Here is a 57,671-nt window from a genome sequence, read left to right on the forward strand (position 1 = left end):
CCTTGTAGGCTTCATAATAAATATTATTGAGCGTATTAAATAGAAAGTGAGGTTGTATCTGTGATTTGAGGAGGTTAAGTTCTGTCTGGTATTGCTTTGCTTTAAGCTCTTCCTGGACTTTTCGAAGAGCAAAATAATTAAGAGCTATCTTAAAAATTATGCTGATACAGAGTGTCAGAAATGTGGAAAATGCCGCATAAGCTATATGTGCAAAAGTATATTGAAAGAAGCTTTCCTTCCAGATTTTGAAATATAGTTCCTGGTATAGAAATACACGCAGGCTAACTACTGCTACAAAGAATATAAACAAGGCAAGTGCATAGTATCCAGGCTTTTGTTTCTCATACAGCCAGGGAATCAGAAGATACGCATTACCATAAATGATTACTATGTAAAAAGAGATAGATACCAAGGGATTAATGAGGGCAGTATGGATAGGGTCTTGAGGCAGAAGATAGAGTACACTGATACAATAAAATAATATCCAGGCTATAATCTGGATCCAGTGTAGAGGAAGTGAGGTAATACTACGTGACATGAATAATAGTTTCAGACGGGTAAAAATAATGAGAATACCATCTATATCCAGTATGTTTTTAACCATTGGAAGTATTTATTCAACGGTTTGGTCTTTATCAGACAACCTCTAAAGCATATGTCTTCTCTAAAGAGCAGATATTCATGGGAAACGGTTGAATCAATACTGGTAATGGTTGAATAAAATTGTCAGGGAGTATGAGACCATGCATATTGCCTGTGTTTCACTCTTACTAACCATTTATATCTATGCTACGCTTTTTTGCTACTACACTATGTATAGTATTATCCCATATGTATTCTGTTTGGGCTCAGACAGATACTATTGATGTGAAAAACAAAAAATTACTTATCCGCCAGCTTAAACCAACTAAAAGGCAATACATGGTTTATCTTAAAAATCCTCAAAAGAACAATCTGATTACCAATGTATCATTATGGACAAGAGAAGTCTCATTCCAGAAAGATATGGTAGTGATTAGTCAGCAATGGTCAGGGCAGGATACATTGACAAACCGAAAACTTTGGTCTTTGTGTAAGAAAGATAACTTTGAGCCTGTATATCATTACACTTACATGCCAAAGATGGGTGTAGCTGCATTTAATTTTGGAGAGAAACAAATTACAGGAGCAGATAGTGTTGCCAATAATACAAAAAAAGATTTTCAGGTTGCATTAAAGCATCCTACCTTTAACTGGGAACTGGATCTGGAAACCTTTGAAATGTTACCTCTGGGAATAGGCAAAACTTTCATCATTGATTTTTATCACCCAGGTGGGTCTCAAACACCTGCTTATTATACATATAAAGTAACAGGCAGTGAAAAATTAGAAGTGAGTACAGGAAAAGAAACAGATTGTTGGATGTTACGCATTGATTACAATGCAGATAGTTACGCTACTTTCTGGATCACAAAACAAAACCCGGAAGTGTTAAAGATGGAAGAGTTCTATAAGGGTATCTATCGATATAAGGTAAAGCTGGCCACTAGTATATAAAATAAACATAGAGGATATCTATAAGTGATGTCTATTTGAAAAGAAATAGCTGGATCTGAACATACAGCTCAGATCCAGATAAACTTTTCTACTCTTCAGTTCTCACAGTGGCTGTATTATTAATGATTCTTCCAAAGAAAAGAGCATTCATAAATAGTTTGTTGGTGCCAAACCAGAATGCACGAAAATTAGGATTGTCATCAAACAAAATAACCTTACCGTTTCCGGAAGAATTGACAAGTATGGAGCCTGCATTACTAAACTGCTTCAGATTTTGTTTAGAAATATAGCCACTCAGCAGTGGATTGGCCGTATACTGTCCTGGAGTGGCATAGGGGTTCTTCGCCTTTTCCATAAATACGGTATTGTCTTTGAACACAGGAATTGTTTCTTCTTTGTATCCAAATGCGAGTGGATGGCTACGGTCCAGACGTATTTGAAATATACTACCCACAATTTCCTGTGCCCGTGAGTACTCATCCAGAAAAACATAGGGTTTGTTACCTGTAGAGTCGCTAGGTATTTTCTTTAATTTTACATTAGCTAGTCCATTGGATACTGCCCAGGGAATAGCCTCAGACATAGCAACCAGAGTTCCGCCATTTTGTACCCACCGTTTAAGATTTGAGAGAGCATTTCCTGTTAGTCCATTGTAATTTCCACCAGATAGTATAATCGTATTGTACTTCTCAAAATCTACTCGGTTACTATAACTCAGATCAACAATGGCAGGAGGCATATTATAGCGTTGATCAAGCAGATGCCATACCTCACCTGCATCTGTAGCAGTGACCCCTATACCAACCAATAACATAGCCTTTGGATCCGTGACAGCTGCAAAGTTACTACTTCCAAAGTCAATACCCGTTGGCGTCAGGCCAGTTGAAATACCTGTTATATCCAAGCCATCTCTTTTCGCGAAAGCTTGCATATCTGCTAGGATAGCTTCCTGTGATTGACTTTGTAGGCCTACAGGAATTAGGATCGTACCATAATCAAATGTCTGTGTTTTTCCTTCTATAACACTTGTAAAAGGTTTAGTTGCTACACGTATCTGATATCCTTTTTTTAGAAGTTCATTGACGGTACGGGGTGCATAATAATTATCCCAGGCAAATACATACCCATATATATTTTTATCACCGACTACTTTTCCTTCAGGAAAACTGATAGTTGTTAACTTTTCACCCACACTAGCTGTTTTTGCTTCCGCATAGGGCATATTGAAAGCAAGTGGTAGTGAGAATGCAGAAATATCATAGAATAAACTGTCTTCAAAAGTAGTTCGCTTTTCAAACATTGCCTTTACCAGACGGTATTGTGGCTGATTGGCTGGAATAAAATAAGAAGTTTCTGAGGTAAAGGTTTTACCCTCTGCACTTATATTATTTTTTAGGGGGTATACTTCTACTTTCTGTTGCAGCAAAATTCGCAGCATTTCATAATTTCTGGCTTTGTCATATTGATTCCCAAATATATATCCTGAAGCAGCTTTGCTTTCATTGGCCACACCTCGATAAAAATCCCGTTGAAAGTTCAGCAGGTCAATACGTAGTGAACGTGCTGCTGCTAAAGTAGATTGCATAGTAGTGAACTGATTGCGGATAGTAAAAGGAAAAGATAATACACCATTTACAGTTTCCTGTGCATGACCACGTGAACTAGCCTGCTCAAAAAGAATACCTATACAGCCTTGTACATCCGGATAGGTAGATCCTTTACCATAATAAAAGTCGTCATAGTTTTCTTCTGTAAAATAGAGAGAACCCAATTTATCCAGTGCTTTTGCATGAAAAGTACCTATCTTTTGAGTTAACTCCTGATTAATCTTAGGTGTAAGAGGATGGACTCTGCTTTGAACCCCTGGCTGAAAGAAAAATGTACTGTTTGCTCCCATCTCATGGTGATCCGTCAAAATATTGGGTTTCCATTCCTGAAATTTTGTAGCACGTCCCTTACTTTCCGGATGTTGGACATATAACCAGTCCCGATTGAGATCAAACCAATAATGATTGAATCGACCCCCTGGCCAGGTTTCATTGAATTCTCGGCTACTAGGATCTGTCATTAGTGTTTTACTTTTATTTGTATTAGCCCAATGTGAAAACCGTTGAAGACCATCCGGATTAAATGCCGGATCGACTAGGATTACAGTTTCGTTTAGTAGAGAATCTATTGAAGGTCCTTGGGCCGCTGCCAGGTAATAAGTAAGTAATAGCATAGCATTGGAACCACTAGGTTCATTTCCATGTACACTAGCTCCAATCCAAACTACTACGGGCATTCTACTTACATCCAATGAGCTTGACTGAGATGCATCGGAAAGTTTGAGATGATCTGATTTTATTTTATCCAGATTTGTTCTGTTAGAAGACCCGGTTACAGTAAGTAAGATAGATGGACGTCCTTCATAGGAGCGGGCATAGATTTCTAGTGTCATCCGATCCGAAATCCGGTCTACTTCACGTAAATAGCTTACTAATTGATCATGTGATACATGCCATTCACCTACTTGCCAACTGAAAAAGGATTCAGGTGTAGGAATTTCTGAATTATAAGAAACATGCTGAGGAAGGTAATAGGACAATGACAGCTTTTCCTGTGAATGTGCAACGAGAAATGTAAGAAAAGAAGATACAAGAAATAGAATTTTCTTCATGTTTGTGTTGATGGTTAGGTCTGAGAGGGAGTGAATATAGTAATTTATCCATAAAAGCGAGAGGCGCTTCTGAAGAAAAGCGCCTCTCATTTGGTAAATACTATTTTATAGCTATTTTAACAGTTTTGTAACACCCTCTAGTACATGAGTAGCCCATTGCTGATACATCTTTCCTGAAAAATGTAGCTGATCACTGGCAATCAGATTTTTGTCTGTGGCAGCTGTGCGGGATAAAGGCGTGATGTCAAAAAAGAAAATACCTGCCTTCTTACACTCTTCCTGACAAACTGCATTGAATGAATCTATCTCCTTAGCTACTTGCTGTCTATCCCGACTTTCACCTGAAGGTGTTACTCCCCAATCAGGTATAGAAAGAACAAAAACGTGCTTTGGATTACCTTTGGCAAAACGAACAGATGTTTTTAATAATTCTTGTAATTCTTTACGATAGCGTTCAGTACTTTGCCCTCTATATTGATTATTTACGCCAATTAAAAGCGATACCAGATCATAAGTCTTTGTATTGCCACTCTTTGTAATAGCATTTGCCAGTTCTTCTGTTGTCCAGCCAGTTTGGGCTATGATATCCGGATTATTGACTGGTACTCCTTTTTGACGAAGCATCTCTGCCAGTTGTACACTCCATCGTTCATTCTCTGCAACACTCTCCCCAATAGTATAAGAATCACCTAATGAAAGAAACGATAATTCTGTAGAAGAAGAAGGTTTCTGCATAATAGAAGCTTGGAAGTTAAGTGGTTGCTGACAAGATAAGTAAACGGCAAGAATACATAATGCAATAAGTATATTGCAGATATTTCTATAACTTCTCATACTGAGATAAATTTAGTAACGTTCTCTAGCCATCTCTCGCGATACATCACGTGATTTAATATCTTCTCGTTTGTCATATAGTTTCTTTCCTCTTGCCAGAGCAATCTCCATCTTAGCTAACCCTCTATCGTTTATGAATAAGCGCAGAGGAACGATTGTTAGTCCGTCGTCCAGTTTATTTTCGAGTTTGCGCAGTTCATTCTTTTTCATTAACAACTTTCGTTCTCTAAGAGGATCATGATTGTAATAGGTGCCTTCACTGTATTTTGAGATATTCATATTCTTAATGAACAATTCATTGTCGTGAAAATAACAATACGCATCCTGTAAGTTTACCTTCTGCTGACGGATTGATTTTATTTCTGTACCTGTCAGCATAATTCCTGTTACATACGTATCCAGGAACTGATATTCAAATGAAGCCCGTTTATTTTTTATATTAACAATCTTCTCGATTTTTTCTTTTGCCATAGTTTACTTTTCAATTTTAAAGATAGTATCTACTATCTTTTGCAAAATTAGTATCTTTTTTAAGAGAAATGGGCTATTTACTTTAGAATATACATAAGTCACCTCTCTTCCTCAAAAAATTACTGAGCTCAATGTTTGTTGGAGAGCAATAAAAATATTCTCATAAAACTTTACTTATTGTATATAATACACTTTATTTGTCGCATTATTCTATTTTACTTTTACACTATTATTTTAGTTCTATATACCTATGAAAACGGCTTTTCTCATCATTGATGCACAATACGACTTCTGTAACCCTAATGGCGCATTATATGTTCCAGGTGCACAAGAGGATATACAACGTTTAAGTCACTTTATTACCACTCATTCTGATAAGATAGACGCAATTTATGCCACACTGGATACACATCCCGTTAATGATATTTCCCATCCTTCTTTCTGGGCAAGCCCGGAAGGTCAGGAACCTGCACCCTTTACATTGATTAAAGCCGAAGATGTAAAGTCAGGAAAATGGACGCCACGTTTTAATCTGGTACAGGTTTTAGACTATCTGGAAAAATTAGAGGCTCAAAGCGAGTTTATCCATTGTATCTGGCCAGAACATTGTTTGCATGGTTCACGAGGCGCTGCATTGGAAGACTCTCTTTTAGAAGCATTGCGTCATTTTGCACACACAGGTAAAGAGTATCATACGATAGAAAAGGGGACAAATCCAATGACAGAGCATTTTGGTATCTTCAAAGCGCAGATTCCAATTGATGGGGCCCCAGAAACACAACTCAATACTAAACTTATTAATGAATTGCTGGCATATGACCAGATATTCCTTTGTGGTGAAGCAAAATCCCATTGTGTTGCTACCAGTTTGAAACAAGTAATTCAGTATGCTCCGGAACTAGCTAAGAAGTTTGTTATTATCGATGATATTATGTCTGATGTAACAGGATTTGGCTATCTGGGAGATCCTATCTATGCAGAAGCGAAGGCGGCTGGTATCCCATTTATACAATCCTCTGAGATACTATTATAGTATTACTTCATACTAAACAAAAAAACTCGACTGCAAGCCGAGGTTTTTTGTTTATCCAAACGAGGAAGAAATTATTGTTGTTTTCCGTAACGTTTGTTGAATTTCTCGATACGACCAGCAGTATCCACCAATACATTTTTACCTGTATAGAAAGGGTGAGACTGTGAGCTTACCTCTATTTTGATTACAGGGTACGTATTGCCATCTTCCCACTGAATAGTTTCTTTGGAAGTCATAGTTGAACGGGTCAGAAATTTATAATCTGCTTGCTGATCCCAGAATACAACCGGATGATAATCAGGATGAATATCTTGTTTCATAATTTTATTGTTGGATTACTTATTTGCAAATGCTTTTAAAAGTTATCTGGCTTTTATTCTTAAACTAAACGCAATCGGGTCAGATAAGTCCCCAAAAACGGGCTGCAAATATAGTAATAAAATTAATCGCTACTTATTTTTATCGTATTTATTTTATTTTGGATCTGCACTTTTAGCCTGAATATCTGTTATGATGTAATACAGATTGTCAGCAATCTGAAAATCCTCTATTTTCCCTTCAAAAGTAAGAGTCTGCCATTCTTTGGTAGGTTGTATAGTCTGGAAGATAAGTTTTTCATCTTTATCCTTTGTACAGGCTATCTTTACAGGCATTGCAAAATCTGCTACATCTGCAGTCCATTTTACGCGAAGTTCTATTTCTTTCCGGCTTGTTTGAGTAAGCACACAATTCAATGTAGGAGGAGATAGATATTTCAGGTATTGATTAAAGAAAGCGTTGAAGTTTTTACCTGTTTTTTGATTTATATAATTAACAATATCCTGTGTATGTACCTGTTTTAATCTCATATCCTGCTGTATACCACGTAAAACATCAACCCATACGGAATCATTGTCAATGACATTGCGTAATGTATGAAGCATATTTGCTCCCTTAAAATAGATATCTGTTGTCTTATAATCTTCAAAATTTACATGTAAAGGTCCTAGCATCGGTTCTGTATTCTGTATCAGTGCAGATTGTCCTTTTACATATTTAAAGGCAGTTTCTTTACCATATATTTCTTCTACAAACAAAGCTTCAGCATAGGTACAAAAAGATTCATTGATCCACATTTCCCCATGGTCTGCCATACTCACATTATTACCCCAATATTCATGTCCCGTTTCGTGAATAATAATGTAGTCAAAGTTAAGACCAACACCGGAAAGATCTTTGCCTTTGTATCCTGGCAGATAGTCATTGCCATAAGCAATAGCACTCTGATGTTCCATTCCCAGATAAGGTGTCTCAACTAACGCATATCCATCATTCCAGAAAGGATATTTACCAAAATACTTTTCATACGCTGCAAGCATAGGTTTAACCTGTTTAAACTGCTTTTCAGCTTTTCCTCTGTTATAAGGCATTACATAATAATCCAATGCAAGAGTTTTGCCATCTTTTGACTGATAGGTATCTGTCATATGCTCATAGTTTCCAATATTTACCGTTACATTGTATGTATTTATTGGATAATGAACACGCCAGTCGAACCGGGCATAGCCTCCACGTAGATAAGCCATCTGTTTTAGATTTCCATTACTGATACATTGTAAATCAGACGGAGCTTCTATACTGATATACATACTATCTGGTTCATCAGACAAGTGATCTTTACAAGGCCACCACAGACTGGCACCAGCACCCTCGCAGGCTACTGTAACCCAAGGCTTGCCAACTTTATCCTTTACCCAGATAAATCCGCCATCCCATGGTGGATTTTTGGCAACACGAGGTTTACCAGCATAATGAATAACAATCGAATCCAGTGTGCCTTTGCGCTGTGTTTCTGTAAACGTTACAAAAACAGCATTGCTATCCCGCTTAAAAGAAAGAGGCTTTCCATGATAGGTAATAGCACTTATATGCATATTCTTATACAGATCAACCTGAATAGTCTTGAAGTCTGATTCTGCCCGATAGGCAAGGATATTATATCCGCCAACGGTACTATCTTTAGGATTTACGCGTAAATTCAAATGATAGAAGAATACATCATAACAGCTTCTACGAGGACTTAGATTACCTCGTAAGCTATCATAACGCGTAAAATGCCAGGGAGATGTGTTCACTGGTTTCGGTTTTGCCTTAGGTTTAGTTTGTCCCTTAGCAGGTTTTCCGGAATTCTGCGCTTGTCCGTAATATCCAACTACAAAACAAAAAAACAGCAGGCTGAAAACTCGTAAATTTAACTGCATAAGCAATTGTTTTTCTGGTTAAAATATAACAGTGTAGAAAGGTAAAAAAATTAGCCTAAGCCATCGTTCATGATTAAAAGCTAAGCGCTTCTAATCCAACTAATAATGCAATACAAAGTTCCTGTATCATTCTGCCTTTTCCAAAGATCTCTGGAAAGTGAAGAGTAAGAAAGTAGATGATTATAAAAAATATGATAGGAAAGAATGTAGCTATATACATCTTTCGAATAAAAAGTAAAAGAAAGGAAATAAAATTACACTTGTTTTTCTGTGAAAATATCTATTGCTTTTTAGAAGGAAATACTTTATATCTAAAATAGGTGTGACTTTCAGACGTAAGAAAAATGGTAAAATAGTTCTAGTGAGTGGAACTTAATTTATTCTATCGCAGTAAACTGATCTTCAGTTTCATGAGGGGAGATTTTCAGTACATGGGCCAAAACCAAAAGTACCAAAGTTCGGGAAGCAATAGTTCGGGAAATATTGGCAGCCTCCATAAATTGACTTACTGTGATATATGGATTTGCTCCCAGATATTGCATAAGTATTTTTTCTTTGTCGCCATATTGAAAACGTATGTTACGCTGTTTTCTTTCTCCTTTCAGAACTTCTCTTACTTCTTTGCTTGCCTGTATGCTCTTGTCTGCTAACCGCACGTAGGCCTTTCCAATGTTGTTAGTTATATCGTGTATTACATAATGAGGTTTTTCATTACTGGGAGGGATAGTCAATACCAATACATGTCGCTCTTCTCCAACAAGAATGCGGTATGTTTGGTAACTAATAGGTGGGTGACAATATTTTTCAATAGCTCTTGTCAGGATATATTCTTCTTCATCTACAAATTTCACTCCTTTGATCTGTTTATCATCGCTGATGCCAACCAGAAGGTTTCCTCCTTCTGAATTTGCAAATGCTACAATTTCCCTGACAATTTTATCTGGATGAGCAGCTTTAAGCTTAAATTCAATATTCATCCCTTCGCCCTGCTTAACCAAGGCTTTCATAGTGGCGAAGTCCATTGTTTTCAGATAAAAATAAAAGGAAAAGACTTATAGTTAGTCATTTTCCTTTATGTATAACCTAGTTAGTATATTAATTCTTTTGACTGGCGCGGAAAAGTTTCTGTTTTTCTTCTTTGGTTAGGCTTTCATAGCCTGATCGATTAATTTTATCCAGAATAGCATCAATCTCATCGTCATCCGGAGTGCCACTATAGGTAGGGGAAGTCGCTTTAGTGGTAACAGTAGTAGTACTACGATAAGTGACTTTCATTTTAGGTTTACTCTGAAATAAACTTTTTACCCATTCTAAAAATCGACTAATAGGGCGTCCCAGATCATTCCCATTATTTAGTTGGGTGATAAATAAAAATCCCATCAGCCCTCCACCCAGGTGAGCAATATTCCCCCCCATGTTTTCACCATTTACAGCAAGGCTTATATAAGATGTAATTATATAAAAGCCAGCTATGTATTTGATTTTGACAGGACCAAGAAGAAACAGGAAGAATGTATAATTAGGCATTAAGGTTGCTGCACCAACTACAACGGCATAAACAGCCCCTGATGCCCCCAATAACTGGCTATTTGAAAAACCGGGGATGAGATTGGCTAGAATCAGATAGGAGATACCTCCAGCAAACCCTCCGAGTATATACAAGTTAACTAATCTGCGACTTCCCAGATATTCATCTATTAGTTTTCCAAACCAATAAAGGAATAACATATTAAATAAAATATGGAATGGTCCTTCCAGGCTATGGACAAAAAAGTAGGTAATTAAAGTCCAGGGATGAAAAAGGAATTTTTTAATATCGCCTGGCAGATATAGATTTTCTTCCAATAACATGAAATACTCACGTTTATCTGCTACCTTAAAAATCCAGAAAAGAGTAACCATTACTAAGAAAATAACCACATTGATGAGAATAATCTGCACCAATCCATTATTTTGCTTACGAAACGCATTTTTAAAATCATCAACAATGCCGGTCATAGTCGTTGTGTCAATGTGCCAGAATGCACAGATACAAGTTATTGCTTAATTCTCAGAACAAAAATAGAATTTTAAAATCAAAAATTGCTAAAAGCAATGAATCCTATTTAATAAAAGCGTTGTCGGTCTGTTCCCCAAAGTTTTACAAGGATAAATCCAAATAACATGCCACCCAAATGGGCAAAGTGAGCCACATTATCACCTTCTGTACGGTGTATACCTGAATAATACTCATAGATACCATACAAAAGTACAAAATACTTTGCTTTGATTGGAATTGGCAAAAACAAAAATAGTAGTTCAGTATTTGGAAAAAGCAGGGCAAATGCAGCCATAATGCCAAATAATGCACCAGAGGCTCCAACTGTGCCCAGGTTAGGGTTATTCAAGTATTCATCAATTTGATCCCTAACAAATTTCTTACCTAGCTGAATATAGTCTGGATTATTGGGATCTTTATCAAACTTGTCCAGAAACTCCATTGTGAACCTTTGTGAAAGCAAATGTTCATTTTCACTCGTAAATGTGGAAAGATTTGAGGCCGTAGGTTCCATCAAATATACATTGGCCGCTTTCTCCATCCTGACAACTTCATAATAATTTATTCCATTATGAATTAGCCCTGCTCCGATACCTGTGATGAGATAAAATATCAGAAATCTGGATGGTCCCCATACTCGTTCCAACATTGGGCCAAACATTACCAACCCAAACATATTACTGAATATGTGTCCGAGACCTCCATGGAGAAAGATATAGGTTACAAGCTGAAATGGAATAAAGTAGTTGGATAAGAAAGGATAAAGTGCAAATTTAGGTATCAGGTCAAAAAGTCCCTGAAGGAAGAATATTACAATAGTTATGAGTAAGAGATTTCTTACCATTGGTGTGATAGAAAAGCCCATCGTATATAATCAAGGTTGTAGTATTAGAAATGTCTGAATACAATAATCGCTAAAAAAATAATAATGTAAAGAAAAACAAGCAGGTATATATATAAATACCTGCTTGTTTTTCTTATTTAGTGAAGAAGCTTCCTATTTTGTCCAGTGTTAAGATCACCAGTGTTGGCGTGCCATCCGGTGCGTAATTAGGATTAGATGAGGCAAACAATTGAGTTATTAGGGTCTGCATTTCTATAATTGTAAGCTTATGGCCATGTTTTATTGCAGAACGCTTGGCAAGTGAGCGTGCAATATTTTCCCTACGCCCCAGATTCAATTCGGATTGATGCCATTTGAATTGTTCAATAAGACCCTCCAGTACTTCTTTTTCCTGACCATCTGGAATCTCAGCTGGAATACCCTGTATGGCAATAGTGTTTCGCCCAAGGATTCCAATCTCAAAGCCCAGGTGTTTGATCTCATCTGTAATTTCCATAATAAGCTCAAAATCCGGAGAGCTAAGCTCAACAACTTTAGGAAACAAAAGTTGTTGACTTGTTGCATTACGCTTACTAAGCGTATTCAAGAATTTCTCATACAGAATACGTTCGTGAGCTGCTCTTTGGTCTATCAACATCATACCATTGGATACTTGTGATACAATATAGCTGTTGTGCATCTGATATGCCAACCCTTCATTTTCAAGACGCTCAGATGACGAAGATATTGTATCTCCTGGCAATCGGTTGACTTTACTTTCAAGTGTAAGAACAATCTGTTCAGGCTCCTCCTGTTTTACCTGTTCTTTCGGAAATGCTTCCTGAAAGTCTTTGTACAGTACTGACCAGTTTTTCTGATTGTTCTGTCTGCGCAGATCACTTTCAATAGTAATGAAATTTACATTATCCTTTTCAGAACTACTAGTAGTACTATTGGTACTACTGCTTGCTTTGGGTGGATTAGAAAAGAGATTGGTTGATGATGGATGGCTACTTGCGTTCTTGTTTTCTGTGACAGGTGTAGAAAACATAAAGCTGGTACTTTGGTCAAAGTCCAAAGTAGGAGATAAATGATGCATTCCCAGTGCTTTACGTATAGTGGACTGCACTACTGCATAAATAGCCCTTTCATCATCAAACTTTATTTCAGTCTTGGTAGGGTGTACATTGATATCAATATGAGCAGGGTCTATTTCAATAAACAAGGTATAAAAAGGATAACTTTCATCTGCCAATAAACCTTCATATGCAGTCATAATTGCATGATGAAGGTAGTTATGCTTAATAAATCGTTTATTTACAAAGAAAAACTGTTCTCCACGTGTTTTTTTGGAAAACTCAGGTTTACCTATGTATCCTGTAATAGTTACATAATCAGTACCTTCCTGACAGGAGATAAGCTGATCACGATACGATTTTCCAAATAAATTAACAATTCGTTGACTTAGCTTTCCTGCAGGCAGATTGTATGTTTCAAGATCATTCTGATACATGGTGAATGAGATCTCAGGATGAGCCAGAGCTACATGCTGAAATTCATCCAGAATATGTCGCATTTCAACAGCATTTGATCGCAGAAAGTTGCGACGGGCAGGAACGTTAAAAAATAGGTTTTTTACCTGAATATGAGTACCTACAGGTGTACTGACAGGTTCCTGAGCTTTAAGATCAGAAGCTTCAATACGTATCATTGTTCCAATCTCTGCCTGAGCTTGTCGGGTGCGTAATTCAACCTGAGCCACGGCAGCTATTGATGCCATGGCTTCTCCACGAAACCCCATAGTACGGATTGCAAACAAATCATTCGCCTGGCGAATCTTGGAGGTTGCATGACGTTCAAAGCACATACGTGCATCTGTCTCTGTCATGCCAATCCCATCATCGATAACCTGAATCGAAGTTCTCCCTGCATCTTTTACAATTAGCTGGATATGTTTTGCCTGTGCATCAATCGCATTCTCCAATAATTCTTTGACTACTGATGCCGGGCGTTGTACTACTTCTCCGGCAGCTATCTGATTAGCAATAGAGTCGGGTAGCAGTTTAATGATATCATTCATAAAGATAGTACATAAAAAAGACGTGGCAGAATCACATTTTTTCGATTGACAAACTATCTGATCTAATGGCACTTACTCTCCAGATCTTCAATATATTTATCTTTCAGAATAGCTATTACATTTTATTGTCATCTGCTATTTCATAACTATAATGCAAAAATGCGCATATTTTTCGGGAGTAAAAAGAGAAGTTAAAAGTTCAGTTGATAGTCATATGTATGTATCTGACTATCTGCTAAGAATGAATTTTTCTGAAAATGAGAACCAAATTAATGAAGTTTTACTTGTTTTATTGACTTTTTACATACATACCTATACAAAGTAGATAGAGATCTCACTGAAAAACGCTACTTTTGCGTTAATAATTCAAAGGTTTTATAAAAACTTTGTGAGACTTTGCCCTTTTATTGCTGATCTGGGTTACGGATATAAAGCAATAAGGAGATTATAAAGTGGAGATGAGTTTAAACAACTTTTTTATAAACCATAAGAATACTGCTCTCAGCCGAAACTTTCTTATCCATTCACCGTTTACAATTTCAGAACTGTCGTGCTGATTACATTACCAAGAACCGCATCATTGGATTTGAATTTCCTTAAAGTGAAGGCATTGAAGCCTGTTTTCCTGAAAAAGATCTTAGTCGCCATATTGTTTTCTTCGCTGATCCTGTTCTCTGCAACAACAGTTCGGAAAGAAACAATAAAGCCACAGATTCCCTATAGCGAGAAAGAACGCCAATGGGTAGATAGTGTATTTAATGCTCTCACACCTGATGAACGCTTAGGACAATTGTTCATGGTGGCAGCTTATTCAGATAGCGCAAAAGCTGATATCAAGGGCATTGAAACACTGATTAATACCTATCATATAGGTGGTATTATCTTTTTTCAGGGTACCCCTCTGGCACAGGCCCAACTTACTAATCACTATCAATCTTTAGCAAAAGTGCCTCTGCTGATAGGAATGGACGCAGAATGGGGACTTTCTATGCGTCTGGATAGTACGGTAAGATTTCCATATGCTATGACACTAGGGGCGATACGTAGTAATGAAACTATTCTTCGTATGAGTGCAGAAGTTGCTCGTCAGTGTAAAAGATTAGGTGTACAGATTAATTTTGCTCCTGTTGTTGATATCAATAGTAACCCCCGAAATCCTGTTATTGGTTATCGTTCTTTTGGAGAGGATAAACTGAATGTAGCTGCTAAAGGAGTTGCCTACCTGCGAGGTTTTCAGAGTAATAGTGTTTTGGCAGTTGCCAAACATTTTCCCGGACATGGAGATACTGATGCAGATTCTCATCAGTCACTGCCTGTTTTGAATAAGACATTGGATCAGTTGGAGCAGCAGGAGTTGTTTCCCTTCAGACGTCTTATTCAGGATACACTACGTGGTTTAATGGTGGGACATCTGGCTGTTCCTTCTTTTGAAAAAGGAAAGATCATACCCTCTACTCTGTCAAAAGCAGTAGTGTCAGACTTATTAAAAGAACAGATTGGATTTCCAGGATTAGTATTTACTGATGCCTTAAATATGAAAGCTGTAACTAAGCTTTACAAGCCTGGCGATATTGAAGCAATGGCAATTCAGGCTGGAAATGACGTCTTATTATTTCCTGAAAACGTACCGGAAGCAGTTGCCAGAGTGAAGAAAGCATTAAAAGGAAAAAATTCATTGCAGAATGACGTAGATACTCGTGTAAAGAAGATACTTGCTACCAAATACTGGACTGGATTGCATGTTCGCAAACCAATAGAAACCGAATCACTGAATAGCGATTTAAATAAACCAGAGATCCAGGCAATTAACGAAGAGTTATACGAGCAGGCAATTACAGTTGTAAAAAATACCAATACACTTGTTCCACTAGTTCATTTGGATACAACAACATTTGCGTGTGTATCCATTGGTTTGCCAAAAGGAAATACATTCCAGGAAATAGTTGGCAATTATGCTACTGTTGCAAACTATGCTATTGCAGATAAAGACACATCTGAAGTTGCATTGCAAAAGATGATAAAAAGGTTGAGTCAATACAAAGTTGTAATTATTAGTTTGCATGATTTGAATAATCTGCCTGGGCAAGGATATGGGATACGTGCCTCTTCCCGTAGTCTAATAGAACGGCTTCGAACAAAAACGAATGTAGTATTAGCCGTTTTTGGAACTCCATATAGTCTTAAATATTTTGACAAAATAAATACACTGCTTTGTGCCTACGAAGACAATGAGATTACCAGACGTTTGGTTCCTCAGGTTTTATTTGGGGCATTAGGTGCCACAGGTCGTCTGCCTGTAACTGCAAGTGAGGTATTAAAAGTTGGAACAGGTGTTATCACAACGTCCATTGCCAGATTGGGATATTCAGTCCCTGAACGGGTTGGCATGAAAGGTGAAACATTGGAGATAATAGACAAAATATGTTTACGTGCCATTGAAGATCATACAATGCCAGGATGTCAGGTATTGGTAGCCAAAGATGGAAAGGTGATTTTTGATAAGGCCTATGGATATATGACGTATGATACCTTGGAACCTGTAAGTAAACATACTATCTATGACCTTGCTTCCGTGACGAAAGTATCCGCAACGCTACAGGCTATTATGTTCTTACATGAAAGGCGCATATTAGATGTCAATGAGAAGGTATCTGCTTATTTGCCAGAGTTGGTTGGGACAAATAAAGAAAATATCCTGGTTAGAGATGTACTAATGCATCAGGCAGGTTTAGTTGCTTTTCAGTCTCACTGGGATCGTACAATTACCCGTCAGGGATGGTTACCGGAATACTATAGTCCTGAGAAATCAGATAAGTTTAATGTAGAGGTCACACCTGGAATGTATGGAACAGCATTTATGAGAGATTCTATCTGGAAATGGACTATTGGCTCACGTTTGCTGCATAAGCCAGCTTTTCAGGAAAAATATAATTTTGAGTATAGTGATGTGAGCTTTTATATTCTACATAAGATAGCAGAACGACTACTAAATCAGCCCATTGATCAGTTTTTAAAGCAAAATTTCTATGATCCACTGGGAGCAGATGAGTTGTTGTTTAATCCTCTTTGTACATATGGACAGGACTGTATTGCGCCCACAGAAAGAGATGTATACTTTCGCCGCACTCTGATTCGGGGAACTGTTCATGACCAGGGGGCTGCCATGATGGGTGGAGTGGCTGGACATGCGGGATTATTTGGTACTGCAAATGATCTGGCTATACTTATGCAGATGAATCTGCAAAAAGGCTATTACGGAGGAAGACGTTATTTTCAGGATAATACATTACCTACTTTCACGAGATCTTATAATAAAGGCAATCGAAGAGGATTAGGATGGGATAGACCCAGAAATGATGGTGGAGGCAGTGTATCAGAATTTGCTTCCAAAAATTCTTTTGGACATACAGGCTTTACAGGTACAATTGTATGGGTTGACCCTGATGAAAATCTGGTATACATATTTCTTTCTAATCGTGTATATCCTAATCCTGAAAATAATAAACTGGCAAGATATGGTATTCGGAAAAGAATCCAGGATTGGATATATAAGTCTATTTCCAATTACCAGATTCAGACAGCGAGTATCAAGCAATAGAATTGTTTTTTATGAAACCCTCAGTAACAATAGAATATTGTCCCAAATGTGGTTGGCTGTTACGGGCAGCCTGGATGGCACAGGAATTACTGACAACTTTTTCGGAAGACCTTGGACAGGTCACATTACGTCCAGGAGAAATAGCAGGTAGATACCTTGTTTTTCTGAACGATGAAGTGATTTTTGACAGAAAACAAGCGGGTCATTTTCCGGAGCCTAAAGAACTTAAACAACTCATTCGGGATAAAGCCTTTCCTGATAAATCTCTTGGTCACTCAGATTCTAAAAGTGTCAAATCATAATTTTGATCTTATTCACAGTAAAAAATACCATGCACAGTTTATGTATGGTTTTTTTATTTGACTTGTTCCTCATTTTATATAGGTGCTATTCCTGTGCCTTGTTTTACTTTCTTTCTATTACAGTTAGTTCATCGTAAACGACACGCTTACAGACTCAATAAGGCAGTATGTTGTGTATACACCGCCTATGGAGGAAAGTGCCTTTATGCATGTATTTTCTTGCAGTGAGTTCCGCTCAAAAAATGTTTTGCCATGAATAATGTGCAAGAGTGAAAATGACCGGAATTCAGATTAAAATAAAATCTGCTGTGAATAATATGCAAGCTCTTCATTGATCAGACAGCATGCCTGCCCTTCACGAAAAAATCTCTTGCTTTGAATAATACGCAAATCAGCAATTATCATTGATGGTAGTTGCATTTGTTTTCTACAGATCTATGATTAGTATACCTAGAGATTTTATTCTGTAATTGTTCATACAACTCCAGCCAACAAATAAAAGCTTGTTATTATTCTTTGTTCCTATATCTTCACTACTAATATATATCTTCTATTGCTTTAGAGGTTTTTAGTATCATAATCAGTATACAATGGACTCAAATTCACAAGGTTACTAAAACATAATATACCTAATCGAACTTTTTTTTTCTTTAATCGTTGTTCTTTTAAGTATATTTTCTATTTTTTTCAAATGAAAATCGGAATCGTCTGTTATCCTACCTTCGGAGGAAGTGGCGTCGTTGCTACAGAACTAGGCAAAGCGTTAGCCAAAGAAGGGCATCAAGTCCACTTTATTACTTATACTCAGCCTGCCAGGCTGGACTTCTTTAATGAGAATGTTTTCTATCATGAAGTATCGATTCCTACCTATCCATTATTTCAGTATGCACCTTATGAATTAGCATTAGCCAGTAAAATGGTGAATGTAGTGCGTTATGAGCAACTGGATCTTTTACATGTTCACTATGCTATTCCACATGCTTCTGCTGCTTATATGGCTAAGCAAATCCTGAAGACATATGGCATTCATATACCGGTAGTTACCACATTGCACGGAACAGATATTACACTGGTTGGAAAAGATGCGTCATTTGAACCTGTTGTTACATTTAGTATCAATCAGTCAGATGGAGTAACTGCAGTGTCGGATGACCTTAAGAAATCAACCTACCAACAGTTTGAAATCACGCGTGAGATCGAAGTAATTCCAAACTTTATTGACTTGGAACGTTTTAAGAAACAGAAGAAAGAGCATTTCAAAATGGCAATTGCTCCCAATAATGAAAAAATCCTGATTCATACTTCTAATTTTCGGAAAGTAAAGCGTATTGAAGATGTTGTAAAAGTGTTTGCCGAAGTACATAAACAAATACCCAGTAAACTATTACTGGTAGGTGATGGCCCTGAACGTGCTGGAATCGAAAGAATGTGTCGCCAACTGGATATTGCGGATGCGGTACGCTTTCTGGGTAAACTTGATGCAGTAGAAGAAGTTCTTTCAGTTTCTGATCTGTTTATTATGCCATCTGAAAAAGAAAGTTTTGGATTGGCAGCACTGGAAGCAATGGCCTGTGAAATACCAGTAATTTCATCTAATGCAGGGGGCTTGCCTGAACTAAATGTAAATGGTGTTTCCGGATTTCTGAGCCCGGTTGGTGATATAGATGATATGGTTAAAAATGCATTATTTGTTTTAAAAGATGAGAACCTTCCCACTTTTAAAAAACAAGCAAAAGACAGAGCAGCAGAGTTTGATATTTCGACAATTTTGCCAAAATATGAATCTTATTACCAACGTATTGTGGAAGAAAGTAAGTCGGCTAACCTTCTTACTATCAGTAAATAATTTATTCGTAATAATTAAATATTTTGCCAGAAATAATAAATCATTAGTGAAGACTTAGTTGTCCTCAGTAATGAGGCATTATTTTTTTGGTGTTAGTATCTATTTTTATTATTAACATCCCTTTAACCACTGAGCATATGGAAACAAACCAACAAACTACTCCTAAACCCAAAAATTCAGGTAGAAAACAACTTTTTGAAAACCCAGTTCTAGAGCGTTTAACCCGCACACACATTTCTATTCCTATTTCAATTTTTGTTCTATTTTCGATAGGATTGCTTACATACGCATTTACAATGGCTCAATTACCCTATATTGTAATTGGGGTTTTGTTTTTTAGTGGCCTTATTCTTTTTACCTTGGTCGAGTATCTGATGCATCGGTATGTATTCCATATGAGTACACATACTACGACAAGAGCCAAACTTCAGTATACCATGCATGGAGTACATCACGAATATCCGAAGGATAAAGAACGTCTGGCAATGCCTCCTATTATTAGTATTACCATTGCGACACTTTTATTAGGTGTTACATACTTAATTATGAATAAGTATGCATTTGCCTTTTTACCTGGTTTTGTATTAGGCTATGCTGGTTATTTATTTGTACATTATATCACTCATGCATATGCTCCTCCTAAGAATAAGTTTCGTCAGTTGTGGATTCATCATAGTATGCATCATTACAAAGATGGACACAAGGCATTTGGCGTATCTTCGCCATTGTGGGACTATATCTTTGGAACAATGCCTTGAAAAATTGAAACTAAAGATTACAAACATAAAAAAGAGCTCACATTTAATGTGAGCTCTTTTTTAATATTTTCTCTTTTTTCCGCCGTAATCTTCGTCGTCATCATCAAAATCGTCCTTCCCAAAGTTGGACCCGCTAAACATACTACTTAAGAGATCCTTAAATTGTAAGCCAGCAGTTAATCCATTTTTACTAATCTGAGAATATTCTGCTAAACCATGTAAAGCAAATTCCATCATAAATAGTTGTTCTGATTCATCAAGACCACTATGACGTTCTTTTACCAGTTCACGTAATCCCTTAACGCCAAGTAGAGACGTTCGATATTCCTGATTTGACATATCATTCATCAGGTCAATGGTATTTCCTTCTCCAAACCAGTCTGTAATGCTACGGTAAGGATTTGAACCATTGCTTTTCTGTTTTTTTGTTTTCTCCGGATCAGGAAAATAATTGAGAAATAATGTACGAATAGCTTTGCCTATAAGGTTCTGAGCTACAATTTGTGGCCCTTCTTGTTCACCTTCATATACCAATTCTACTTTACCAGTGATGGCAGGAACTACTCCCCACAGATCACCAATCCGAACAAGTGTTTGCTTCTCACCATTTACTAGTGCCCGACGTTCGGCAGCACTCAACAAATTTTCATAAGCAGAGATAGTAAGACGTGCAGAAACGCCACTCTTCGCATCAACATATTCGCTACTACGAGCTTCAATTGCCACCTGCTCTATCAGATCTGCCATGATCTCGTGCATTTTCACTAAAGAATCCTGGCCCTTTTTAACAACTGCTTCTTGTTTCGTAATTCGTTTACCTATCTCGCTATTCTTAGGATAATGAGTAATGATCTGGCTGTCAATACGGTCTTTCAATGGTGTGACAATACTTCCCCTATTAGTATAATCTTCAGGGTTTGCAGTAAATACAAATTGAATATCTAATGGCAATCGTATCTTAAAACCTCTGATCTGAATATCACCTTCTTGCAGAATATTAAATAAAGATACCTGAATGCGAGCTTGAAGATCAGGTAATTCATTGATTACAAAGATTCCACGATGAGAACGAGGTATTAGGCCAAAGTGAATTACACGTTCGTCTGAATAGGGTAGCTTTAGTGTTGCTGCTTTAATTGGATCTGCATCACCAATCAAATCTGCTACAGATACGTCAGGTGTAGCCAGCTTTTCTGTATAGCGCTCATTTCGATGCAGCCATTCTACAGGTGTGTGGTCTCCATGCTCTGCAACCACATCCTTAGCAAATCGGGAGAGAGGCTGTAAAGGATCGTCATTCAATTCGGAACCTTTGACAACAGGAATGTATTCGTCCAGCAGATTTACCATTAGTCGAGCTATACGTGTTTTGGCCTGTCCTCGTAAACCCAATAAGTTGATATGATGCATGGAAAGAATTGCCCGTTCAATATCAGGGATAACCGTTTCTTCATATCCCCATATTCCTGAAAATACTTCTTCTTTTTTGCGTAGTCTCTGTATTAGGTTATCTCTCAGCTCTTGTTTGATTGATTTAGGCTCATATCCAGCAGCTTTTAATTCTGCTATGTTTTTAATTTTTAGTTTCTGGTCGGATGTTAGTTGATTGTAGTTCATTTAGCTGTCGTTGTTTTACGGTTTAAAACTCTTTCCGGAAAAAAAAGTAAAATGGAGACAAAGTAGGGTTTCCATATACATCAGAAAGTGTTTGTTTAAAATGTCTTTCTTCTATTGCGTTGAAAATCTTCAAAGAGCATATTTCCCAACCCCTTAAGACTACTGTAATAAGCGCGTCCCTGATTTACCTGAGTAAACTCACGAACAAACTGTTGTAGATATGGATCTGATGCTACCATGAAGGTGGTAATCGGGATTTTCAGTCTACGACATTGTGCCGCAAGTGTTAATGTTTTATTGAGAATCTTTTTATCCAAACCGAAGCTGTTTTTATAATAACGGATACCTTCTTTCAAGCACGTGGGTTTACCATCTGTTATCATAAAGATTTGTTTATTCTTATTTTTTCGACGGCGCAACAGATCCATTGCCAGTTCCAGACCTGCTACCGTATTGGTATGATAGGGGCCTACTTGGAGGTAAGGAAGATCTTTAATTGTGACTTGCCAGGCATCGTTTCCAAATACAATAATATCCAGTGTGTCTTTGGGATATTTGGTTGTAATTAGCTCTGCCAAAGCCATCGCTACTTTCTTGGCAGGTGTAATACGATCCTCCCCATATAAAATCATAGAATGGGAGATATCAATCATCAGTACAGTGGACGTCTGTGATTTAAATTCTGTATCTACAACTTCAAGATCCCGCTCTGTCAGAAAGAAATCTTCTGTATAGCCATGATTAATTTGGGCATTTTTGATAGACTCCAGCATGGATATCTGCTCAACAGAATCACCAAACTCATAATCACGAATATCCGAACCAAGTTCATCTCCGGTTCCCTGAAAAGGAGTATGATGATTACCTGTTTTATTCTTTTTGAGTTTACCAAAAATCTCTTCTAATGCACTTCGCCGGATGGATTGTTCACTTTTAGCTGTAATGACAAATTGACCGTCAGGTGTTTCATCCGTAATGTATCCTTTGTCTTTCAGATCCTGAATAAAATCTCCCATCCCATAATCGTCATCGGTAATCCCATATTGCCTGTCAAGGCTGTTCATCCAGTCCAACGCTTCCTGCACATCACCAGCTGTAATAGTTAGTAATTGCATAAACATTTTCAAAAGATTTTCAAAACTTGGTTTTCCCTCATTTGGTGGGGGTGTATATTTAGAAAAGCGGTAGCCAAGCATAGCTTATATATTGGTTGAAAGTTTGGTAGAAATGTTAGACAATGGACTGTCTTTTAGAAAGATACTGTTTTTTTATGTTTTTTGATAACCTGTCTTATGAAAATAAGCTATTGTGAGGCCTTGCAGAGAAACGGCCTGTTAGCTTTTAGTTTGGATGTAAAAAATATTTAATCTATAGTGAGTGAGTAAAGGAATAACTCAGATTTGTGCAGAAAAGTTTATTCATATAGCAGATAGTATCAATAACAAATTAGAAAGGTAGTTAATACACAATAACTTTTGTTGCCTTCTCTTCATTGGCAGTACGTACACGCACCAGATAAATTCCCTGCGCCATCGTAGTAAGATCAATACCAATATTGCTGCTAGCTATTTGTGGATATTGAGATGTTTTTACAATTCCTCCCAAACGATTGATAATATCCACTGTAATATCTTGTGTTCCTTTAAGCAATACTTCTAAACGTAAATTCCGGTTATCGCTACTAAGAGGGTTGGGATAACTGTTGCGTATGGTGAGTTTGTCAGATTCAGGCAGTTGGTTCTCTGTTTGTACATACTCAACAAGTTTCTTTCTACGAGGACTAAGGTCCAGTGTCAGCCAGATACGGTCTTTCTGTCCTAACGTAAATATATTCATACATAGATCCGGTGAGTAATCCATGTAGTTTTCTATCATATTCCGGGTTTGAGTACCAGTACAATTAGAATAGACAGGGACACAGTTTAATGATGAACTGTTATTGGCACTGGCAGCAACAGGAGTATCATCAATATAATCTGTACCACAATAGGTATCTCCCCATGTATGCAATAATCCTAGCCAATGGCCAATTTCATGAGTGGTTGTTCTACCAAGATCATATATAGAGCTGGAGATATAGGGCCCCACACCAAATGCTCCATAATGAATAAATACACCATCACTATCTTCATATCCGTTTATAGCATCCAGACCTGCTAGTCCCGTACCATCCGGAAATTGAGCATATCCTATTGTATTGCCAGAAAGTGTAGTAACCCAAATGTTGAGATAGCGATCTGTAGGCCAACCAGATATTGTAGCTAATGCATGTCTGTCCTCACTACTTTCAGGATCAAAACCTGATTTTGAAGAATAAGTGCGAATGATACCATCAGTTGCCAATCCATTCGGGTCAGAACTGGCAAGTACAAACTGGATATTGACATCTGCTCCTACAGGGTTTGTATTGAATCCATTTGTATTTTCCTTTCTCCGATAATCTTCATTCAATACTCTGATTTGCTCATGGATCTGATCATCAGAAATATTCGAGTTATTTGTCCCACCAACAGTGCCATTCTGATTGTTATGTATCACATGGACAACCACAGGTATAGTAAGTGTATTTTCTGCAATACGTGCAGCTTTTCCTGATTTCTGGTATTGTTGAAGTAATTCTTCGAATCGCTCTCTGCTTTTACGATAAACAGGATTTTTTGCTTTTAATAAAGAATCATATGAGGTGGTAGCACATCTCTGTATTGTAGTTTGAGCAATTGATTTTTCTGATAAATAAAATACTATACAGAATGCAATGGAAAACCAACCCCATGGTCTCATAAAAAATAGGATAAGAGTATGTAGCAAATTCAGGACATAAATATACTACCAGAATGATTTACCATGTTAATCATTCTGGTAGTGCTAAATAATATGGAAACTACTTCAGAATTCTAATAGTGTATTAAGCAGATTTCTCTGCCTTATCATATGCATCAATAATTGCTTTTACCAATCTATGACGAACCACATCCCGCGTATCGAGTTCTACAAACCCAATCCCAGATACATTGCGTAATATATGTAGTGCCTCACTTAATCCGGATTTCTGACGATTAGGTAAGTCCACCTGTGATTGATCTCCTGTGATAATCACTTTCGAATTAGGGCCCATACGTGTCAAAAACATTTTGATCTGCATGGGTGTTGTATTCTGAGCCTCATCAAGTAAGATAAAGGCATCATGCAGTGTACGTCCACGCATATAGGCTAGCGGTGCAATCTCAATCACACGGTTCTCCAGATATTGTTTCAACTTCTCTGGCGGTATCATATCATCGAGTGCATCGTAAATAGGTCGCAGATAAGGATCTATTTTCTCTTTCAGATCTCCAGGCAAAAAACCTAGGTTTTCACCTGCTTCTACTGCTGGACGGGTAATGATAATTTTTCGTACTTCTTTATTTTTCAACGCCCTGACAGCCATAGCTACTGATATATATGTTTTACCAGTACCTGCCGGTCCCAATGCAAAAACCAGATCATGTTCCATTACAGTCGCTACCAATTTTTTTTGATTGGCAGTCTTAGCCTTAATGATCAGACCTTTGGTGCCATACACCAGAATATCGTTATCAAGAGCCAGACTCGGAACAACTACATCTTCTTCCTGACGGATATAGTTCTGGATGTTTTCCTGAGTAATATTACCAAATTTATGATAGTGCTCAAGTAAAGCATTCAGAATATCACTGATCTTAATAATTTCGGGTGTTGTACCCTTGATGCGAATTTCATTACCTCTTGAAATAATACGGCTATTGGGAAATGCCGCAGCTACTTCTTTGATGTTTGAATTTTCTACCCCCAAAAAATCAATCAGGGAAACATCTTCTAACGTGATTACTTTTTCTACCAAACGCTTCTAGTACTTTGAGTGAATGAAAAATGAATATTAGTTTATAAAATGGTATTAATTGGGGTTGGTCTGTAAAAATACAGAAACCGTTATTTAATTTCAACAGACATTTATATGAACATACACAAATAGCGTTTTGTTCAGGCTGTTAATTGGCAGATTGGTACAAAGTTGCATACATAGCAAGCATAATTATGTCACTCTACTACTCAAATCTGTTGCCCTACTTATGGCATTTATCAAAAATATACTATTTTTACTCACAAAAATTACACACCACTTATTTTTCTTTCACTTATGATTCGTCGTGATTTTGTTAAAAAAAGTCTGGCTGTTGCGGGAGTAACAGGAATAACTCTTCCTACACAAGTTGATGATAATCCTCTTCCAGCTAAAAATAAGTTCAATCTCAAATATGCTCCTCATTTTGGTATGTTTGAAAACCTGGCTGGCAAAGATTTATTTGATCAGCTTAAGGTAATGTCAGAACTGGGGTTCACGGCTATAGAAGATAATGGTATGATGGGACGTACGCCAGAAGTACAAACAAAGATTGGCGAGACATTGGCGAAATATGGGATGACTATGGGTGTGTTTGTAATCGATGGAGGTGATAACTGGAAAATTTCTCTAACGACAGGTAAACAGGAATTTAAAGATACATTTCTAAAAACTTGCCGAACAGCAGTAGAAGTAGCCAAACGATGCAACGCCAAATGGATGACTGTTGTACCTGGGTTTTTTGAGAGGCATATACCTATAGGTGTTCAGACAGGTAATGTGATTGATGCATTACGTCAAGGATCTGAAATACTGGCACCACATGGATTAACTATGGTATTAGAGCCATTAAGTGATACGCCTGAGCTATTTCTACGAAACTCCGATCAGACCTACATGATTTGTCGTGCTGTGAATAGCCCTGCCTGCAAGATATTGTTTGATATGTATCATATGCAGCGTAACGAAGGTGATATCATCGCAAACTTAGATCGTACATGGTCAGAGATAGGTTATCTGCAGATTGGTGACAATCCAGGGCGGAAAGAGCCTACATCTGGCGAGATGAACTACAAGAATATTTTTAAACATATTCACGAAAAAGGCTGGCAGGGAATATTAGGTATGGAACACGGCAATGCAAAACCTGGAAAAGAAGGTGAAATTGCTTTGTTTAATGCATATGTTGAAACAGATAGCTTCTTACCTAAGCCTGCTGCTGCTACAAGTGGAAAAACAAAAGGTAAGAAATAACATGTAAGACGTTTAATTACTAGTTGAAAATAACAACGAAATGATGCGTCTGCTTATGGCAGTTCTTGCCATTGGAATATGTATCAACATACAAAGAGTGCAACAAACTCCTATAAACCTAAGCTTATTTGATAAGATACCAGTAGAAATAGATGGATGTGGGCATTATTATACGTATGGATCTTTGGATTACCGAAAGAGTAAGTATGTTTTCATTACCAATCTCCAGGGTTTAGCATTTGTCAGAATCAATGGGGAGCAAATACTCCTTAAACAGACAAATGACAAACACACCAAGGCATCTATTTATAAAGGAGAAGGATATACTGTCGTTGAGGATACAAAAACAGTAAAGCAAACAGGTGATGAAGTATGGTTGAGCAGAGGGACCTTGAAAGTTATAAGGCAGTCCGACAAACAGGAGATTTTGATCTGGATTCATGGAGAGGGTGGATGTTAGAGGTTATTTAAGTACAGAGGTTATTTTCTTAACCATAGGTAAGGCACTGAAACTTTATTAAATATATACCCAATGCCAGCTGCATATGAAATAAGAGCAGATTTTGATTTCCAAAGTATCGTTATTTATCAGGCTTATTCTGAACAGATTGCTTCTGCTGCTATCAAGAATCAAACTTTTGAAGCACCATTTTCTTTCACCCGTATGACTTGGATCAAACCTTCCTTTCTCTGGTTGATGGAAAGGAGTAACTGGGCTCAAAAGTCTGGGCAGGAGCACATATTAGCTATTCGCATAAGACGCGCTGGGTGGGAGAAAGCTTTGCAAGAAGGAGTGCTAACATCGCCGGAAAAGAGAGTCTATCCAGACGGACAGATCTGGTATGAATTATTTGAACAGGCAAAAGTGCATATTCAATGGGACCCGGAACGAAATTTAAGAGGTCAAAAATTAGAGTATAATAGTATTCAAGTTGGTATAAGCCGATATCTGATAGAAGAGTTTGTAGAAGAATGGATACTGGAGATTAAGGATTATACACCTCTGGCCAGAAAGATTCATACCTTATGTAAAGCTGGTAAGTATGAACAGGCTAAGCGGTTTCTTCCATCTGAGAAACAGTATGTACTGTCTGATGAGTTAAAAAAGCAAATTGGTGCTAGCTAAAAGGTTATTTCATTTGACTCTATTCTTTCAGGGTATTTAATTGGGAATATACTCATCTTTGCAGTCTCCAATAACGTTGTCTGATATTTTCAAGCTAGTTTATTGCTTCCAGTATCAGTTTCTAGTATCATAGGATTGTTAATTAAGCAGCACAATGTCAAATTTTTTAGTAATTCTAGGTCTACTTGCCCAACTGGTTTTATCAGTCGTTGCTCTACTATGGATTCTGGCCTTTTTAGGCTTTACTGATGAAACCAAACGGAATGTTTCTGCTAACTTTCTGGGTAAATCTCTGGTTACACTTTGTGTACTAGTGGCATTGATTCCTATAGGTTTAGTACTCTGGGTTAGCTGGAGATATTATTTTTCTTCTTTGCCTTGGCAAGATATTCCTTTAGGTCTTTTTCTTCCTTTAGTAGCTACACTGGTTTGCTCTTTACTTTGTGCGGGGCTAATCTATCTTTTTAAGATTTTAGGCTATCGACATTAGCTTTAACCCTCCTGAGTGGATTAGTTCACAATGTGAATGGTTAAAACTTCACTAAGAAGATCGCTTTTACATTATGTAGTGGTCTACTTTATTTTATAAAGGCTTCAAAGGCATTTTTTAGGTTGCGTCTTCTCCTATTTTTCAGTTAGGAGCCTCTGACTATGTTGTGATTGGTTTACATACTATAAATCAGTCGGTTACATTCTCTATCTCATAGAGTGAAACATGATTTAATTATTAATTAATTTAATCATGCTTTGTATGTTTAATACGGTTTATTTTACATACATTTATGTAATTAATACATGACTCATAGTAAAGATGGAAGTGACAAACCTGGGTGAATTTGAAGAACTGGTACTGCTTACTGTTGTTGCCTTGATGGAAGAGGCATATAGTGTAGCAATATGTGATGAGCTGTCCAATCGCACAGACCGCTCAATTAAACTGGGTGTAGTGCAGGCAGTACTTAACCGTCTTGAAGAGAAGGGACTTGTGAAAAGCGAATTAGGCGAGGCAACAAAGACTCGTGGTGGCAAACGCAAAAGATTCTATCAATTGACCATACCAGGAAAAGCAGCATTGGTCCATGCCAAGTCAATGCGTGATCAGTTGTGGGACCGCATACCATCACTAGTTTGGGAAAAAGTATAACATGAAAGAGCAGCAACACCATCCACCTTTTTGGGCACAGCGGTTTATAGAGTGGTATTGTAAACCCGAACTCGCAGAGGATCTTATCGGAGATCTTAACGAATACTTTGAGAGGAATGTCCAGACCATTGGGCCATTCCGCGCAAAGTTAATTTACATTATTGATGCTTTGAAGTTTTTGAGAAGTTATACGATACAAAGACCAAAATTTGCCAACCTTTTTATCAACTGGATCATGATCAGAAGCTACATCAAAACAGCGGGACGCAATGTAATGCGCAACAAATTGTTCTCATCTATCAATATTGTTGGCCTTGCGATCAGTATGTCCGTCGGATTATTACTGATCGCGTTTGTGCTGGACCTGCATTCATATGATAGATTCCATAAGAACGGTGAAAGGATCTATCGCATCACCAATATATTAACTTCGAATAATGAACAAAGTAGCAAATTTGCATCCACGTCTATAAAAACCGGAAAGCTTATCCGACAGAAAGTGACAGGTATTGAAGATGTAACTATTGTACGCGATTTTTCGCAGGATGCAAAGGTTGGAGACAATATTCTTCCCATCAAGGGTTTGTGGGCAGAGCCTTCGCTATTTAGCATATTTACTTTCCCTATGCTGGAGGGTAATCCCGATAGAGCTCTGAAAGATCCTTACTCAGTTGTTCTCACTGAAACGGCAGCGAAAAAACTATTTGGCAACGAATCCGCGTTAGGCAAGGTGATTCAATTCGATACCCTAGAGTATCAGGTAACTGGTATAATGAAGGATGTCCCCTTCTTTTCGCATATTAATTTCGAAGCACTAGTATCACTATCAACAGCTGAACAACTCAACAAGAGCGACAAAAACTTCGAAAAATGGACAAATATGGGATTGAACTATGTGTACCTGCTGCTACCGCAAAATGCCAATATAGCTTCCATTCAGTCCCAACTTGACGCAATCGCTAAAGAAGAGAACCTTGCCCAGGAAACCCCTGCCATTCAACTTGAACTTCTTCCTTTGTATGAGATTGTAGTTGGAGAGAACCTTCGGGATATGCGTGGTTCTGTGCGGGTTCATATGCCTCCGGTTATGCTTTGGATATTGGGAGGACTTGCACTTGTTGTGATATTATCTGCTTGTTTCAATTATACCAACCTTTCGATCGCCCGTGCCATGCGTCGCTTTAAAGAAGTTGGTATCCGCAAAGCTATTGGAGCCGGTGAGAGCCAGATACGCCAACAGTTTCTTACGGAAGCAATCCTAATTTCTCTGGCATCTCTTATGCTTTCGTTTTTCATTTTTCTCTTATTGCGACCACAGTTGATACATCTGGCTCCGGAGATGCAGCGTACAGTGAAACTTGAGCTCACTTCGTCTATGATCGTAACCTTTGTCATCTTTTCCGTCACAGTAGGTGTTACAGCTGGCTTTATGCCAGCTATATTCTTTTCGAAAATCAGTGCAATCAATGCGCTCAGAAATGTGTCGTCTGTAAAAGTATACAAACACATAACACTCAGGCGTGCTTTGGTGGTTATTCAATACACATTCACACTGATCTTTATCACAACAACTGCCATTGGTTATGTGCAGTACAAAAACATACTCACATTTGATCTCGGATTCAACACTGAAAATATCCTCAACATCAATATGCAGGGCAATAAACCTGATGCGCTTTTTAAGGAATTGAGTGAAATACCAGAGGTAACCGCATTGTCCCGGTCGTTAATAATTACCAGTGTTGGGAATGCATGGGGCGGCTATATGAAATACAAAGATTCGCGTGATTCTGTATTGGTCCTTACCAACAATGTCGACGAAAATTATCTGACTCTGCATGATTATAAGCTTATTGCTGGAGGAAATTTCATGGCACATCCCACTACAACCGCAGCTGCATCAGAAGTGATCGTTAATCAACAAGTCTTAAAAAGATTTAACATTGCTAACAACAACCCTGAAGAAGCAATAGGAGAAGAGATTACATTCAGTAATGCTCAAGGGAATGGACGCAAGATGACAATTATTGGAGTAATGAAAGACTTTCACTATGGCAAGGTCAACAATCTTATTGAGCCTGTGGCCTTCATGCCATGGACACCCGACGACAGAACAATCATTAATGCCAAAATAAAAAGTACTGATATGCTTGCGACCATGGCTAAGATTGAGTCCACATGGAAGAAGATTGATCGTATTCATCCATTTCAGGCTGAATTCTATGAAGAAGCGATAGAAGATGCTTACAGTGAATTTTCCTCAATGATCAAGATCATTGGTTTTCTTTCATTTCTCGCCATTTCCATCGCATCGATGGGATTGTTTGGAATGGTGGTGTTTACAACTGAGACAAGGCTAAAAGAGATCAGTATTCGCAAAGTGATGGGTGCAAGCTCCAGTAATCTTATATATCTGCTGAGCCGTGATTTTCTATTGCTATTGTCAATATCGGCGCTTATTGCTTTACCAGTAACTTACTTCTTCTTCAAAAATGTTGTACTCACAAATTTTCCCTATCACACACCTGTGCAAATCGCTGAACTGTTTGTCGGCTTGTTAACTGTATTGCTTATCGCATTCATTATGATTGGCTCACAGACAATGAAAGCTGCAAGAAGCAATCCAGCGAAGATTCTGAAGAGTGAATAATGTAGAGATACCTTAATTGACAATTCTCATCTTTCAGGTGAAATAAGAGGAGTGCGGGAAAATTCTGTTGATAGTAAGTAAAGAAGTAGAGGTTTTACCAAAATAACCTCTACTTCAAGTAACTTGACAGTATAAGTGATTTTACTTCCTGGTTAACTAATACCGCTGCCAGAAGAGACTAAATCCAATTATCAACACAAGGCCAATCTGTAAGGCAGTCAGCACATACATATAGTTAGCCTGGCCTCTTGACTGATTTAACAGTCGCTCGCCTACAGTTAACTGCAAGCTGGATAGTTCTGTCAGAGTTTGTGCCACTTGACCAAATGTAGTATAGGCCGTACCAGCAAATAAAGTTTGTTGCTCCTGTGGTTGGTCGACTAATTTGGCTATTATCTCCTCTTCTAAGTGGTTATAAACGGATAGCCGTTGTTTTAATAATGTGAATTGATTCGATTCTTTGGATGTTAATTTAGTCTTGTCATATTCGACTAGCAAAGAGTCTATCTGGCGGTTAAGACGATTAATGGTTGATCCCATAAAGCTTCCTCCTGGATCAGTTTTACCTAACACATGGGATTCGAGTAGTAGCCGTTTCTGGTAAACTTTTGAATTTAGACTGGCAATAATAGCTGTTGGAACCAAGCGATCCTTGTAAATGGATGCTGATGTTTCCTGAATTTGATTTACACTACGACGGCTTAAAAAAATGCTCGTTAGAATCAATCCCAACAGACTAGCAATCAATAAGGTGAGACGTAGCGTCGAACGGTTGTTAGTTGATTTTTCCATATTATTCAAGGCAAAGTTTTATTTTCTATTATGAATTTTAAAGTGGCATATAGGATTTTGCCATAGACTTGATCGAAGCTAAATTGTCGTTGACATAGCCTACCGCAACTTAGATGCTTATTGCTAAAGGTAAGGGTTGAACTTTAGCATCAGAAATTTTTATGAATAATAAGATTTAAAATTGTACGACCCAGTGTACCTAAATAGACGACAATTACTTCAATTACTATGTCTACTAGCAAAAGTTAAGGAGAGATTATAGAAGGAAGGAGATGAAATATTAGTTGAGTAAGTGTAATATTTGTTTACAGCTGCATTGGGATATATTAACCACTTAGGAGCGTATTCTTGCCAGATAAGTACCTAACTATAAAATAATCAGTTGTGTAAGCCACTAAGTAACTAAATATTCAGCTATCTCGGCATAAACCAAAAGATTCCCCTCTATTGTCCCCTGATAAACAAAAAAGCCTTAAATAGTTGCTATTTAAGGCTTTTTGCAGAGAGGAAGGGATTCGAACCCTCGATACCGTTTCCGGTATACACGCTTTCCAGGCGTGCCCCTTCAACCACTCGGGCACCTCTCTGTGTGGGAAGCGTAAAAATCGGACGCGAAATAAGGGATTTTATTCCAGATTGTAAAAGATTATTTGAAATAAAACATCATTTTTTCTTTTATCAACTCATCTCACCACAAATAGAGGTGGTGAGTAAAGGTTGCCAGTCAGTTTTGGAGAGGCCAGAACCTGCCAGATACATTAGTTTGGTTATAGCAGCCTCAGTGGTAATATCGCCGCCACCTATCACACCGATATCCAATAGATGTTTACTTGTAGAGTATCTGCCTTGCAATACAGTACCTCCCAAACATTGAGAAACATTCAGAATAACAATGCCTCGCTGGATGGCTTTGGATAAACATTCAGTAAACCATGTATCTGTAGGTGCATTACCTGAACCATAGGTTTCTAAGACAACAGCTTGTAGGTCTGGGATATTTAATATGCTTTCGACTACATAGCGACTGATACCAGGAAATATTTTGAGAATAGCTACCCGATCATCCATGTGATTTTGTACTTGCAAGGTTGCTTCAGTTACAAATGGACGCATCAATGCTGGACGAAAGTCAATCGATATACCTGCCTCTGCCAATGGGGGATAATTCTCTGAATAAAAAGCATCGAATTGAGTGCTCTCTACTTTCTTAGCTCGGTTGCCTCTCAGTAAACGGCTATGAAAATAGATACATACTTCTGAAACTTGTGGTTCATTGCGCTCATTTCGGGCAGAAGCTATTTCCAAAGCAGTAATCATATTCTCACGGGCATCTGTACGAATAGAACCTATTGGTAGTTGAGCCCCTGTAAAAATGACAGGTTTATTCAATCCCTTCAATAAGAAGCTAAGAGCAGAGGCACTATAGGCCATTGTATCTGTACCATGCAATATTACAAAGCCATCATATAATGTATAGTTTTGTTCAATGATTTGTGCCCACTCAATCCAGTGATTGGGTGTTACGTTGGATGAATCTATAGGGTTATCAAAGGCAATGACTGTAAGGGTAAAATCAAAACGGTCAATTTCCGGGAGGTTCTGAAGGATTTGCCCAAAGTCAAAAGGCTTGAGCTGTCCATTGGCATCATAAGCCATTCCCAGCGTACCTCCCGTATAGATCATCAGGATGGATGCTCCTGTTTTAGCTGGGGTATGTACACAAATTGTTGAATACATGAAAGGTTATTTACGTTACTGTTTAGTTTGTGATGAAGTGCTGAGTAGTATATTTATGCCTTTACTCCAAATAATGAAAGTGCATTTTGTGTAGTTACTTCCGCTACAGTGGCTACAGAGATTCCTTTCAGGTCTGCTACTCGTTGAGCAATCAACGGAATATAACTGGTTTCATTACGTTTACCCCGGTATGGGACTGGTGCCAGATAGGGACTGTCTGTTTCCAGTACCAGATGTTTCAGCTCGACAAAAGGAATTACTTTATCCAAACCTCCATTTTTAAAGGTACTTACCCCTCCAATACCGAGTTTAAAGCCCATATCAATAGCAATTTGCGCATCTTCTATAGAACCTGAAAAGCAATGGAAAATTCCTTTCAATCCTGTAATACCAGTTTCTGCCAGTACAGCTACCGTATCTCTAAATGAATCTCTACAATGAATGACAATAGGTAGATCGTATTTTTTTGCCCAACTAACCTGTATTTTTAATGCTTCTTTTTGTTGTTCTACAAATTCCATAGACCAGTAATAGTCTAGCCCTATTTCACCAATAGCTACAAACTTTCGTTTGGCAAGCCAGTCTTCCGCAATCTTTAGTTCTCTTTCAAAATCCGTTTCAATGCTGCAGGGATGCACTCCCATCATAGAAAAGCAATGATCAGGGTATTGGTCTTCCAATGCCAGCATACCCTCAATGGATGTGCTATCTACATTGGGCATAAAAATTTTTGTCACGCCTGCACTAAACGTCCGTTTGAGCATTACCTCCCGATCGTTGTTAAACTGGTCCCCATAAATGTGGGCGTGTGTATCTACAAATTGCATAATTTAGTATGGTATATTCAGATAATCCTTGTATTCTGTGCAAACATACATATTCCTGAAATCATTCATATGTTCGCCCTTTCCAGATCGTTTTGACAGGTAGGTAATAATAAATCAATGTTGCCAATGTTCCCAATTGAAAATACAAAGGAAACAGGAAGCTATACCAGTATAACTTCTGTTGTTTTAAACGGTGAATGCCTGCTACTGCTATTATTGTCTGTATAAGCAGACTTCCTAGCCACAAACAAAGAGATAGCCATGGCTGAGAAAATGCCAGTATCAAAAGTATAATCCAGAAGAAAAGTGGTGCTAGTAGTGGAAGGCGGATATACCAGGGAGTTTGCAATGCTCCATGTGCCCACCTCTTTCGCTGTTGTAGCCAGGCTGGTGCAGTTGAGATTGGTAGTGTTAATGCTAACGCTTCATGAGTATATACTTGTCGAAAAGTATATCTACGGTCTAATATTTCTTTGAATAATTGATAATCTTCTGTAATTGAAAAAGGAATGGTTGCATAACCTCCAGTAGCCTCATAACTGAGACGGGTTACCAGCATATTGTTACCCATGGCTGTAGCAGGAATCTGCCAGTGGGATAATTTTTCTATAATATACAATGCATATACCCAATCAATGGCTTGTAATGCTGTCCAGGTGTTGGTATATATAGGAATGGTAATGCCTGTAACAACCCCTACCTGACCTTGACAAGGTGCCAGCATGCACTGTATCCAGTGAGAAGGAACCGCAACATCAGCATCTGTTATCAGAAAATAGTCTCCTTGAGCTTGTTGGGCCAGATGAGCTAATACATTGGCCTTTCCTCTGGCATTACCCAGTGTGTTTGTGATGCGTAGAAGATGAAAGTTAGGTTTGTTACAAATAAAGCCTTCTATCAGTGTATGTGTCTGGTCCTGAGAATCATCATCGCCAATCCATACTTCCCACTGGTTTCTGGGGTATGTGAGTTGATCTATGGATTGCAGACAGCGGAGAATGGTGTGTTCCTCGTTTCGTGCTGCAATCAGAATAGAGACCATACGCAAGTTGTCATTTTTAGACAAATGTATAAGATTTCTTTTGTACCTGTATGTGTTATTTCAATACCTCAAACGTAAAGCCCTTCTCCAGGCAATGTTCAATATAGCGGGGTAGTACATGGGTAATACGTTCTTCAGCTTTGACATTGTCATGAAAGACAATAATAGACCCATTTTCTGTAGCTTCTATGGTTTTTTTCAGGCATTTCTCAGGAGACAGCTTTCTGTCAAAATCTCCTGTAAGTACGTCCCACATAATAATCTCATATCCTTCTTGCTGAAGCTGCAATGCCTGCTTTTTTTTGATACGCCCATAAGGTGGACGGAAAATTTTGGTGTCAGTACCCAAAAACCTCTGACAGAATTGAGTATTACGGATATATTCATCCTGAGGAGTCTTCCAGCCATTCATATGATTAAAAGTATGGTTACCTAGTGCATGCCCTTGCAAACGTACCCATGAGAATACTTCTGGATATTTGCGAATGTTATCACCTACACAGAAGAATGTTGCTTTTATCTGATACTGTGTCAGTTGATCCAGAACCCATGTAGTCATACCTGGGATAGGACCATCATCAAAAGTAAGATAAAGCTTTTTTTCAGTATCGGGCTTTCGCCAGGTAAAAGTTGGATAAAACTTTTGTAGCCAGGAAGGAGTCTTATGCCAGTACATAGTCTGTATAGTTTAAAACAGTGGACAAGAATGGTGTTAGTTACCCGGTTAGCATTAGATTTTAACTACAAGACAGCTTATATAATTACCACTGAAATTGTACTGATTCTAACTCTAATCAGATAGTCAACTAGGCCTCTGCTTTTTGCTAAACTCTTAATTATAATAGGCTTACTGACAGCACAAAAATAAGGCTATTCTGCATATGTTACTCTGCAAAATAGCCTTATGTAATATTGGCAAAATGATTCTATAATATGACGAAGAGAAAGATGTAATCTTACCCTGTTATAATTTGAAATTCGAATCGCAATGGGTCAAATTGTTGCAGTAACGTATGGATGAACTCCGGATTGTTTGCATAAAAATTCAGCATATTGTCTGTCCGCTCTTGTAAGCTTCCTCCTGGAAATAATTTGTTTTTCAACGTTAAAACTTGTTGAATACCTGTTTCCTGCTTTTGTTCTTCTGCTTTACGAAGACGTTTTTCTATATTCTCCAGAGAGGTTTTCGCCTTTTGCTTTTCTGCTCCGACAAATCCTTCCAGCGATTTATCTAAGGTAACCGCTTTTTGTACAATACGATCAAATAGTGATGTAAGATCCTGTATTTCCGTAAATAAAGAAATTGGTTCGCCTACTGTCTTTTCCACATACTTCCGTTTTAAGGAGACCTCATCTGTGAACAGGTCAGCTACTGTCAAACCTGTTTTATCAAGTTTCTTTTGTGTATTGTCGTTAAGGATCAGTGCAAAATTTCGAGGCATTACAATTGGAAATGGAGTTTCTAGCTTGTCAAACAGGTCTTTAAGCTGTAGCCAGTAAGCCACCTCGGCAGGACCGCCAATGTAAGCCAGATTGGGAAGTATTGTTTCCTGATAGACAGGACGAAGTAATACATTGGGGCTAAATCGTTCCGGTTGCTGGTCTATCATTTGTGAAACTTCTTCTTTAGAGAAGGAAAGTTCGGTATTCAGTATTCGGAAACGACCATGATTATGTACAATTCGTTCCCGCATGCCATGATCCAGGTAAAAGAAGTTGCTGTCACGTGCATTGACCTGAGTCTTATATCCCAACGCTTCCAGTTTCTCAGAGGTCTGATTCACTACAGTTTGAGTAACCTGATCAAAAACATCTGCCTTGATGGCTTGTCGGAATTCGCCTTTGAGAGTTGGATGATCTGCGTCTATACAGAGTAGTCCCTGATCACCAAACAGGTCTGTAACCCAACATCGTGTGGCATCTGCCAGAGTTTGGTAGGTTAGATACGCCTTTTCAAACACGGGAAACTTGTCTGACAATTGATCCAGTACAGTTTGAATTTCTGTTGGATTCATCCGTCCTACGGCTCCAGTCTGAGTTGTTTCCCACGTGTATTTTTTGCCAAACAGATTAAAATAGCTGATTTCCTCAAAGTCATGGTCTTCTGTTGCCATCCAATAAACCGGAACAAACTGATAATCCGGATATTTTTCCTGAAGTTGTTTCGCCAGATTAATGGTTGTCACCAGCTTATAGATAACATACAACGGCCCACTGAATATATTTAACTGGTGACCGGTAGTCACTGTAAATGTATTGGGTTGAAGCAGACTATCAATCTGTTTCTGAACTATAGCAGAGGAATATCCGGTATATTGTTCTTTTAATACCTGATGTAGGGCTTCTCTTTTTGAGACATCAAAAGCTTTGGATTGCAGGATCTTACCAAAATTATCCAGAGTTGGAAATGTAGTGTAAAAAGAGGCTAGAGTATCCTTTTGCTGAATATAATCTAAAAAGAGAGAAGAAAACTGATTCGTTTGTTGCAGAGATAAAAATTGTGTTGTCATTCAGGTGGATGTTTGCGTGCGTAAATATAAAGGGATGAATAGATTTGTTATATACTTTTAAATAAATGGTCTATTGGAACTATGTCGGGTAGATTATTTGTGTCTGCTGATAATTTACTAATATTGCCAAAACTGTAATCCGGGCTTAAATGGTTCGTTTTCTTCTGATTTACTGTTTATAAAAGCTGAAAGATACAGTTGCTTAAATCCTGTTTTTCACCCAAGTTACTTTTATTTTTATGCGTATTGGCGGTGTACCTGAGCATTTTAATCTTCCCTGGCGATTGGCTATTGAGGAAGGAATTTTTTCATCGAAAGGCATTGAACTGGAATGGACAGATTATCCGGGTGGAACAGGCGCTATGAATAAGGCTTTGCGGGAAGGAGATCTTGACATAGCTACGATTCTTACGGAGGGTATTGTGGCAGATATTATCAATGGCAATCCTTCCCAACTTCTGAAAATACATGTACAAACACCTTTGAACTGGGGGATTTTTGTGAATCAGTCTTCTGCATTTCAACAGGTAGATGATCTAAGGGCAGCACGATTTGCTATCAGTCGCTTAGGTTCAGGCTCTCAACTGATGGCTTATGTCAATGCCTTACAACGTGGATGGAATCTGGCAGACCTGTCAATGGTTGTACTGAATAATCTCGAGGGAATGCGTAAAGGCTTGAGAGATAATGAGGCTGATGTATTGATGTGGGAAAGGGTAATGACGCAGCCTTATGTGGATAGTGGAGAATTAAGGCGAGTAGGTATATGTCCAACTCCCTGGCCTGGATTTGTGCTGGTGGCGCGTAATGAAGTGATTGCCAATAAATCAGGAAAGCTCAAGCTTGTTTGTGATTTGTTTAATGAGTTTGTGAGTAGCTTCAAGGAACGACCTGGTTTAGATGAATTGATTGCGCAGCGATACTCATTGCCATTGGCTGATGTACAACAATGGATCACAGAAACAGAGTGGGCTACAACAAATAATATTGAGGTTTCAATGCTGGATAATGTGATGGAAACTTTGCAAAAAGCAGGAACTATTACCGGCAAAATACCTGCTACTGAATTGATTACTACTTTGCAAGATTGATCTTACAGAAAGAGAATAAGACTCAATAGGTGTTGTTTTTCTTTCTATTCTTAGAGTTTTTTAATGAAGTTGCTTAGTGTAAATTTTTTAAAGGCTTTAAATGCTGATAATAGTAAAGTTCTTGAAGAACTAAGACAATAACCATCTATCAGTCGATAGCTGCTACTGTATCCCTCAAAAAGCCCCAGTTTACTACAAAAGCTACCTATTGAGCCATTAATTGCACTAAACAACTTCATTATTCTTTCCCTTTCAAACAAAGTAAATACGATATTTTTAGAGAATAAATTAACGAGTCTACCAAACAGGCTATTGATTATTGTAGAGTTGACATTTTCACTTTCAATACCATTCTATCTTCATATATCAGAAGAACTTTTTTCACCAGGTTCCTATGCCAATTCGATGTTATCCTACTTCTCTGCTTTTATAGATTCTATTGTTCTATACTATTTTGTTTTGTTGAAAGCCTATCTAAGAGAAGTTTATTGTCTTATCAGTGTTTATACCTTATAAGTCTTTGTTGGGATATTCTACTTTCAATATGACAATTCTTATCTGGGATCAGGGTATTGTAATATTATTCAGTTGAATTTTATTGTTTCATTATTTGCTTTCGCAATATTGGTTTTGTACAAAATATAATTTACTAAAATATGTGTATTTCGAAATATTTTTAAGTTGTTATGGATGGTTTTTTGTGTAAAAATTGCTCATAATATATTGTTCAAGAGATTGAATAATTAGATATTGACTGAAAATTATAGAATTCAATTTGTTTAAAAAGCGATAAAGCAAATTTTTATTTCGAATAAAGCGAGAAGTCAATAGTAATATTTATACATTTGCATTTCACAAATAATTAACAAACTTCAAACAATTACATATGAGGAAAATTCAACTACTACTCATGTCTTTCTTGTTTATTAGTGCAATAAGCTTGACAGTACAAGCACAAGAAAGAGTTGTGACTGGCCGGGTAATAGACTCAGGAACAAATGATCCTTTACCAGGAGTTAGTGTTATTGTTAAAGGTACTACTACTGGTAGTATAACGGATGCCACTGGTAAGTATAGTATTACTGTAACACAGTCTAATGCCATCCTACAGTTTTCTTTTATTGGCTTTGCTACCAAGGAAGTTACTATTAATGGGCAATCAACTGTTGATGTATCATTACTTACTGATGCTCAAAGCTTGAGCGAGGTAGTTGTGACTGGTTATGGTAATCGAGACAAACTTTCGTTTACTGGATCTGCTACTACTCTGGGTGGAGATAAGATTGAGCATAAACCTTTTGCAACAGTAGATCAGGCACTACAAGGCAATGTGGCTGGTTTGCAAATGTCTGCAAGCTCTGGTACTCCGGGTGCTCTGCAGGATATTCGTATCAGAGGTGTAAGCTCTATAATTGGTAGTAATGCTCCTTTATTTGTTATTGATGGGGTACCAGTTGTATCTGGAGAGTTAGAACGATCTACTTCTACAGGTACGTTAAGCGTCTTATCTTCTCTGAATAGTAATGATATTGAAAGTATGACTGTGTTGAAAGATGCAAGTGCTACCGCCTTTTATGGAGCTCGTGGAGCTAATGGGGTTATTGTTATTACAACCAAAAAAGGAAAAGTAGGAAAACCTGTTTTTTCTGTTTCTGCTCAAACTGGTGTTGTGTCAAGAGCTATAAAGGGTCCCAAGATGTTAAATGCTTCTCAATGGGATGAACTATATTATGAATCGTTAGTAAATTCAGGTGATGCATCTACAATTGAAGAAGCTAAAAAAAATTATCCTAGTGGGTGGGATGGAACTACTAATACAGATTGGCGTGATGTTGTAAGTAATAAAGATGCAAAGACATATTCTCTGGATTTCTCCGTTCGTGGAGGGAATGATAAATCTAATTATTATACCTCTCTTGGTTATTTTGCACAGGATGGGGTCAATACTGGATCTAACTACAAACGTTATACAGGCAAAGTAAGTCTGCAGAATGCATTGACGAATAAACTTACTTTGAATAACTCTACTAATATATCTTATGTTCTTCAAAATGGTCAATTAGAAAATTCTGCTTATTTTGGAAATCCTGATGCTGCCTATTTGTTTTTGCGCCCAATGGATAAGCCATATAATGAAGATGGTAGCATTAATACTAATATGTCAGCCAACGCAATTTTTAACCCATTATATATAGCCAAATATAATATAAATCGTAGAAAGCAAACTCACATTTTCAATGTAGCTTCTTTAGGATATGATATTCTGAATAACCTGAAATTTACTACTACTTTAGGTTTGGACTATATATTAAATGAGGAATTATATTTTGCTAATCGTAATTATGGTGATGGTGTGAGAGACCCTGATGACCCAACTCAAAATGGTACATCGGAGGCTTATTCTAATCGGAACTTTAACTGGAACTGGAAGAATATGTTAGAGTATGGATGGCAAATTAATTCTAACCATAGGGTTGATTTAAAAGCTGTATATGAATCACAACGAAATCAGTACTATACATTAGGTGTAAGTGGCTATGGAATAGCAGCAGATGGCTTGATTTATCCGGAATCTATTTCTACAACTGATGGATGGACAGGTTATACAGAGGATTGGTCATTAAATGCCGTTTCAGGTATTATAGGCTACAAATTTAAAAATTCAATTTCATTAGATGGAACAATTCGTGGGGAAGGTAGCTCTAAATTTGCACCTGGTAAACGTTGGGGTACATTTTATTCTATTGGCGCTGCCTGGAGCTTTTCTGAAGAAACATTTATGCAAAGTATGAAAAGCTGGCTTACATTAGCAAAGTTACGGGCTAGTTATGGAGTTACGGGTAACTCTAATATTGATCCCAACAAATATCAATCTTTACTAAGTTATGGTGGTGTATATAATGGTGGGCCAGCAGTGTCTCCTGGACAGGTAGGAAATACAAATCTGACATGGGAGAAAAATGCCAATGTCAACGTTGGTTTAGATGTTGAATTGTTTGGGCGTATTAATGCTACTGTTGAGTATTTTCGTCGAAGAACTTATGACTTGTTACAGGAGGTACCATTATCTTATACAACGGGTTTCACTAATCAGACTCAAAATGTAGGAGAAATGGTTAATAAAGGATTCGAAGTGACTGTTGGAGCTGATATTTTGAAAGCAAGCGCATTTAAATGGAATGTAAATGTTAATCTTACTTCAGTACATAATAAGGTTACTAAGCTTGCTACTTCTTCTACAGGAGATGAGATTAAAATAACATCCAGTACTCGGATCGTGCAAACTGGACATCCTGTATATTCCTGGTATATGCCTACCTGGGCTGGCGTTGATCCTCAAACAGGCTCGCCTCTATGGTATAAGTCAGGTACAAGTGGAGAAACAACCTCAACATATTCACAAGCAGGCTATTCTTTTCATGCAAGTGCTCTGCCTACTTTTTATGGAGGTATAACAAACCGATTTGATTATAAAGGGATCTATTTAAGCGCTAACCTATATTATTCTACGGGTAACAAGATTTACGATAGCTGGGGATCTTATACACAATCTGACGGGAAATTTACATTTACTATTGCTAATGCTTATGCTAGTCAATATGACAGATGGCAAAAGCCTGGTGATCTAGCTGAAAATCCAAAGAATGTATATAATAATACTTCTTTATCTAACTCTAATTCAACTAGACGTTTATATAGTGGTGAGTACTTTAGATTAAGAGATATTACATTAGGTTATAATTTCCCAACAACTCTTATCTCGAAACTGAAATTAGGTAGTGCTTCCGTTTATGTAAAAGGAAATAATTTGTGGACTTGGGTTGCTGATAAAAAGCTGCAATTTGATCCTGAAACAAGAGCAGATGGTTTATTGCAGTTAACCGCACAGCCTCTTAAGACAGTTGCAGTTGGATTAAATGTTACCTTTTAACGATCTTATAAAACACAAAGAAAATGAATAGACTATCAAAATATTTTGCGATTCTGTTTACGGTTTGTTTATTCTCATGTACTAAAGATTTTTTAGAACCTGAATTGACCAAAGATAAAGATGTTGCAACAAATGTTAATACAATTGATGATTTGAGGGGAATAATGGCTGGAGCTTATAATCGGATGAATGAATCAGATTATTATGGAAGAGACTATATAGTATTTGCAGAAGTACGCTCTGATAATGCATTTAGTTCTGGTAGCTCTGGTCGGTTTGTATCTCCTGCTCAATTTGTTATGACGTCAAATGATGCTTATTCTACAGATACATGGTCTCGGATTTATTCTGTAATTGTTAATGCTAATATCGTGATTCAATCTGAGATAACAGGTAATGATACTCCAGAAGTTCAATATGTGAAAGGACAGGCATATGCAGTAAGGGCATTGGCGCATATGGATCTATTACGCTTGTTTGGTCAACAATATGTAACGGGTGGTACCTTAGGTGTTCCTATTATTACAGCTTATAATGATGGAAATATTTATCCTAAGCGAGCAACTATAGAAGAAGTATGGAACCAAGTCGGCGCTGATTTTGCAAAGGCAATAGAAATCATGGACCCAAGCTTGGATGGAACTTCTCCTACTCAGATCACTACTTGGGCTGTATATGCATTACAATCACGTTACTACTTATACATTAAAGATTATGCTAAAGCTGCTGTAGCAGCTAAAAAGGTTATTGATTCTGGGAATTTTAGTGTACTGAGCAAGAGTGAATATACTGGTTATTGGAACAATCCGGGCGAAGGACATTCTTTATTTGAACTTGCATATACGAATTCTGATAATCTTGGTAATGGTAGCTTGTTCTATATATATCAGGCGACAAATTATGGAGATATACAAGTAACAAAAGATCTCTATAATTCTTATGACAATGCAGATGTACGTAAAAAATTGTATAGTGCAGATGAAAGCGTTTATCGAATGATAGGAAAGTATCCTGAGTATACTAGTTCTATTAAAGTGATTCGTTATGAAGAAGTAATCCTTAATTATGCAGAAGCATTGTATCATCTGGAGTCTACAGAAGATGCAGCAGATTATCTGAATTTAATTGCGGAAAATCGTAGTAATTATTCCTATGAAACTGTTTCTCTTGATGATATCTTAGAAGAGAGACGTAAAGAGTTAGCAATGGAAGGACATCGTTCCTATGATCTACTTCGTAATGGATTAAGTATCCCATATGTGGATTCTCGCCAAACCTTTAATAAAAATGGTATTGCTTATGGAGCAGCTTCATTGGCTTTTCCAATTCCAAGAGGAGAGATTACTGCTAATCCTAATATGGTTCAGAATGAAGGATACTAATTCTTTTAAAATATAATCTTTACTAACAAACATCCCACTTAATGCATTAAGTGGGATGTTTGTTTATTGGAACATCTGTTTATGTTTTGAAAAGGCTTTTTTAATCACAAAAGTGTAATGCATACTCAATACTCTTTATAAATTGCGGAAAAAGAATAGCTGTACATGCAACTGCTGGAAATTATAAAGAAATTAGAAGGGAAAAGCGATCACCAACGGAGTGAATTCATTGAACAAACCCTCATTCGTTGGGGAATACCTTATGAAATACATCCCTACGCTACCGGACGGAATATTCTATTACCTTCCGGGAGACCTCAATGGATAGGAATTAGTTCACATTTTGATGTAGTGAAGAATTCACCTGGTGCTAATGATAATGCCTCTGCTATAGCTGTATGCCTTGATCTAATTCGACGGAACCAAATTAAGCCGTTGAAGTCTTTGGGCATTGGATTTTTCTTCTTTGATGAAGAAGAACGAAACCTGAAAGGTTCTACGGCTTATGTAAAGCAACTTGGCATAAATGGGATGACGGGACTGATTAATCTGGAAATGGTAGGGCAAGGCGATCGGTTGGCGCTCTGGTCACTAACTGAAAAGAGTAAGGGACGAATTCTGAAAACATTGGAATCGACCGCCAATGCTCATAATATATTTACCCGCCGTTTTGATCGCATTGTTACTAATCAGGCTGATCATATGAGTTTTCAGAAAGCTGGTTTAGTTGATGCTTTTACAGTAACCTGTATCTCTGAAAAAGATATCGAAGTGGCATGGCATTATTACAAGGCGCAAGAATTTGATGTAGATCAGACTACTCTCTGGGAGATTATCACACAAGCTCCCTTATTTAAGCACTACCATCAACCTTCTGATCTCAGCGAACACCTTTCGGAAGAAAGCCTTCAGATGACCTCAAACATAATCTGGCAAACATTGCTGGCACTCGACAAATAAGTAGTATGGAAGAATTAATAATAAATCTGGATCTGCCACCTCAGTCCCGGTGGGATTTCTTGCAGAGTTATCAGAGTGAGATTGATGTATTGATTGGTTATTATCTGAAAGATCTGGGAGATGTGAGTTTCTTTCAGGATGCCATTGACTATTATAAAGCTACCTTTGTAAAAAAAGAATACTTACAGGAAATTCAAAGTATAGCTGCCTTTTCTCAGTTTTCAGAGAATGAAATCTTACTTACCAACTTATATTACGATGCATTAAAATTTGTCTTTGGATGTACAGCTTTTGCTGTGAGTAATGGAAGAGGTAATTTGCATGCCCGAAACCTGGACTGGTGGACAGAAAATGATGCATTGAAAAAGCATACGAAGATTTTTCATTTTATACGTAATGGAGAGACGCTTTATTCTGCTGTGAGTTGGATTGGTTTTGTGGGTGTGCTTTCTGGCTTTAAACCTAACAGGTTTTCAATTACATTAAATGCTGTTTCCAGTACAGAAAGTCCTAATCTGGCTCCTCCTATTACGTTGCTTATTAGAGATGTGCTAGAGAATGCTAATTCATTTGAAGAGGCGAGAGATATATTGAGTAAAACAGAGATTGCATCAGATTGTTTATTGATGTTGGTTGGTACGCAAGCTGATGAAATGGTTGTTATCGAACGGACTCCCAGAAAATACGCGTTGCGTTATCCTCAAAATGGCCATCTGATTGTTACTAATAACTATCGTGAGTTTACCAATGAATTAAAAACAGGTGATGTGTTGCAGCAATCATCCTGTGGAAGATTTGACCGGACCAATGAATTATTATCAATGAAAACTCCTGACACCACAGCGGTTTGTCTAGAGATTTTGAGTGATACTTATGTAAAGATGGGAATTACCGTTCAACAGATGGTATTTGATTTGGCGAACTCTTCAATTACTATACAATAAGACAATAAAAATTTTTACCACTACACATAACAACTATGAAATATCATTTAGACTGGCTGATTAAAAAGTATGAAGCAAATGAACGGTTAAAGTATGTCTTCTTTTGGGGACATCAACCCAGTAAGGATGGGTCAATAAAAGATACTTGTTTTAGCCAATGGTGGTTATCTGCTTTTGAGGTAGACGCTATTGTATACCAGACAGCTGAACATTGGATGATGGCTCAGAAAGCTCGTTTGTTTACTGATGAAGAGACGTTGAAAAAGATCCTGGTAGCAAAGACTCCGGCAGAAGCAAAGAAACTGGGACGAGAGGTCCGCAATTTTGATCCCGTTATGTGGGATGAGAACAAGTATGAGTATGTAAAACAGGGAAATATCTATAAGTTTTCTCAACATCCGGATTTAAAAGAATACCTTCTGAATACAGGCGATCGTATATTGGTAGAAGCTAGTCCGGTAGACAGAATATGGGGAATCGGAATGGCTAAAGATAATCCGGATATTGAAAATCCTCATAAATGGAAAGGTGAGAACTTGCTAGGATTTGCACTGATGGAGGCAAGGGATGTGCTAGGTAAAAAATAAATGTCTATGTACAAGAAAATGCTCTGTCATCTGTACTATCAGAGTGACAGAGCATTTTTAGTTTTATTTCCAGAATTCATGGAATTTACGTAATACGAAACGTCCTTTCTTATATTTATAGCTTTTACCTCCAACTTCTACCCGTGTTCCTGATTTTATAGTAGCGAGATTGCTAAGATCGGTTTCTACTGTATGTAAAGAGCCTTTGGTTATTACAGCCAGTTGAATCAGGTCAGGCTGAATGCCTGTATTTTCTTCATACGTAGATCCACATACTATAATGTGTACAGGTTTCTTTATCTGAGAGAGCAGATGCATGTCTTTGATCGGGCTGCTATTGTCTGCAATGAGCACAAAGGATTGTATAGCAGGAAACGTGTTTTGTGCATAGAGAATAGCTTCCAGATCATTCTCGGCAAGCCTGATATTTCGCTGTGTATTGCGTGACGCATCAATAAAGGTAGATAGTACATTGGCTTTTTCCCAATTGTGGATGGTGAACATCTTTCCATAGGTCTGGTTAGGGATTGTTTCCTGTCCAAGGCTATCACAATCTGTAAAGAATACAGCCCCCTGGATGGATTTGTTTTTTCGGTTTTTGTCAAGCCAGGTAAAGAGTTCCGTTGCATATGGATACATACTGGATGTAAAGTCACCCACAAGAGCCACAGTGCGCCAGTTACTTTTATTTCTCTCCCATACTTTAGTGATTATAGAATCTGAAGTCAAAATTCTCTGTTCGATTCTTTTTCGTATATCCTCTTCAATTGGCTGATTGAAACTGATTTCCGGATATGCAATAGGATTTGGCAGGATTGTTTTTGTAATAAGAGATTCTACCGGATATCCCATTGTAGACTCTGTTTTGAAATCAGGATTTTCTGCTTTATCTGGAGCGTTTTGTTTAGGCTGCAAAGAAATAACTTTACGGGCGGTATCTGCTAGTTTAGGCGCCACAGAGGGTAATGCTTTGGATTGTTCTGTGTGAGACCGGGAAGTAGTTGCTACAGATGAAGTTTTAGTAAGAGAAGTATCTACATTGTTATTCTGCCAAATAAACCAACTGATTAGTATTACTACACATGTAACGCTTCCTATCCACAGCCAGTTTGGGTATTGAGGTATCTTATGAAGTTTACCCTGCATTTGTTCCCAATGTATTTCTTCATAAGATGGCTGGATTTGTCCCATGGCCTCTCTTACCAGATCATGTAAACGTTGTTCTTCCTGATTAGACATGATTTTTCTTCGCTTGTAGGGTTAGTAATTCCCGTAGTCGGATGTTGGCTTCACTTAGATGTGATCGGGATGTGCTTTCTGCAATTCCCAGTTTTTCGGCTATTTCACGATGTGAATATCCTTCCAGTACATACAGGCTGAATACCATTCGATAAGGGGTTGGCAATTGTTGAACCTGTTTCAAAATTTCCTCTGCCGAAAGTTGTGCATATACATATTCATCTCCATAGTCTTTGGTTGGGTATATTCTGGCTTTCTCCAGTGGCTTATTATTTCTCAGATGCTGATTACGTCTGTAATGATCAATAGCTGTATTTACCATAATTCTTCGAAGCCAGCCTTTCAGTGTATCAATATTTTGCTGTTTGCTTAAACTGTGAAATGCTTTGAGAAAACCATCATTCATAATCTCTACGGCATCATCCTGATTGTCTGTATAGGCAATACAAACAGATAAGGCATAGCCATGAAAGTGCTGGTAGAACTGTTTCATGGCATTTTCATTGCCTTTTACACATTGTGTAACGATATGTTGTAAGTCTGGCTGGATAGACGATTTAATAGAATAAGATGCTTAGGAATAAAAGCTGATCGATAGGTTGTTCTATATTCAGTGACTAGTAATATAACAATCAAACGATCAGCTATTTATATTTTATTTTAACATTCTTGTCCGGGATGACGTATTCTCACCACTTCCCTTGCTTAACTGTATATATCTGCACTTCATATCAATCGGGATGGTTTGTATGAGTTCCTGTGGTACAGATGGTAGTTGTGCTGTAACAACACCTTGAGAATTTCCGATGAGAGCCCATGACAAGGTTGGATTGCCAGGAGTAGGATTGGCAACAACTTTACTCCAACCTACCGTATATGAATCATGTTCTCCGGTTGTAGTCATCTGAAAGTTTTGAAACGATGCATTTTGAACCTCAAAGTCTGCATCTAATGTAGGTAGGACATCAGGAATAGAACTGCTTGTAAGAAATACCTGTAGTTGTTCTTTCTCATATAGCGTGCTTTGTGACAAATCCTTATCTAATGCAGTATACATCCAAAAATTGTCCACTGAGACATTGGGATAGGTTACATAAAAAGAGGTAATTGGCTGTTCCAGATTTGGGTGTCTCGTAATTCCATCTTCAAATACACCTTCCGATTTATTCTCTTTTATAATACCCATAGAGACTATTTGTAGTCCGAAACCGGATTCTTTTAGGGTAAGTGTTTTAGAAATACCTGTTTCAAAAGCAGATAGATCTACTATATAGTTTTTATTGGGTTGGACGTTTTGCAACAAATAGTATTTATTGGGTTGGGTATCTGTGTATTCCAGCCGCATTCGTATATTTTCAGAAGTCTGGTGAAGAGTGAGTGGATAAGATATCCCTGGTTGTAAACTTCCGTTACCACTACTGCTTGCGACCAATCGAAAAATATTTGGTGGCACATTGGTTACCTGAAAGGCTGCACTATAGGTAGGAGGAGCTGCAGGTATGCCATTATCCCAGGTCCATTCACTTCCGGTCTTCACCTGTTGGGTTGTTACCAAATTATAGGAGTTATAAGTGGCATTCCAGTATATATAGGTAATAGTCAATTCATTACCAGTATAATTCTCTGGCTTGTTAAATGTAAGTGTTGTATTTGCCTGAAGTTCTTTGTAGGAAAGTACATTTCCGTTTTGATCTCCTACTACCACATATTTTTTATTCTGTGGATCTGAAATAGCCTTTACCTGTAATGTAAAGATCGTTTCAGAGGTAGTATGGGCAGAGATATTTTCTTCTTTACAGCCACTAAGAATACCGACAAAAGTACTGAGAGCAAATATGACCAGTACATACCTGATGAAGAGATACATAGTTTTCATAATTGGAATAGCTAATGAAACATATATCTCCAGACGCAGTATGCAGAAGAAACGCTGGCAGGAAAATGAAAAATTTTAGAATATTATGAAAAATGTAGTTTTGTAGGCAGATAAAGAGTCATTATATAACCTGAATTAACCATACATGCTTTCGTTACCTCCTATTATACTGGCGTCTAATTCGCCCCGTCGGCAGCAACTAATGCGTGATGCCGGATTTACATTCAGTGTACAGTCTAAAAATGTGGCTGAAGATTTTCCTGCGGATATGCCTTTGCAGGATGTGCCTGTATTCCTTGCAGAAAAAAAAGCAGCTGCTTTTGCTAATGAGATTCAGAACGAGATTGTGGTATCTGCAGATACTGTGGTCATTATTGGAAATCAGATTCTGAATAAACCAGTGGATAAGGAAGAAGCCAAAGCCATGTTGAATATGCTTTCTGGAAAGATGCACGAAGTAATTACAGGGGTTTGTGTTTTATCATCTCAGAAGAAAATTGTGTTTTCAGATCGGACAGATGTCTATTTCAAGGCTCTGACAGATAATGAAATTGAATATTATATAGAGAAATACCAACCTTTTGACAAAGCAGGTGCATATGGGGCACAGGAATGGATGGGAATGGTTGGAGTAGAGAAGATTATAGGCTCCTATTTTAATGTGATGGGGCTACCTATTCATAAGGTATATAAGGTGTTGAAAACTTGGTAGAAACAAGAAGCCCTTCCTGTTTTGAAGAGGAAGGGCTTGATGAAAGATTTATCTCTTTATTAACGTAGTACTTTTACACTGATGTTAATAGTACCTTTTCCTGCATTGATGTCAGCAGCACTTCCTGTAATATCATTTACTTTAATTAGTCCTTTTTTGTTGTCTGCATTTAAAAATGCATAAGTCCCACCTTTTACAACCGCGATCTTTTGTGCGCTAGAGCTAGAAACTGTTAGTGCTTTCAATGCATCTGCATCAGCAGTTGCATAATCTGCTGTTGTTGTTGCGAAATAACTCAGGCTTCCTCCTTCTACAGAGCGAGGTGTTCCATCACATTGAGTTGTTGTTTTTGCAAACCCATCTGTAATACTTTGAGGATTAGACATTAAAGTTGGAATTGCAGGATTGTCTTTAGGTGTGATTCTATACAGGATATCTACATATTTTAAGTTACCATCTGTACTATCTCCTTCAGCTGTAACGCCTTTAAGAATGTCACACACTGCATAGATCTGTCCGGAAGCAGAAGCAAAGCGTGAGGCTTTTGCATCGTTCTGAGCTCCTAATTCAATATTATTCCATTCTGCAATAGCTACTGTTCCACTCACAATTACAGTAACATAGGTTGTTTTGTACTTATCTCCACTTTCATCTACTTCAAAATATAAGTAAGTAGTTCCGTTTGTAGTTGGAGCTGTATATTCAATTGTTTTTGTCTGAGAATCAACATTCTTTAGGTCGATTTTTTGGAATGCCTCTCTTTCCTTTGTACCAACTGTAGATGTTTCATACAGACGAAGTTTTTGTGGCCGGTTTCCACTTGCTCCTTTTGTAATCTTCAACGAAAGAATTACTTTTTGGCCTGGTCCAACACTATATGAGTTTTGATTAGGTACCAACTCAATAGTTGACGTTCCATTATTTTCAAATGGTTCTGTCTGATCTAACGGATCTCCATCTGTAGAATCACAAGATGATAATAAGACCATTACAGGCAAAACATACGCTAATAATCGTAATGGAAGTCGCATAGCTGTTGCAAATGAATAGTTTAAAAGTTTCATATCACTGTTTAAATTTGATGAAAAAAATACTTCTCATTCTCTTTTACGAGTGGTGCAAAAATAGAGTTACAATTATGAAAAATGAATAGTTGGCTACAGACTTGTAATGAATTAGTAGTTATTACAAATCTTAGTCTTTCATTAAATAGAATAATGCCACTTCACTACAGTGAGTTAACGAGGGATAAGTGTAAGTTTTTCTACAGTTTGTATATTGTTTATGAGGTTATGTATACGCATGCCACTAACTACCAAACAAAGGGACAGAGAGTAAAGAGTTAGATAGGCAAAATTTGATTATACATTTTGGTAAATAATTAAAAAATCAGTTTGAGTCTGTAAACAACTTGAAGCAATCACTAAGGGATAAAAAAGAGGATTAAGTAATGGCTCTCAGTAATTTACATTTTCATCATATATTTTAATCGGAGTGACTGGATAGGTTGTTCGGATTAATTTTAAGTTTTGTAACTTTGTTAAAGAAATCAACCCTATACAATCTATATGAAAAAAATAGCTTTACTGCTTTATTTATCAGTTACTATTATCTACTCTATATCTGCTCAGGAACAACTTACTCATATCATTTCAAGTTCAGAAGAGCAAGGTTCTGGTCCTGTAAATTTTGTAAATCTAAAGGGTGAAATCTTTTTTATTGCAAGCACTAGTGAGGAAGGGGCTGAATTGAGGAAAACAAATGGCACATCTAATGGGACTACTTTGGTAAAAGACATTTATCCGGGTGTGAAGAGTAGTACTATAGATGGTTTAACTATACTGAATAGTACACTCTATTTTTTTGCCAATGATGGAGTACGTGGACAACAACTTTGGAAGTCAGATGGGACTGCTGATGCCACTGTCCGGGTTACAAATTTTCTGAAAGGTAATCTAATGGGGTTGACTACAGTACAGAATCAACTTTATTTTTTAACAGAGAGTGCTGAATATACTTGGGAAGTTTGGAAAAGTGATGGAACTGCTCAGGGAACAATTCCTGTGAAAAAGGGTATTCCTGGATGGAATACACCTTATAGTTTTCTTGCTGTCGGAAATCTTTTCTTTTTTACACTACAACCTTATGGAGATAATAATACTAAGGTATGGAGAAGTGATGGTACTGATGCAGGGACTTTTCCGGTAATAGCGAATATTGATGGAAATGGTGCTGGAAATACTGCTGGCCATGGGGGAACCTCTATACTCACACAATATATTGTATATAAGGATGAACTTTACTTTGTTGTCAGAAGTAGTAGTTTGTTTGGTTATGACCAAAGTGTAGGTATTATAAAAACAAATGGAACTGTTGCTGGTACTGTTCCCGTAAAAGGTCTACATCCGGGAGGGATGCGACTCATAGAATATGCCGATGTTGCTTTACTAAATGATAAGCTTTATTTCTCCTTTTATGAGGAAGATTATAACCGTGTGTTTATATGGGAATGTGATGGTACCTCAAATGGAACACGATTGGTATATGATCAATCAAGTTCTGTTTATTTTGCTCCTTCTACTCTATCTTCTACAGATTCTGAATTACTTTTCACAACAGCTGGAGCTAATGGAACTACTGCATTGGTTAAATTAAATCCGATTACGGGTCAGGTAAGTAAGCTTCGGGAGACTGCAGAAGCTATTACAAAACCTTTTATTCCTACACCCCGTGATGCGACTTTTATCTGTAAAGGTGAAGGGAATACTTTCTTAATTAATGCTCAGATTAGTGATGGGACAAAAGCCCCATATATATCAAAAAAAATATGGTTGAGTAACGGGACTGCTGGTGGAACAATAGAGATAAATGATGTTGGGAGTGAATCTTATAGTAAGCCTCTGGCATTTAATGATTACTTTATTACTGCTGCTCAAGGTAATGAAGTAGGAATAGAACTCTACAAAGCTGATGTAAAAAAGCAAACCGTTGAATTGATAAAGAATATTAATTCTTCAAAGTATGGTAAAATATACTCTTATCTGGGGTTAGCTTCCTTGAATGACAGGGTCTTTTTTTCTGTTTCCGACTCAACGTTGGGAGTCGAATTATGGCAGTCAAATGGAAAGATAGATGAAACCGGAATAGTAAAAGATATTAATCCGGGTGTTGGAAGTAGTTATCCAAACTCATTTTCGGGTAATCCGTTAACATTATCTGGAAAGTTGCTGTTCTCAGCTAATGATCTGGATCATGGAACGGAGTTGTGGAGTAGTGATGGTACAGAAGAGGGAACCACCTTAGTAAAAGATATTGTTGTTGGTACAGGCTCTTCATCACCAGATAATTTTAGAGTAGCAGGCAACACTATGTTTTTTTCCTGTTGGGATCAAAATTATCATGAGTCTCTTTGGAAAACAGATGGCACTGCGAATGGAACACAAAAACTGAAAGAATTGGGACAAAATGAATACAATGTAGATCTCTATATAACACAATCAACAACAATAAATAGTATGCTTTTATTTGAAGTTGAGGCTGCTGGAGGTGATTTGTGGAAAAGCGATGGAACTGAATCAGGTACTGACAAGATTAAAGATTTTTATAATATTAATCAATTAATCACTGTTGGGAGTAATGCTTATTTTACTACTCTTTCAGGATACCTGGGACAATATCAACTCTGGAAAAGTGATGGAACAGAAGCCGGTACTATATTAGTAAAGGAAAATATGGGAGATGCCGACAAAACGCCACAACTATTAGGCGAAGCAAACGGAAAATTAGTATTTATAATGGAAACTGCTGACTATGGAAGAGAACTTTGGATAAGTGATGGTACTGATGCAGGGACTGTATTACTTAATGATATTTATACTGGAACGCAAAGTGCTTTTACACAAAATACGATCTCTTTCATTCGTAATGGCAATTACATTTATTTTGTGGCAGATGATGGAACAACTGGCTTGGAATTATGGCGTACGGATGGCACTATTGCAAATACCAAACTAGTAAAAGATATTTATCCAGGTTCACAGAGTTCTATTCCTGATAACTTTTCAGTTGTCAATGATAAAATCTATTTCTCTGCCTTTACACCTGAATATGGTGTAGAACTCTGGAAAAGCGATGGGTCGACTTCTGGTACTGTCCTGGTTGCAGATATTAAACCTGGAAGTGGTCATTCAAACCCTTCTACTATTAATGGAACCAGTAACGATGTGTTTTTTATTGCGGATACTGATGATTCCGGACGTCAATTATGGCATATGAACAAAACAGTTACTGGAACAGAAGATGGATTTAAAGATAACTTTGTTCTTCTCTACCCTAATCCTGGTCAAGGGGAGCTCACAGTAAGGCTTACCTCTTCTTATTTCTCAGGGCCTGTCGGTATTACAGTTTTTAATTCATCAGGATTGGTGATGCAACAAAGTGCCATTACTGGGGCAAAAGGACAAGAGTATACTTTGGATTTACAAAAGTGTCCTGCAGGAATGTATCTAATCAAAATAGCAGGTGCCAAAGGCTCTGTAACTAAAAAGGTAATAAAGCTTTAATCCTGATATAATTGGGTTTTACATAAAAAGGGATCTGTTCATGTAGATCCCTTTTTATTTGGGTAATGCATTATCTTTACAGGTTCTTTAGGATAAACGCTTCCATGTCACAATATCAAAATCATACACATGTTTCTCATCCTTCTTAAAAGATTGGGTATGAGCAATATTCCATTCCTGAGATGAGAATACTGGAAAAAGTGTATCTCCTTCCAGTGTCGTATGAACATGTGTCAGGTACATTGTATCTGCCAGTGGGAGAGCCTGAGTATAGATTTCACCTCCACCAATAACAAAAACTTCTTCTCTATCAATATTGGTAGCCTTTTGGATCGCCTCTTCCAGTGAAGAGACAATCATGCATCCTGTAGCTTGATAATCTGGATTACGGGTAATGATGATATTGGTACGATTGGGAAGTGGACGACCTAACGATTCAAAGGTTTTGCGACCCATAATGATAGGATGACCACTTGTGAGCCGTTTAAAATTCTTCAGATCTTCAGGCAAATGCCAGATAAGCTGGTTGTCCTTCCCTAGAACTCTGTTTTCTGTAAAAGCGGCTATAATGCTGATTTGCATATACTGAATGGGTGTAGTTGGTCTGCAAAGGTCAGGATATTTTAGGATGGTTTCCTAATTTTTAAATGAAAGGATCTTCTTCATAGAGAGCAATTATATATTGTTAGGCAGGAGAGGTGACTCTTACCTGTTTCCGATAGGATAGCGGACTCTGTCCTTTATTTTTCCTAAAAAATTTATTTAGGTGGCTTTCGTCTGTAAATCCCAGTGAATGAGCAATTTCATTGACACGCAGATCACTGTGTTTTAATCGGTTCTCTATTAACCGTAACCGGTAATTGGTAATATATTGTTGCAGGGTTTCCTCGGTATGCTTTTTAAAATACCGTCCCAGGTATGTTTCAGAGATACCAAAATGATCACTGATCGATTTTGCCCGGATTTTATCCGGCTCATAGATGTGCTGTTGAATATACTGCAATATATCTATGATTTTTTCGTCTGAATATTCATTCACCTTCTCTGGTAAATATTTGGCAATGTTTCTAGCCACCACTATGATAAGTGTATTCACCAGCTGGGTAATTAGTTCCTTGTTATTTATGTCCTGATTGACTTGCTCTCGTATAATGGCCTCTACCACCGGACGAACCAGCGTTTTATCACTCTGATTTTTTAGTACACAACCTGGCTCATGGCTGGCATTGTGGAGAATGTATTCCAGTTGTTCGACATAGTGAGGAGCCAGTCCGTTTTTCTGAAGATAAATGTCATTAAAGCGTAAAAAGAAAAACGTTGTCTGGGCTTCTATGTCAAACTTGTGGCAGTCATTGGGAGTAAGAAGAAACATATGGTTCTCATGATACTGGAACTTGTGCTCATTAATACACTGCTTGCCTGTACCTGATAAAATGTAGACAAGTTCAAAAAATGTGTGTTTGTGCTCTAATTTGGGACATTCGTCCATTGTCTGGTAGACTATTTCAAACGGCTGGTAAAGACTTTCTTTCTGCATCACACTATCAGATTATGTGTTCGGTTTCGCTATACCTCCCATAAAGGGCAACAAGTAGTACAAATATACCAAAA

46 protein-coding genes and 1 tRNA gene (1 of these 47 cut by a window edge) are annotated in these 57,671 nt (G+C 37.6%); 20 read left to right on the top strand and 27 right to left on the bottom strand.

Annotated features, from left to right (window positions below; all coding sequences use genetic code 11):
* Positions 1-604 carry the 5' portion of a sensor histidine kinase gene (locus QNI15_RS19795; protein ID WP_314033153.1) on the bottom strand. The gene continues 482 nt to the left of window position 1, outside the view, so 604 of the gene's 1,086 nt are visible here — the first part of the coding sequence; its start codon is at positions 602-604; its stop codon lies beyond the left edge, outside the window.
* Positions 605-786: 182 nt separating this feature from the next.
* Between QNI15_RS19795 and QNI15_RS19800 the strand changes: the two genes are divergently transcribed.
* Positions 787-1,536, top strand: a complete 750-nt coding sequence (locus QNI15_RS19800; protein WP_314033154.1) for a DUF3108 domain-containing protein — start codon at positions 787-789, stop codon at positions 1,534-1,536.
* A gap of 88 nt (positions 1,537-1,624) precedes the next feature.
* Here QNI15_RS19800 and QNI15_RS19805 read toward each other — a convergent pair whose 3' ends face one another.
* The 3 genes from QNI15_RS19805 to smpB form a co-directional block, all read right to left on the bottom strand.
* Positions 1,625-4,195 (bottom strand): M14 family metallopeptidase, encoded by a 2,571-nt coding sequence (locus QNI15_RS19805; protein ID WP_314033155.1) that lies wholly within the window; start codon positions 4,193-4,195, stop codon positions 1,625-1,627.
* A 111-nt stretch (positions 4,196-4,306) separates the two neighbouring features.
* Entirely contained in the window at positions 4,307-4,930 is a 624-nt protein-coding gene (locus QNI15_RS19810) for an SGNH/GDSL hydrolase family protein (protein WP_314033156.1), read from the bottom strand.
* Between the two features lie 111 nt (positions 4,931-5,041).
* Entirely contained in the window at positions 5,042-5,500 is a 459-nt protein-coding gene (gene smpB / locus QNI15_RS19815) for an SsrA-binding protein SmpB (RefSeq protein WP_313978982.1), read from the bottom strand.
* A gap of 250 nt (positions 5,501-5,750) precedes the next feature.
* Between smpB and QNI15_RS19820 the strand changes: the two genes are divergently transcribed.
* On the top strand, positions 5,751-6,533 hold the full coding sequence (locus tag QNI15_RS19820; RefSeq protein WP_314033157.1) for a nicotinamidase: 783 nt from the start codon (positions 5,751-5,753) through the stop codon (positions 6,531-6,533).
* A gap of 71 nt (positions 6,534-6,604) precedes the next feature.
* On the opposite strand, the gene QNI15_RS19825 is transcribed toward QNI15_RS19820, so the two are convergent.
* From QNI15_RS19825 to mutL, 6 genes are all read right to left on the bottom strand, one after another.
* A complete protein-coding gene (locus QNI15_RS19825; protein ID WP_313978978.1) occupies positions 6,605-6,853 on the bottom strand; it encodes a type B 50S ribosomal protein L31 in 249 nt (82 codons plus the stop codon).
* A 153-nt stretch (positions 6,854-7,006) separates the two neighbouring features.
* Positions 7,007-8,773 carry a M1 family metallopeptidase gene (locus tag QNI15_RS19830; RefSeq protein ID WP_313990817.1) on the bottom strand — a complete coding sequence of 589 codons (1,767 nt, stop codon included), beginning with the start codon at positions 8,771-8,773 and terminating at the stop codon, positions 7,007-7,009.
* 377 nt (positions 8,774-9,150) lie between these two features.
* On the bottom strand, positions 9,151-9,795 hold the full coding sequence (locus QNI15_RS19835) for an AlbA family DNA-binding domain-containing protein (protein ID WP_313978974.1): 645 nt from the start codon (positions 9,793-9,795) through the stop codon (positions 9,151-9,153).
* Between the two features lie 73 nt (positions 9,796-9,868).
* Positions 9,869-10,771, bottom strand: a complete 903-nt coding sequence (locus QNI15_RS19840; protein ID WP_313990814.1) for a rhomboid family intramembrane serine protease — start codon at positions 10,769-10,771, stop codon at positions 9,869-9,871.
* A 107-nt stretch (positions 10,772-10,878) separates the two neighbouring features.
* Positions 10,879-11,655: a rhomboid family intramembrane serine protease gene (locus QNI15_RS19845; RefSeq protein WP_313990812.1), complete on the bottom strand. Its 777-nt coding sequence runs from the start codon at positions 11,653-11,655 to the stop codon at positions 10,879-10,881.
* Positions 11,656-11,788: 133 nt separating this feature from the next.
* On the bottom strand, positions 11,789-13,714 hold the full coding sequence (gene mutL, locus QNI15_RS19850) for a DNA mismatch repair endonuclease MutL (protein ID WP_314033158.1): 1,926 nt from the start codon (positions 13,712-13,714) through the stop codon (positions 11,789-11,791).
* A gap of 586 nt (positions 13,715-14,300) precedes the next feature.
* Between mutL and QNI15_RS19855 the strand changes: the two genes are divergently transcribed.
* From QNI15_RS19855 to QNI15_RS19870, 4 genes are all read left to right on the top strand, one after another.
* Positions 14,301-17,312 carry a glycoside hydrolase family 3 N-terminal domain-containing protein gene (locus tag QNI15_RS19855; RefSeq protein WP_314033159.1) on the top strand — a complete coding sequence of 1,004 codons (3,012 nt, stop codon included), beginning with the start codon at positions 14,301-14,303 and terminating at the stop codon, positions 17,310-17,312.
* A gap of 11 nt (positions 17,313-17,323) precedes the next feature.
* The gene (locus QNI15_RS19860; protein ID WP_313978963.1) at positions 17,324-17,614 is read left to right on the top strand and encodes a SelT/SelW/SelH family protein; all 291 of its coding nucleotides are present in this window, start codon (positions 17,324-17,326) and stop codon (positions 17,612-17,614) included.
* Positions 17,615-18,305: 691 nt separating this feature from the next.
* Positions 18,306-19,460 (top strand): N-acetyl-alpha-D-glucosaminyl L-malate synthase BshA, encoded by a 1,155-nt coding sequence (gene bshA, locus QNI15_RS19865; RefSeq protein ID WP_313990804.1) that lies wholly within the window; start codon positions 18,306-18,308, stop codon positions 19,458-19,460.
* A gap of 137 nt (positions 19,461-19,597) precedes the next feature.
* Positions 19,598-20,218, top strand: a complete 621-nt coding sequence (locus QNI15_RS19870) for a sterol desaturase family protein (protein WP_314033160.1) — start codon at positions 19,598-19,600, stop codon at positions 20,216-20,218.
* 60 nt (positions 20,219-20,278) lie between these two features.
* Here the strand turns inward: QNI15_RS19870 and QNI15_RS19875 are convergent, their stop codons facing one another.
* The 4 genes from QNI15_RS19875 to QNI15_RS19890 all read right to left on the bottom strand — a co-directional run bounded on the left by QNI15_RS19875 (position 20,279) and on the right by QNI15_RS19890 (position 25,694).
* Complete coding sequence (locus QNI15_RS19875) at positions 20,279-21,835, bottom strand: sigma 54-interacting transcriptional regulator (RefSeq protein WP_314033161.1); 1,557 nt, start codon at positions 21,833-21,835, stop codon at positions 20,279-20,281.
* Positions 21,836-21,930: 95 nt separating this feature from the next.
* Positions 21,931-23,031: a vWA domain-containing protein gene (locus QNI15_RS19880; RefSeq protein WP_313978951.1), complete on the bottom strand. Its 1,101-nt coding sequence runs from the start codon at positions 23,029-23,031 to the stop codon at positions 21,931-21,933.
* 262 nt (positions 23,032-23,293) lie between these two features.
* Complete coding sequence (locus QNI15_RS19885) at positions 23,294-24,616, bottom strand: M43 family zinc metalloprotease (protein WP_313990795.1); 1,323 nt, start codon at positions 24,614-24,616, stop codon at positions 23,294-23,296.
* 124 nt (positions 24,617-24,740) lie between these two features.
* Entirely contained in the window at positions 24,741-25,694 is a 954-nt protein-coding gene (locus QNI15_RS19890; protein ID WP_313978946.1) for a PhoH family protein, read from the bottom strand.
* A gap of 297 nt (positions 25,695-25,991) precedes the next feature.
* Between QNI15_RS19890 and QNI15_RS19895 the strand changes: the two genes are divergently transcribed.
* The 6 genes from QNI15_RS19895 (at position 25,992) to QNI15_RS19920 (ending at position 31,868) form a co-directional block, all read left to right on the top strand.
* Entirely contained in the window at positions 25,992-26,948 is a 957-nt protein-coding gene (locus QNI15_RS19895; RefSeq protein WP_313990793.1) for a hydroxypyruvate isomerase family protein, read from the top strand.
* A gap of 40 nt (positions 26,949-26,988) precedes the next feature.
* Entirely contained in the window at positions 26,989-27,408 is a 420-nt protein-coding gene (locus tag QNI15_RS19900; RefSeq protein ID WP_313990791.1) for a hypothetical protein, read from the top strand.
* A gap of 72 nt (positions 27,409-27,480) precedes the next feature.
* Positions 27,481-28,074 carry a DUF4291 domain-containing protein gene (locus QNI15_RS19905; RefSeq protein WP_314033162.1) on the top strand — a complete coding sequence of 198 codons (594 nt, stop codon included), beginning with the start codon at positions 27,481-27,483 and terminating at the stop codon, positions 28,072-28,074.
* A 154-nt stretch (positions 28,075-28,228) separates the two neighbouring features.
* Positions 28,229-28,564: a hypothetical protein gene (locus tag QNI15_RS19910; protein ID WP_313990787.1), complete on the top strand. Its 336-nt coding sequence runs from the start codon at positions 28,229-28,231 to the stop codon at positions 28,562-28,564.
* A 321-nt stretch (positions 28,565-28,885) separates the two neighbouring features.
* Complete coding sequence (locus QNI15_RS19915) at positions 28,886-29,218, top strand: PadR family transcriptional regulator (RefSeq protein ID WP_314033163.1); 333 nt, start codon at positions 28,886-28,888, stop codon at positions 29,216-29,218.
* Between the two features lies 1 nt (position 29,219).
* The gene (locus tag QNI15_RS19920) at positions 29,220-31,868 is read left to right on the top strand and encodes an ABC transporter permease (RefSeq protein ID WP_314033164.1); all 2,649 of its coding nucleotides are present in this window, start codon (positions 29,220-29,222) and stop codon (positions 31,866-31,868) included.
* 156 nt (positions 31,869-32,024) lie between these two features.
* Here QNI15_RS19920 and QNI15_RS19925 read toward each other — a convergent pair whose 3' ends face one another.
* From QNI15_RS19925 to bshC, 7 genes are all read right to left on the bottom strand, one after another.
* Positions 32,025-32,660, bottom strand: a complete 636-nt coding sequence (locus QNI15_RS19925) for an MCP four helix bundle domain-containing protein (protein ID WP_313990779.1) — start codon at positions 32,658-32,660, stop codon at positions 32,025-32,027.
* Positions 32,661-33,160: 500 nt separating this feature from the next.
* A tRNA-Ser gene (locus tag QNI15_RS19930) sits at positions 33,161-33,247 on the bottom strand.
* Positions 33,248-33,338: 91 nt separating this feature from the next.
* Positions 33,339-34,397: an asparaginase gene (locus QNI15_RS19935; RefSeq protein ID WP_314033165.1), complete on the bottom strand. Its 1,059-nt coding sequence runs from the start codon at positions 34,395-34,397 to the stop codon at positions 33,339-33,341.
* A gap of 53 nt (positions 34,398-34,450) precedes the next feature.
* Complete coding sequence (locus QNI15_RS19940) at positions 34,451-35,224, bottom strand: TatD family hydrolase (protein WP_314033166.1); 774 nt, start codon at positions 35,222-35,224, stop codon at positions 34,451-34,453.
* A 61-nt stretch (positions 35,225-35,285) separates the two neighbouring features.
* On the bottom strand, positions 35,286-36,290 hold the full coding sequence (locus QNI15_RS19945; RefSeq protein ID WP_314033167.1) for a glycosyltransferase: 1,005 nt from the start codon (positions 36,288-36,290) through the stop codon (positions 35,286-35,288).
* A gap of 31 nt (positions 36,291-36,321) precedes the next feature.
* The gene (locus tag QNI15_RS19950; protein WP_313990766.1) at positions 36,322-36,942 is read right to left on the bottom strand and encodes a polysaccharide deacetylase family protein; all 621 of its coding nucleotides are present in this window, start codon (positions 36,940-36,942) and stop codon (positions 36,322-36,324) included.
* 280 nt (positions 36,943-37,222) lie between these two features.
* Positions 37,223-38,776, bottom strand: coding sequence for a bacillithiol biosynthesis cysteine-adding enzyme BshC (gene bshC / locus QNI15_RS19955; protein WP_313990763.1), 1,554 nt, complete (start codon positions 38,774-38,776; stop codon positions 37,223-37,225).
* Positions 38,777-39,015: 239 nt separating this feature from the next.
* On the opposite strand from bshC, the gene QNI15_RS19960 reads away from it, so the two are divergent.
* The 6 genes from QNI15_RS19960 (at position 39,016) to QNI15_RS19985 (ending at position 47,671) form a co-directional block, all read left to right on the top strand.
* Positions 39,016-39,867, top strand: a complete 852-nt coding sequence (locus QNI15_RS19960; protein ID WP_314033168.1) for a substrate-binding domain-containing protein — start codon at positions 39,016-39,018, stop codon at positions 39,865-39,867.
* An 886-nt stretch (positions 39,868-40,753) separates the two neighbouring features.
* Positions 40,754-43,798: a SusC/RagA family TonB-linked outer membrane protein gene (locus QNI15_RS19965; RefSeq protein WP_313990757.1), complete on the top strand. Its 3,045-nt coding sequence runs from the start codon at positions 40,754-40,756 to the stop codon at positions 43,796-43,798.
* A 23-nt stretch (positions 43,799-43,821) separates the two neighbouring features.
* Positions 43,822-45,180 carry a RagB/SusD family nutrient uptake outer membrane protein gene (locus QNI15_RS19970; RefSeq protein ID WP_314033169.1) on the top strand — a complete coding sequence of 453 codons (1,359 nt, stop codon included), beginning with the start codon at positions 43,822-43,824 and terminating at the stop codon, positions 45,178-45,180.
* A gap of 165 nt (positions 45,181-45,345) precedes the next feature.
* Positions 45,346-46,140 (top strand): M28 family metallopeptidase, encoded by a 795-nt coding sequence (locus QNI15_RS19975; RefSeq protein WP_314033170.1) that lies wholly within the window; start codon positions 45,346-45,348, stop codon positions 46,138-46,140.
* Positions 46,141-46,145: 5 nt separating this feature from the next.
* On the top strand, positions 46,146-47,084 hold the full coding sequence (locus QNI15_RS19980) for a C45 family peptidase (RefSeq protein WP_314033171.1): 939 nt from the start codon (positions 46,146-46,148) through the stop codon (positions 47,082-47,084).
* A gap of 35 nt (positions 47,085-47,119) precedes the next feature.
* Positions 47,120-47,671: an NADAR family protein gene (locus tag QNI15_RS19985; protein WP_313990749.1), complete on the top strand. Its 552-nt coding sequence runs from the start codon at positions 47,120-47,122 to the stop codon at positions 47,669-47,671.
* A gap of 63 nt (positions 47,672-47,734) precedes the next feature.
* On the opposite strand, the gene QNI15_RS19990 is transcribed toward QNI15_RS19985, so the two are convergent.
* The 3 genes from QNI15_RS19990 to QNI15_RS20000 form a co-directional block, all read right to left on the bottom strand.
* Positions 47,735-48,910 (bottom strand): hypothetical protein, encoded by a 1,176-nt coding sequence (locus tag QNI15_RS19990; protein ID WP_313990746.1) that lies wholly within the window; start codon positions 48,908-48,910, stop codon positions 47,735-47,737.
* Positions 48,903-49,472, bottom strand: a complete 570-nt coding sequence (locus QNI15_RS19995) for an RNA polymerase sigma factor (RefSeq protein WP_314033179.1) — start codon at positions 49,470-49,472, stop codon at positions 48,903-48,905. Before QNI15_RS19995 ends, QNI15_RS19990 begins: the two co-directional genes overlap by 8 nt.
* Before the next feature lie 93 nt (positions 49,473-49,565).
* Positions 49,566-50,777 (bottom strand): hypothetical protein, encoded by a 1,212-nt coding sequence (locus QNI15_RS20000; protein ID WP_314033172.1) that lies wholly within the window; start codon positions 50,775-50,777, stop codon positions 49,566-49,568.
* Between the two features lie 154 nt (positions 50,778-50,931).
* On the opposite strand from QNI15_RS20000, the gene QNI15_RS20005 reads away from it, so the two are divergent.
* Positions 50,932-51,498: a Maf family protein gene (locus QNI15_RS20005; protein ID WP_314033173.1), complete on the top strand. Its 567-nt coding sequence runs from the start codon at positions 50,932-50,934 to the stop codon at positions 51,496-51,498.
* 59 nt (positions 51,499-51,557) lie between these two features.
* Here QNI15_RS20005 and QNI15_RS20010 read toward each other — a convergent pair whose 3' ends face one another.
* The gene (locus tag QNI15_RS20010) at positions 51,558-52,529 is read right to left on the bottom strand and encodes a hypothetical protein (RefSeq protein WP_314033174.1); all 972 of its coding nucleotides are present in this window, start codon (positions 52,527-52,529) and stop codon (positions 51,558-51,560) included.
* Between the two features lie 537 nt (positions 52,530-53,066).
* Between QNI15_RS20010 and QNI15_RS20015 the strand changes: the two genes are divergently transcribed.
* Entirely contained in the window at positions 53,067-56,060 is a 2,994-nt protein-coding gene (locus QNI15_RS20015; RefSeq protein WP_314033175.1) for an ELWxxDGT repeat protein, read from the top strand.
* An 87-nt stretch (positions 56,061-56,147) separates the two neighbouring features.
* Here the strand turns inward: QNI15_RS20015 and QNI15_RS20020 are convergent, their stop codons facing one another.
* Both QNI15_RS20020 and QNI15_RS20025 read right to left on the bottom strand, forming a co-directional pair.
* Entirely contained in the window at positions 56,148-56,642 is a 495-nt protein-coding gene (locus tag QNI15_RS20020; protein WP_314005950.1) for a dihydrofolate reductase, read from the bottom strand.
* Between the two features lie 103 nt (positions 56,643-56,745).
* Positions 56,746-57,597, bottom strand: coding sequence for an AraC family transcriptional regulator (locus QNI15_RS20025; protein WP_314005948.1), 852 nt, complete (start codon positions 57,595-57,597; stop codon positions 56,746-56,748).
* Positions 57,598-57,671: the final 74 nt, after the last annotated feature.

Origin of the sequence: Xanthocytophaga flava, from assembly GCF_030068545.1 — a bacterium.
Lineage (GTDB): Bacteria > Bacteroidota > Bacteroidia > Cytophagales > 172606-1 > Xanthocytophaga > Xanthocytophaga flava.

What these genes read in the sequence shown, in the direction of transcription:
- QNI15_RS19910 (WP_313990787.1), top strand. Translation starts at nt 28,229, where the DNA reads ATGTCAAATTTTTTAGTAATTCTAGGTCTACTTGCCCAACTGGTTTTA.
- QNI15_RS19900 (WP_313990791.1), top strand. Translation starts at nt 26,989, where the DNA reads ATGATGCGTCTGCTTATGGCAGTTCTTGCCATTGGAATATGTATCAAC.
- QNI15_RS19925 (WP_313990779.1), bottom strand. Translation starts at nt 32,660, where the DNA reads ATGGAAAAATCAACTAACAACCGTTCGACGCTACGTCTCACCTTATTG.
- QNI15_RS19840 (WP_313990814.1), bottom strand. Translation starts at nt 10,771, where the DNA reads ATGACCGGCATTGTTGATGATTTTAAAAATGCGTTTCGTAAGCAAAAT.
- QNI15_RS19885 (WP_313990795.1), bottom strand. Translation starts at nt 24,616, where the DNA reads ATGAGACCATGGGGTTGGTTTTCCATTGCATTCTGTATAGTATTTTAT.
- QNI15_RS19975 (WP_314033170.1), top strand. Translation starts at nt 45,346, where the DNA reads ATGCAACTGCTGGAAATTATAAAGAAATTAGAAGGGAAAAGCGATCAC.
- QNI15_RS20010 (WP_314033174.1), bottom strand. Translation starts at nt 52,529, where the DNA reads ATGCGACTTCCATTACGATTATTAGCGTATGTTTTGCCTGTAATGGTC.
- mutL (WP_314033158.1), bottom strand. Translation starts at nt 13,714, where the DNA reads ATGAATGATATCATTAAACTGCTACCCGACTCTATTGCTAATCAGATA.
- QNI15_RS19985 (WP_313990749.1), top strand. Translation starts at nt 47,120, where the DNA reads ATGAAATATCATTTAGACTGGCTGATTAAAAAGTATGAAGCAAATGAA.
- QNI15_RS19880 (WP_313978951.1), bottom strand. Translation starts at nt 23,031, where the DNA reads ATGCTTGGCTACCGCTTTTCTAAATATACACCCCCACCAAATGAGGGA.
- QNI15_RS19875 (WP_314033161.1), bottom strand. Translation starts at nt 21,835, where the DNA reads ATGAACTACAATCAACTAACATCCGACCAGAAACTAAAAATTAAAAAC.
- smpB (WP_313978982.1), bottom strand. Translation starts at nt 5,500, where the DNA reads ATGGCAAAAGAAAAAATCGAGAAGATTGTTAATATAAAAAATAAACGG.
- QNI15_RS19965 (WP_313990757.1), top strand. Translation starts at nt 40,754, where the DNA reads ATGAGGAAAATTCAACTACTACTCATGTCTTTCTTGTTTATTAGTGCA.
- QNI15_RS19830 (WP_313990817.1), bottom strand. Translation starts at nt 8,773, where the DNA reads ATGCAGTTAAATTTACGAGTTTTCAGCCTGCTGTTTTTTTGTTTTGTA.
- QNI15_RS19970 (WP_314033169.1), top strand. Translation starts at nt 43,822, where the DNA reads ATGAATAGACTATCAAAATATTTTGCGATTCTGTTTACGGTTTGTTTA.
- QNI15_RS19935 (WP_314033165.1), bottom strand. Translation starts at nt 34,397, where the DNA reads ATGTATTCAACAATTTGTGTACATACCCCAGCTAAAACAGGAGCATCC.
- QNI15_RS19950 (WP_313990766.1), bottom strand. Translation starts at nt 36,942, where the DNA reads ATGTACTGGCATAAGACTCCTTCCTGGCTACAAAAGTTTTATCCAACT.
- QNI15_RS19860 (WP_313978963.1), top strand. Translation starts at nt 17,324, where the DNA reads ATGAAACCCTCAGTAACAATAGAATATTGTCCCAAATGTGGTTGGCTG.
- QNI15_RS20020 (WP_314005950.1), bottom strand. Translation starts at nt 56,642, where the DNA reads ATGCAAATCAGCATTATAGCCGCTTTTACAGAAAACAGAGTTCTAGGG.
- QNI15_RS20025 (WP_314005948.1), bottom strand. Translation starts at nt 57,597, where the DNA reads ATGCAGAAAGAAAGTCTTTACCAGCCGTTTGAAATAGTCTACCAGACA.
- QNI15_RS19825 (WP_313978978.1), bottom strand. Translation starts at nt 6,853, where the DNA reads ATGAAACAAGATATTCATCCTGATTATCATCCGGTTGTATTCTGGGAT.
- QNI15_RS20015 (WP_314033175.1), top strand. Translation starts at nt 53,067, where the DNA reads ATGAAAAAAATAGCTTTACTGCTTTATTTATCAGTTACTATTATCTAC.
- QNI15_RS19905 (WP_314033162.1), top strand. Translation starts at nt 27,481, where the DNA reads ATGCCAGCTGCATATGAAATAAGAGCAGATTTTGATTTCCAAAGTATC.
- QNI15_RS19835 (WP_313978974.1), bottom strand. Translation starts at nt 9,795, where the DNA reads ATGGACTTCGCCACTATGAAAGCCTTGGTTAAGCAGGGCGAAGGGATG.
- QNI15_RS19960 (WP_314033168.1), top strand. Translation starts at nt 39,016, where the DNA reads ATGCGTATTGGCGGTGTACCTGAGCATTTTAATCTTCCCTGGCGATTG.
- bshA (WP_313990804.1), top strand. Translation starts at nt 18,306, where the DNA reads ATGAAAATCGGAATCGTCTGTTATCCTACCTTCGGAGGAAGTGGCGTC.
- QNI15_RS19980 (WP_314033171.1), top strand. Translation starts at nt 46,146, where the DNA reads ATGGAAGAATTAATAATAAATCTGGATCTGCCACCTCAGTCCCGGTGG.
- bshC (WP_313990763.1), bottom strand. Translation starts at nt 38,776, where the DNA reads ATGACAACACAATTTTTATCTCTGCAACAAACGAATCAGTTTTCTTCT.
- QNI15_RS19895 (WP_313990793.1), top strand. Translation starts at nt 25,992, where the DNA reads ATGATTCGTCGTGATTTTGTTAAAAAAAGTCTGGCTGTTGCGGGAGTA.
- QNI15_RS19920 (WP_314033164.1), top strand. Translation starts at nt 29,220, where the DNA reads ATGAAAGAGCAGCAACACCATCCACCTTTTTGGGCACAGCGGTTTATA.
- QNI15_RS19820 (WP_314033157.1), top strand. Translation starts at nt 5,751, where the DNA reads ATGAAAACGGCTTTTCTCATCATTGATGCACAATACGACTTCTGTAAC.
- QNI15_RS20000 (WP_314033172.1), bottom strand. Translation starts at nt 50,777, where the DNA reads ATGTATCTCTTCATCAGGTATGTACTGGTCATATTTGCTCTCAGTACT.
- QNI15_RS19805 (WP_314033155.1), bottom strand. Translation starts at nt 4,195, where the DNA reads ATGAAGAAAATTCTATTTCTTGTATCTTCTTTTCTTACATTTCTCGTT.
- QNI15_RS19810 (WP_314033156.1), bottom strand. Translation starts at nt 4,930, where the DNA reads ATGCAGAAACCTTCTTCTTCTACAGAATTATCGTTTCTTTCATTAGGT.
- QNI15_RS19915 (WP_314033163.1), top strand. Translation starts at nt 28,886, where the DNA reads ATGGAAGTGACAAACCTGGGTGAATTTGAAGAACTGGTACTGCTTACT.
- QNI15_RS19870 (WP_314033160.1), top strand. Translation starts at nt 19,598, where the DNA reads ATGGAAACAAACCAACAAACTACTCCTAAACCCAAAAATTCAGGTAGA.
- QNI15_RS19990 (WP_313990746.1), bottom strand. Translation starts at nt 48,910, where the DNA reads ATGTCTAATCAGGAAGAACAACGTTTACATGATCTGGTAAGAGAGGCC.
- QNI15_RS19800 (WP_314033154.1), top strand. Translation starts at nt 787, where the DNA reads ATGCTACGCTTTTTTGCTACTACACTATGTATAGTATTATCCCATATG.
- QNI15_RS20005 (WP_314033173.1), top strand. Translation starts at nt 50,932, where the DNA reads ATGCTTTCGTTACCTCCTATTATACTGGCGTCTAATTCGCCCCGTCGG.
- QNI15_RS19940 (WP_314033166.1), bottom strand. Translation starts at nt 35,224, where the DNA reads ATGCAATTTGTAGATACACACGCCCACATTTATGGGGACCAGTTTAAC.
- QNI15_RS19845 (WP_313990812.1), bottom strand. Translation starts at nt 11,655, where the DNA reads ATGGTAAGAAATCTCTTACTCATAACTATTGTAATATTCTTCCTTCAG.